Origin of the sequence: Cohnella suwonensis, assembly GCF_042655365.1 — a bacterium.
Taxonomy (GTDB): domain Bacteria; phylum Bacillota; class Bacilli; order Paenibacillales; family Paenibacillaceae; genus Cohnella; species Cohnella suwonensis.
The window spans coordinates 1-55,327 of record NZ_JBHSMH010000120.1 but is presented as its reverse complement, the minus strand read 5'-3'; the positions used below and the strand labels follow the sequence as shown (position 1 = coordinate 55,327).

At 53.7% G+C, this 55,327-nt stretch carries 60 protein-coding genes and 1 pseudogene (1 of these 61 cut by a window edge); 47 read left to right on the top strand and 14 right to left on the bottom strand.

Features of this window, described 5'->3' with window-relative positions; all coding sequences use genetic code 11:
* On the top strand, window positions 1-840 hold the 3' portion of the coding sequence (gene cysK / locus ACFPPD_RS26800; protein ID WP_209749782.1) for a cysteine synthase A. Its footprint begins 102 nt before the window's first position; the window shows 840 of its 942 coding nt (coding positions 103-942); its start codon lies beyond the left edge, outside the window; its stop codon occupies window positions 838-840.
* On the opposite strand, the gene ACFPPD_RS26795 is transcribed toward cysK, so the two are convergent.
* On the bottom strand, window positions 837-1,403 hold the full coding sequence (locus ACFPPD_RS26795; RefSeq protein WP_209749783.1) for a TlpA family protein disulfide reductase: 567 nt from the start codon (window positions 1,401-1,403) through the stop codon (window positions 837-839). The genes cysK and ACFPPD_RS26795 overlap by 4 nt on opposite strands.
* A gap of 72 nt (window positions 1,404-1,475) precedes the next feature.
* Between ACFPPD_RS26795 and ACFPPD_RS26790 the strand changes: the two are divergent.
* The 12 genes and pseudogenes from ACFPPD_RS26790 to ACFPPD_RS26735 all read left to right on the top strand — a co-directional run.
* Window positions 1,476-1,730, top strand: a pseudogene (locus ACFPPD_RS26790) (GNAT family N-acetyltransferase); the annotation flags it as partial.
* 40 nt (window positions 1,731-1,770) lie between these two features.
* Window positions 1,771-2,121: a VOC family protein gene (locus ACFPPD_RS26785; RefSeq protein ID WP_209749785.1), complete on the top strand. Its 351-nt coding sequence runs from the start codon at window positions 1,771-1,773 to the stop codon at window positions 2,119-2,121.
* Between the two features lie 69 nt (window positions 2,122-2,190).
* Window positions 2,191-2,541, top strand: coding sequence for a VOC family protein (locus ACFPPD_RS26780; protein WP_209749786.1), 351 nt, complete (start codon window positions 2,191-2,193; stop codon window positions 2,539-2,541).
* The gene (locus ACFPPD_RS26775) at window positions 2,535-3,314 is read left to right on the top strand and encodes an APH(3') family aminoglycoside O-phosphotransferase (protein WP_209749787.1); all 780 of its coding nucleotides are present in this window, start codon (window positions 2,535-2,537) and stop codon (window positions 3,312-3,314) included. Before ACFPPD_RS26780 ends, ACFPPD_RS26775 begins: the two co-directional genes overlap by 7 nt.
* Before the next feature lie 19 nt (window positions 3,315-3,333).
* Entirely contained in the window at window positions 3,334-3,672 is a 339-nt protein-coding gene (locus ACFPPD_RS26770; protein WP_209749788.1) for an MmcQ/YjbR family DNA-binding protein, read from the top strand.
* 230 nt (window positions 3,673-3,902) lie between these two features.
* Window positions 3,903-4,184: a hypothetical protein gene (locus ACFPPD_RS26765; RefSeq protein ID WP_209749789.1), complete on the top strand. Its 282-nt coding sequence runs from the start codon at window positions 3,903-3,905 to the stop codon at window positions 4,182-4,184.
* On the top strand, window positions 4,181-4,933 hold the full coding sequence (locus ACFPPD_RS26760) for a DUF3891 family protein (protein WP_209749790.1): 753 nt from the start codon (window positions 4,181-4,183) through the stop codon (window positions 4,931-4,933). The genes ACFPPD_RS26765 and ACFPPD_RS26760 overlap by 4 nt, the downstream gene beginning before the upstream one ends.
* A gap of 187 nt (window positions 4,934-5,120) precedes the next feature.
* The gene (locus ACFPPD_RS26755) at window positions 5,121-5,531 is read left to right on the top strand and encodes a GNAT family N-acetyltransferase (protein WP_378084011.1); all 411 of its coding nucleotides are present in this window, start codon (window positions 5,121-5,123) and stop codon (window positions 5,529-5,531) included.
* Between the two features lie 14 nt (window positions 5,532-5,545).
* Entirely contained in the window at window positions 5,546-6,154 is a 609-nt protein-coding gene (locus ACFPPD_RS26750) for a LysE/ArgO family amino acid transporter (RefSeq protein WP_209749792.1), read from the top strand.
* 29 nt (window positions 6,155-6,183) lie between these two features.
* Window positions 6,184-6,975 carry a lipid II flippase Amj family protein gene (locus ACFPPD_RS26745; RefSeq protein ID WP_209749793.1) on the top strand — a complete coding sequence of 264 codons (792 nt, stop codon included), beginning with the start codon at window positions 6,184-6,186 and terminating at the stop codon, window positions 6,973-6,975.
* 27 nt (window positions 6,976-7,002) lie between these two features.
* On the top strand, window positions 7,003-7,590 hold the full coding sequence (locus ACFPPD_RS26740; RefSeq protein WP_209749794.1) for a YcxB family protein: 588 nt from the start codon (window positions 7,003-7,005) through the stop codon (window positions 7,588-7,590).
* Between the two features lie 205 nt (window positions 7,591-7,795).
* On the top strand, window positions 7,796-8,254 hold the full coding sequence (locus tag ACFPPD_RS26735; protein ID WP_209749795.1) for a hypothetical protein: 459 nt from the start codon (window positions 7,796-7,798) through the stop codon (window positions 8,252-8,254).
* A gap of 620 nt (window positions 8,255-8,874) precedes the next feature.
* Here the strand turns inward: ACFPPD_RS26735 and ACFPPD_RS26730 are convergent.
* Window positions 8,875-9,273 (bottom strand): ribosomal maturation YjgA family protein, encoded by a 399-nt coding sequence (locus ACFPPD_RS26730; protein ID WP_209749796.1) that lies wholly within the window; start codon window positions 9,271-9,273, stop codon window positions 8,875-8,877.
* A gap of 320 nt (window positions 9,274-9,593) precedes the next feature.
* Here ACFPPD_RS26730 and ACFPPD_RS26725 point away from each other — a divergent pair, with 320 nt between their 5' ends.
* The 7 genes from ACFPPD_RS26725 (at window position 9,594) to ACFPPD_RS26695 (ending at window position 14,695) form a co-directional block, all read left to right on the top strand.
* Window positions 9,594-10,031 carry a DUF4362 domain-containing protein gene (locus ACFPPD_RS26725; protein ID WP_209749797.1) on the top strand — a complete coding sequence of 146 codons (438 nt, stop codon included), beginning with the start codon at window positions 9,594-9,596 and terminating at the stop codon, window positions 10,029-10,031.
* A 261-nt stretch (window positions 10,032-10,292) separates the two neighbouring features.
* Window positions 10,293-10,973 carry a hypothetical protein gene (locus ACFPPD_RS26720; protein ID WP_209749798.1) on the top strand — a complete coding sequence of 227 codons (681 nt, stop codon included), beginning with the start codon at window positions 10,293-10,295 and terminating at the stop codon, window positions 10,971-10,973.
* A 367-nt stretch (window positions 10,974-11,340) separates the two neighbouring features.
* Entirely contained in the window at window positions 11,341-11,679 is a 339-nt protein-coding gene (locus ACFPPD_RS26715; protein ID WP_209749799.1) for a cupin domain-containing protein, read from the top strand.
* 264 nt (window positions 11,680-11,943) lie between these two features.
* A complete protein-coding gene (locus ACFPPD_RS26710; RefSeq protein WP_209749800.1) occupies window positions 11,944-12,336 on the top strand; it encodes a GNAT family N-acetyltransferase in 393 nt (130 codons plus the stop codon).
* A gap of 23 nt (window positions 12,337-12,359) precedes the next feature.
* Window positions 12,360-12,785 (top strand): GNAT family N-acetyltransferase, encoded by a 426-nt coding sequence (locus ACFPPD_RS26705; RefSeq protein ID WP_209749801.1) that lies wholly within the window; start codon window positions 12,360-12,362, stop codon window positions 12,783-12,785.
* An 871-nt stretch (window positions 12,786-13,656) separates the two neighbouring features.
* Window positions 13,657-14,115 (top strand): GNAT family N-acetyltransferase, encoded by a 459-nt coding sequence (locus ACFPPD_RS26700; RefSeq protein ID WP_378084005.1) that lies wholly within the window; start codon window positions 13,657-13,659, stop codon window positions 14,113-14,115.
* Window positions 14,116-14,146: 31 nt separating this feature from the next.
* Entirely contained in the window at window positions 14,147-14,695 is a 549-nt protein-coding gene (locus ACFPPD_RS26695; RefSeq protein WP_378084002.1) for a nucleotidyltransferase family protein, read from the top strand.
* 14 nt (window positions 14,696-14,709) lie between these two features.
* On the opposite strand, the gene ACFPPD_RS26690 is transcribed toward ACFPPD_RS26695, so the two are convergent.
* The gene (locus ACFPPD_RS26690) at window positions 14,710-15,276 is read right to left on the bottom strand and encodes a CGNR zinc finger domain-containing protein (protein WP_209749803.1); all 567 of its coding nucleotides are present in this window, start codon (window positions 15,274-15,276) and stop codon (window positions 14,710-14,712) included.
* Window positions 15,277-15,428: 152 nt separating this feature from the next.
* Between ACFPPD_RS26690 and ACFPPD_RS26685 the strand changes: the two genes are divergently transcribed.
* From ACFPPD_RS26685 to ACFPPD_RS26675, 3 genes are all read left to right on the top strand, one after another.
* Window positions 15,429-15,920 (top strand): DinB family protein, encoded by a 492-nt coding sequence (locus ACFPPD_RS26685; protein WP_209749804.1) that lies wholly within the window; start codon window positions 15,429-15,431, stop codon window positions 15,918-15,920.
* Between the two features lie 113 nt (window positions 15,921-16,033).
* Window positions 16,034-16,546 carry a hypothetical protein gene (locus tag ACFPPD_RS26680; protein WP_209749805.1) on the top strand — a complete coding sequence of 171 codons (513 nt, stop codon included), beginning with the start codon at window positions 16,034-16,036 and terminating at the stop codon, window positions 16,544-16,546.
* Between the two features lie 182 nt (window positions 16,547-16,728).
* Window positions 16,729-18,264 (top strand): family 10 glycosylhydrolase, encoded by a 1,536-nt coding sequence (locus ACFPPD_RS26675; RefSeq protein ID WP_209749838.1) that lies wholly within the window; start codon window positions 16,729-16,731, stop codon window positions 18,262-18,264.
* Between the two features lie 79 nt (window positions 18,265-18,343).
* On the opposite strand, the gene ACFPPD_RS26670 is transcribed toward ACFPPD_RS26675, so the two are convergent.
* Complete coding sequence (locus ACFPPD_RS26670) at window positions 18,344-19,237, bottom strand: alpha/beta hydrolase (RefSeq protein WP_209749806.1); 894 nt, start codon at window positions 19,235-19,237, stop codon at window positions 18,344-18,346.
* A gap of 178 nt (window positions 19,238-19,415) precedes the next feature.
* On the opposite strand from ACFPPD_RS26670, the gene msrB reads away from it, so the two are divergent.
* Window positions 19,416-20,384 (top strand): peptide-methionine (R)-S-oxide reductase MsrB, encoded by a 969-nt coding sequence (gene msrB, locus ACFPPD_RS26665; protein WP_209749807.1) that lies wholly within the window; start codon window positions 19,416-19,418, stop codon window positions 20,382-20,384.
* Between the two features lie 26 nt (window positions 20,385-20,410).
* Here msrB and ACFPPD_RS26660 read toward each other — a convergent pair whose 3' ends face one another.
* Window positions 20,411-21,304: a DNA-3-methyladenine glycosylase family protein gene (locus ACFPPD_RS26660; protein WP_209749808.1), complete on the bottom strand. Its 894-nt coding sequence runs from the start codon at window positions 21,302-21,304 to the stop codon at window positions 20,411-20,413.
* A 153-nt stretch (window positions 21,305-21,457) separates the two neighbouring features.
* Here ACFPPD_RS26660 and ACFPPD_RS26655 point away from each other — a divergent pair, with 153 nt between their 5' ends.
* The 4 genes from ACFPPD_RS26655 (at window position 21,458) to ACFPPD_RS26640 (ending at window position 24,790) form a co-directional block, all read left to right on the top strand.
* A complete protein-coding gene (locus ACFPPD_RS26655) occupies window positions 21,458-22,075 on the top strand; it encodes a bifunctional transcriptional activator/DNA repair enzyme AdaA (RefSeq protein WP_378083997.1) in 618 nt (205 codons plus the stop codon).
* Window positions 22,076-22,078: 3 nt separating this feature from the next.
* Window positions 22,079-22,630, top strand: a complete 552-nt coding sequence (locus tag ACFPPD_RS26650; RefSeq protein WP_209749809.1) for a methylated-DNA--[protein]-cysteine S-methyltransferase — start codon at window positions 22,079-22,081, stop codon at window positions 22,628-22,630.
* A gap of 175 nt (window positions 22,631-22,805) precedes the next feature.
* On the top strand, window positions 22,806-23,738 hold the full coding sequence (locus tag ACFPPD_RS26645; RefSeq protein ID WP_209749810.1) for a manganese-dependent inorganic pyrophosphatase: 933 nt from the start codon (window positions 22,806-22,808) through the stop codon (window positions 23,736-23,738).
* 56 nt (window positions 23,739-23,794) lie between these two features.
* Window positions 23,795-24,790: an LLM class flavin-dependent oxidoreductase gene (locus tag ACFPPD_RS26640; protein ID WP_209749811.1), complete on the top strand. Its 996-nt coding sequence runs from the start codon at window positions 23,795-23,797 to the stop codon at window positions 24,788-24,790.
* A gap of 404 nt (window positions 24,791-25,194) precedes the next feature.
* Here ACFPPD_RS26640 and ACFPPD_RS26635 read toward each other — a convergent pair whose 3' ends face one another.
* From ACFPPD_RS26635 to ACFPPD_RS26625, 3 genes are read right to left on the bottom strand one after another with little or no spacing between them, the layout of a single operon-like run.
* Window positions 25,195-25,719 carry a DinB family protein gene (locus ACFPPD_RS26635; RefSeq protein WP_209749812.1) on the bottom strand — a complete coding sequence of 175 codons (525 nt, stop codon included), beginning with the start codon at window positions 25,717-25,719 and terminating at the stop codon, window positions 25,195-25,197.
* A 32-nt stretch (window positions 25,720-25,751) separates the two neighbouring features.
* Complete coding sequence (locus tag ACFPPD_RS26630) at window positions 25,752-26,336, bottom strand: hypothetical protein (protein ID WP_209749813.1); 585 nt, start codon at window positions 26,334-26,336, stop codon at window positions 25,752-25,754.
* Window positions 26,333-26,833, bottom strand: a complete 501-nt coding sequence (locus ACFPPD_RS26625; RefSeq protein WP_209749814.1) for a hypothetical protein — start codon at window positions 26,831-26,833, stop codon at window positions 26,333-26,335. The genes ACFPPD_RS26630 and ACFPPD_RS26625 overlap by 4 nt, the downstream gene beginning before the upstream one ends.
* Window positions 26,834-26,980: 147 nt before the next feature.
* On the opposite strand from ACFPPD_RS26625, the gene ACFPPD_RS26620 reads away from it, so the two are divergent.
* From ACFPPD_RS26620 to ACFPPD_RS26610, 3 genes are all read left to right on the top strand, one after another.
* Window positions 26,981-27,493, top strand: a complete 513-nt coding sequence (locus ACFPPD_RS26620) for a metallophosphoesterase family protein (RefSeq protein WP_209749815.1) — start codon at window positions 26,981-26,983, stop codon at window positions 27,491-27,493.
* A gap of 69 nt (window positions 27,494-27,562) precedes the next feature.
* Window positions 27,563-28,441, top strand: coding sequence for a radical SAM/SPASM domain-containing protein (locus ACFPPD_RS26615; protein ID WP_209749816.1), 879 nt, complete (start codon window positions 27,563-27,565; stop codon window positions 28,439-28,441).
* Between the two features lie 174 nt (window positions 28,442-28,615).
* Window positions 28,616-29,674, top strand: coding sequence for a M42 family metallopeptidase (locus tag ACFPPD_RS26610; RefSeq protein ID WP_209749817.1), 1,059 nt, complete (start codon window positions 28,616-28,618; stop codon window positions 29,672-29,674).
* Between the two features lie 3 nt (window positions 29,675-29,677).
* On the opposite strand, the gene rsgA is transcribed toward ACFPPD_RS26610, so the two are convergent.
* Window positions 29,678-30,781: a ribosome small subunit-dependent GTPase A gene (gene rsgA / locus ACFPPD_RS26605; protein WP_209749818.1), complete on the bottom strand. Its 1,104-nt coding sequence runs from the start codon at window positions 30,779-30,781 to the stop codon at window positions 29,678-29,680.
* 436 nt (window positions 30,782-31,217) lie between these two features.
* Between rsgA and lepB the strand changes: the two genes are divergently transcribed.
* Entirely contained in the window at window positions 31,218-32,873 is a 1,656-nt protein-coding gene (lepB, locus tag ACFPPD_RS26600; protein WP_209749819.1) for a signal peptidase I, read from the top strand.
* Window positions 32,874-32,972: 99 nt separating this feature from the next.
* The gene (locus tag ACFPPD_RS26595) at window positions 32,973-34,220 is read left to right on the top strand and encodes a DUF445 domain-containing protein (protein ID WP_209749820.1); all 1,248 of its coding nucleotides are present in this window, start codon (window positions 32,973-32,975) and stop codon (window positions 34,218-34,220) included.
* A gap of 59 nt (window positions 34,221-34,279) precedes the next feature.
* Here ACFPPD_RS26595 and ACFPPD_RS26590 read toward each other — a convergent pair whose 3' ends face one another.
* A complete protein-coding gene (locus tag ACFPPD_RS26590) occupies window positions 34,280-34,609 on the bottom strand; it encodes a hypothetical protein (protein ID WP_209749821.1) in 330 nt (109 codons plus the stop codon).
* 129 nt (window positions 34,610-34,738) lie between these two features.
* The gene (locus ACFPPD_RS26585) at window positions 34,739-34,954 is read right to left on the bottom strand and encodes a hypothetical protein (protein WP_209749822.1); all 216 of its coding nucleotides are present in this window, start codon (window positions 34,952-34,954) and stop codon (window positions 34,739-34,741) included.
* Window positions 34,955-35,183: 229 nt separating this feature from the next.
* Between ACFPPD_RS26585 and ACFPPD_RS26580 the strand changes: the two genes are divergently transcribed.
* Window positions 35,184-36,464 (top strand): ArsB/NhaD family transporter, encoded by a 1,281-nt coding sequence (locus tag ACFPPD_RS26580; protein ID WP_209749823.1) that lies wholly within the window; start codon window positions 35,184-35,186, stop codon window positions 36,462-36,464.
* On the opposite strand, the gene ACFPPD_RS26575 is transcribed toward ACFPPD_RS26580, so the two are convergent.
* Window positions 36,465-37,373 (bottom strand): DMT family transporter, encoded by a 909-nt coding sequence (locus ACFPPD_RS26575; RefSeq protein WP_209749824.1) that lies wholly within the window; start codon window positions 37,371-37,373, stop codon window positions 36,465-36,467.
* Window positions 37,374-37,470: 97 nt separating this feature from the next.
* Here ACFPPD_RS26575 and ACFPPD_RS26570 point away from each other — a divergent pair, with 97 nt between their 5' ends.
* Complete coding sequence (locus tag ACFPPD_RS26570) at window positions 37,471-37,689, top strand: hypothetical protein (protein WP_209749825.1); 219 nt, start codon at window positions 37,471-37,473, stop codon at window positions 37,687-37,689.
* Between the two features lie 109 nt (window positions 37,690-37,798).
* On the opposite strand, the gene ACFPPD_RS26565 is transcribed toward ACFPPD_RS26570, so the two are convergent.
* A complete protein-coding gene (locus ACFPPD_RS26565) occupies window positions 37,799-38,353 on the bottom strand; it encodes a C40 family peptidase (protein ID WP_209749826.1) in 555 nt (184 codons plus the stop codon).
* A 269-nt stretch (window positions 38,354-38,622) separates the two neighbouring features.
* On the opposite strand from ACFPPD_RS26565, the gene ACFPPD_RS26560 reads away from it, so the two are divergent.
* From ACFPPD_RS26560 to ACFPPD_RS26520, 9 genes are all read left to right on the top strand, one after another.
* Window positions 38,623-39,171: an NADPH-dependent FMN reductase gene (locus tag ACFPPD_RS26560; RefSeq protein WP_378083988.1), complete on the top strand. Its 549-nt coding sequence runs from the start codon at window positions 38,623-38,625 to the stop codon at window positions 39,169-39,171.
* A 161-nt stretch (window positions 39,172-39,332) separates the two neighbouring features.
* Entirely contained in the window at window positions 39,333-40,250 is a 918-nt protein-coding gene (locus ACFPPD_RS26555) for a glycerophosphodiester phosphodiesterase (protein ID WP_378083985.1), read from the top strand.
* Window positions 40,251-40,269: 19 nt separating this feature from the next.
* Window positions 40,270-40,566 (top strand): YqkE family protein, encoded by a 297-nt coding sequence (locus ACFPPD_RS26550; RefSeq protein ID WP_209749827.1) that lies wholly within the window; start codon window positions 40,270-40,272, stop codon window positions 40,564-40,566.
* Window positions 40,567-40,586: 20 nt separating this feature from the next.
* Window positions 40,587-41,369: a M15 family metallopeptidase gene (locus ACFPPD_RS26545; protein WP_209749828.1), complete on the top strand. Its 783-nt coding sequence runs from the start codon at window positions 40,587-40,589 to the stop codon at window positions 41,367-41,369.
* Window positions 41,370-41,445: 76 nt separating this feature from the next.
* Complete coding sequence (locus tag ACFPPD_RS26540) at window positions 41,446-41,976, top strand: GNAT family N-acetyltransferase (RefSeq protein WP_378083982.1); 531 nt, start codon at window positions 41,446-41,448, stop codon at window positions 41,974-41,976.
* 42 nt (window positions 41,977-42,018) lie between these two features.
* Window positions 42,019-42,225, top strand: coding sequence for a hypothetical protein (locus ACFPPD_RS26535; RefSeq protein ID WP_209749829.1), 207 nt, complete (start codon window positions 42,019-42,021; stop codon window positions 42,223-42,225).
* A 21-nt stretch (window positions 42,226-42,246) separates the two neighbouring features.
* A complete protein-coding gene (locus ACFPPD_RS26530) occupies window positions 42,247-43,986 on the top strand; it encodes an ABC transporter ATP-binding protein (RefSeq protein WP_209749830.1) in 1,740 nt (579 codons plus the stop codon).
* Between the two features lie 65 nt (window positions 43,987-44,051).
* Window positions 44,052-48,512: a DEAD/DEAH box helicase gene (locus tag ACFPPD_RS26525; protein ID WP_209749831.1), complete on the top strand. Its 4,461-nt coding sequence runs from the start codon at window positions 44,052-44,054 to the stop codon at window positions 48,510-48,512.
* Window positions 48,513-48,567: 55 nt separating this feature from the next.
* On the top strand, window positions 48,568-48,918 hold the full coding sequence (locus ACFPPD_RS26520; protein ID WP_209749832.1) for a PH domain-containing protein: 351 nt from the start codon (window positions 48,568-48,570) through the stop codon (window positions 48,916-48,918).
* Window positions 48,919-49,491: 573 nt separating this feature from the next.
* On the opposite strand, the gene ACFPPD_RS26515 is transcribed toward ACFPPD_RS26520, so the two are convergent.
* Complete coding sequence (locus tag ACFPPD_RS26515) at window positions 49,492-50,142, bottom strand: metal-dependent hydrolase (protein ID WP_209749833.1); 651 nt, start codon at window positions 50,140-50,142, stop codon at window positions 49,492-49,494.
* A 160-nt stretch (window positions 50,143-50,302) separates the two neighbouring features.
* Between ACFPPD_RS26515 and ACFPPD_RS26510 the strand changes: the two genes are divergently transcribed.
* From ACFPPD_RS26510 to ACFPPD_RS26500, 3 genes are all read left to right on the top strand, one after another.
* Complete coding sequence (locus ACFPPD_RS26510) at window positions 50,303-51,274, top strand: ring-cleaving dioxygenase (RefSeq protein WP_209749834.1); 972 nt, start codon at window positions 50,303-50,305, stop codon at window positions 51,272-51,274.
* A 357-nt stretch (window positions 51,275-51,631) separates the two neighbouring features.
* Window positions 51,632-52,789 carry a glucosaminidase domain-containing protein gene (locus tag ACFPPD_RS26505; RefSeq protein ID WP_209749835.1) on the top strand — a complete coding sequence of 386 codons (1,158 nt, stop codon included), beginning with the start codon at window positions 51,632-51,634 and terminating at the stop codon, window positions 52,787-52,789.
* Window positions 52,790-52,883: 94 nt separating this feature from the next.
* Window positions 52,884-55,172: an ATP-binding protein gene (locus ACFPPD_RS26500; protein ID WP_378083975.1), complete on the top strand. Its 2,289-nt coding sequence runs from the start codon at window positions 52,884-52,886 to the stop codon at window positions 55,170-55,172.
* Window positions 55,173-55,327 lie beyond the last annotated feature (155 nt).

The following is a 55,327-nucleotide window of genomic DNA, read 5'->3' as shown; positions in this document are numbered from 1 at the left end:
GCAAAGCTGGAATACTTTAATCCGGCGGGAAGCGTCAAAGACAGAATCGGCTTCGCGATGATTAAAGACGCCGAAGAGAAGGGACTTATCGACCGGGATTCGGTCATCATCGAACCAACGAGCGGGAATACGGGGGTGGGGCTTGCTTTCGCCGCAGCGGCATTAGGTTACAAGTTAATTATCACCTTGCCGGACAGCTTCAGCATCGAGCGTCGGAAGTTGCTTGTCGCATTAGGGGCAGAGCTCGTATTAACGCCGGCGGCCGAAGGAATGGCTGGCGCGATCCGAAGAGCCGAAGAGATTGCGGCGTCCTTGCCGAACTCTTTCATCCCGCAACAATTCAACAATCCGGCTAATCCCGACATTCATAGGAGAACGACCGCGGAGGAAATCTGGAGAGATACCGAAGGCGAAGTCGATGTTTTCGTTGCCGGAGTGGGCTCTGGCGGGACGATATCCGGCGTCGGCGAAGTGCTTAAGCAAAGGAAACCCGGCATGAAGGTCGTCGCGGTAGAACCATCCGATTCTCCGGTACTTTCGGGCGGCAACAAGGGCGTTCATAAGATCCAAGGCATTGGCGCCGGATTCGTGCCCGCTAACTATAACGGCTCGGTCGTCGACGAGGTCATTCAAGTCAGGAACGACGATGCGTTCGAGACAGCTCGTCTTCTTGCCAGATCCGAAGGTCTGCTGGTCGGGATATCGTCTGGAGCGGCCGTGTTCGCAGCGTTACAACTTGCAAGAAGGCCCGAGAATCGCGATAAAAAAATCGTCGTGATCTTACCTGATACGGGCGAGCGGTATTTATCCACGTCGCTTTTTCCGGAAGCACCAAGTTAAGCTTTGAAGTTCTCTTGAAGAGAAATAAAAGAGTCCTCGATCGTCTCCAAATCCGTCGACCCGATGATCTGATCGATAACTTCACCATCAGCATTGAAGAAATAAAGAGATGGGAAGCCCGATCCGCCGTACTTGTCGTATAAGCTACCCGACTCGTCCATTAAGATCGGGTACTTGATTTGGTAGTCATTCACATAGGCTTCAACATCATTCCTATCGTCGCGATAGATGAGGTTGACCCCGTACAGGTTCACGTCTTCTTTGTATTTATTGTACAGCTGAACGACTTTAGGCGCATCTTCGTTGCAATAAGGACACCAAGAAGTAAAGAAAAGGATGGCCGTCGGCTTCTCCGAATAGTTTATGGTTGTTGGATTCGCATAAAGCAAGTCTTCTAGTACAATTTCTTCCGAATGCTGCTGCGTTGCGGTCGTTTCAACGGGGGCCGCAATGTCTGTATCTTCGCCGGGCAATTTGGATTTGTTAGCTTGTAAACTATAGACGATTGCGCAGAAGGCAATAAGCAAGACAAGATAACTGCTAACGACTTGTAGTTTTCTCATGATAGGTCACCTCTTCATTTGAAGAATAGTTTACAGTTAAAGAACATTTTTGGGAAGCGATCGGAGGAGGGGATCAGTCCGATTTTCATAAGTCCGCTTCATCAAGGCAAAGGTTACGCGCAACAGGCGATCATCGAAGCCGAGCGAATGTTCCCGCAAGCAACGACCTGGGAACTGGCTACGCTTCTGGAGGAAGAACGCAATTGTTACCTCTACGAGAAAATGGGATACGTAAAGACGGGCGTTCAAAGAATGCTTAACGAAAATGCGACTTTGATTTATTTCAAGAAAACTCCCGCTTTACATGCGAACAAACATTCGGTATGATTGAATTGGTTGACAATTCCAATTATGGGGAGCGAGTAGTGTGGGGAGAGTTGTCTTGTTCGACTTAAGCAGTCAAGATCCGGAGCGTGCAGCAACCTTTTATTCCTCGGTATTCGGCTGGCGAATCGCGGAGCCTAACTGGGGCTATTATCCGGTTACGACCGGGGACGATGGGAAACCGGGGATCAATGGCGGTATTTCCAAAGGACCTAACGACTTTCCGCACGGGATCAGGATTCAAATCGAAGTGGATGATATCGATGAATCCATACGCAAGTCGGTTGAATCCGGAGCGCAGATCGTAAGAGACAAGATGGAATTCGATCATTTTTATTTAGCTTATCTAGTAGATCCGGTAGGGAACGGAATCGGACTTATTCAGAATAAATGATGTTATACGGGGTCTGCATAGCAGCCCCCTTTTGTAATTATATTGGAAAAATAATAGGAGGACTCGTCCATGAACCCGATCCTTAATCAAATCGGCACCGTATTTATCCCCGTCAGCAACATCGAGAAAGCCCGCGACTGGTATTGCGATATTTTGAATCTGCCGGCAGACGGCGAGATCTTGTTCGGACACTTGTACGTGTTGCCGATGAATGGAACGAGTATCGTGCTGGATAGCAAGATTTATTCGCCGGATCACGTATTCAGGGCGCCGGCCTTCCATTTCAATACGCATAACATCGCGGAAGCATTCGAGTATATGCGATCCAAGCAAGTCAACTTCACGACGGCGATCGAGCATGACCAGTGGTTTAATTTCAAAGATCCCGACGGTAATCAATTGATGGTGTGCAAATGTTGAATTTGCCTTCGCGGCTTCAGGACATGCTGCAAGGATGTACTTTGCAACAAAATCATATCGGACATTCGAACAGCTTGGTGTTTAGAGTAGCTGGCGCAAAAGATTATTCGGCGTATCTCAAAGTATCCCCGTCGAATTGGCATGAGACTTTGCGGCCGGAAAGAGATGCACTCGACTGGCTTCATAACAAAATGCCGGTACCCGAGGTTCTCTTTTACGAAGAATATCAAAGCATGGATTACCTATTAATCTCCGAAATCATCGGGCTGGATGGCTCAAACGAACGATTGCGGGCGAAGCCCGACGAACTTGTACGTGTCTATGCGGAAGCGCTAAAGGATCTGCATGCGCTAAGCATCGCGGATTGCCCGCTACGCCAGACGATCGATAAGAAACTGGAAGTCGCTCATCGGTTAATCGATGAAAACTTGGTGGATGAATCCGATTTCGAAGAAGAATATCAAGGTTGGACGTCGTTGCAAGTCTACCGGGAATTGCAGCGCACACGGCCAAGCTCGGAAGACCTCGTATTCGCTCATGGGGACTATTGCCTCCCTAATATTCTCATTAACAAAGATCGATTATCCGGGTTCATCGATTTAGGCAAAGCGGGAATAGCGGATCGTTATCAAGACGTAGCGTTAGCGATAAGAAGCTTGAGACATAATTATGGGACGAATAAGTATTCGGATTATTTTCTGGAATGCTACGGTATCGATCGGGTCGATGGGGACAAAGTGAACTACTATATCTTAATGGACGAGTTATATTGAGTTGAGAGGCGGCTCTCTTATGATAACGATTCAAGAGATTCGGGATTATTGCTTGTCCTTGCCGGAAACCGTCGAACTGGATCATTGGGGGAAGCCTTCTTTTCGCATAAGGAATAAAATCATCGCGGTCTTTCAACCGGACGGTATCACGTTAACGATCAAAGCGTCTCCGGAAGACAAAGCCATATACTCCGATATCGATCCGAACGTCTACCGCATACCGGAGTCTTTTGCGAATATGAATTACTTGAACGTCCATCTGCCGTTTGCCGACCGTACGGAAGTGCAAGGATTGATTCGGAAAGCGTGGAGCAGCATCGCGCCCAAGAAGTTGGTGAAGGCTTATCTTGAGCGATAACGCAGTCGGTTCGGAAGGCATTCCGGGAAGAGGTGCATGTAGATCCGAACGCTAACGACAGTCCTGATGATATTAATAATCACTGCTCAGTCTCTGCAATCGAAGCCGTTGTACAACGATTTTCGTTTCTGGATGATCAGTATTTTTGGGTTCGCCGGATTGGTTATCGTGACGTTTATCTATAAGCTGATCCGACTAAAGCCATGAAGGAATAAGGAGTGGATTCGGCCGTGAGAATCAGAGTTGCGATTGAATCGATCGCGATCGGCGCTCTAAGTTATGTTGGTTATTTTGTTGCGATGAGCGTGAGGGGATACGTTCGGACTAGGAACGAAGTGCCGGATATCGTCAGCAGCTATGAAAAGGTGGATTATCTGCAAAGCGAGACGACTTTCGGATCGGCATACGAATACGAATGGTTGTTGGCATTGGTAGGCGCACTTGCGATTAGCGTCCTCTACTATTGCGTAAGAGCATACTTCTTCCGTCGTCCATGGATGAGGCGCTCATGATCGTTAGAGAAACGGAGCAATATTTCTACATGACGACTCAACATGATCATGCGCAATTATCTTATGAAATCGCGAAGTTATTAAGCGACGATCTTATGGTCGATCGAAGATGGTCTAATTCCGTGCTTCTTGCCATACGCGAGCACGATAGAGGCTGGATTCGATTGGATGAAACGCCGATCTGGAACGATCGCGATTCGGTGCCGTTCTCCTTCCAAGATTATCCGCTTCTGCCCAAGCTAATCTTGTATCGATTCGGATTGGACGAAGTTGAACATATGGACGTTTATGCGGCATTGCTGTGTAGCATGCACTACGCTACGTTCACGCATCTTCGGCAATCCGCAATACCGGATTGCATGGCTTTCATTCGCCATGAATCAGATAGACAAGAGCGGATCATCGCTAAGCTTGGCCCTATGGACAAAAGCGCGATCCTGAAGCATTTGAGTTTGTTGAGATTATGCGATGAAATCTCCTTGTTCATATGCTTGAATGAGCCTGGCGCGTCGAAAGAGAAAGAGCATCCTTGGTATCGCGAAGGGTTCGAGACGATCGTTGAGGGCCGCAAGATTCATGCGCATTGGATCAACCGTCACGAGATTCAAATCCGGCCGTACTTATTCAAGAAGCCGTTCTCCGCGTCTTTGAAGACGAAACAAGTGTCTAAATTATCGGTCGACCGAGTGGGGATCGACATCGCTTATAAGGAAGCGGGCTGGGTGAAACTGCTAGTTGGCATCACGTAAAGGAAAGGGAGTTTTCGCGCGGACATCGTCGGAGGGAAAGAGGAGATCGACAAGGCCAGGTGGGAAGGGAAATTCCTTACACGAATGAGGGTAAGATGAAATGACTACATTTACTTATCGAGACATGGAAGAGAAAGATCTGCTTATCATAAGCTCATTCCCGAGTTCGGATGACGAGCTATTCTATATGGGCCCTCGATTCGTGTACCCGCTCACGCCGGATCAGATCGTGGCGATGCTGGAAAATCGTCATAGTCCGACTGTCGTCCTCGGAGAGGCCGATACGCCGGTCGCTTACGCGAATCTATACGACGTCGATGCGGAGCGATCCTCTTGTTGGCTCGGCAACGTCATTGTCTCGAACGCCTATCGCGGCCATGGCGCCGCGCGCTATTTGTTGCGAACGATGATGACCCTAGCTCGCGAGAAGTACCGTCTAGACAAAATGAAGCTCTATTGTCACAATACGAATACGAAAGCTTTACTCTTCTACTGCAATAACGGATTCGTCCCTTGCGGCTCGAGAATCATCGAGAATCATAGGAAAGAAACGATCGTATCGATCGAGATGGAAAGAACGTTGCACCTCGGCGACTGAACAGGAGAACGAATATGGCACCAGCATTTTTTCATGGCTTCGTACTCGCGATCGGCTTGATTCTGCCGCTCGGGGTACAGAATTTTTTTGTTTTCTCGCGAGGCGCGTTAGGCAAGCGTTTCTCGACTGTTTTCCCCGTCGTCGTCACGGCGTCATTATGCGATACGTTGCTGATCTTGTTGGCGGTATATGGCGTCTCCTTAGTCGTCATGAGTTTCATTTGGGTAAAGACCGCGCTACTGATCGCCGGCCTCGTATTCTTGGTTTATATGGGCTTCGTCACCTGGAAAAGCAAATCCGACCGGCAATCGGCCGACGCAGGCGAACTCGGCTTAGCTCGATCGATCGGATTCACCGCCATGATCTCTTTGCTTAATCCGCATGCGATTCTCGATACGGTCGGCGTCATCGGCACAAGCTCGATGGATTACAAAGGCTCGGTCAGAATCGCCTATACGGCCGGCTGCCTGCTCGTGTCCTGGCTTTGGTTCGCTTCGCTCGCGCTCGCCGGCAGGTTCATCGGCATGAAGGACAAGAATGGCAGATTGCTTGGATCCTTGAATAAAGTGTCGGCGGTCGTCATGTGGGCCGCGGCGATCTATCTTCTTCGCTCTTTCTGGTAGAGTACCTTGAATGTGGAGATGAACGCTCGATGAGTACCAATCTGATCATCGTGTTCGCGATGACGATGATTATTCACGCCGCGGAGACGCTATCCTACTCGGCACGGCTGGCCGGCGTCCGGTTGAACAAAATCGCCGTCGCGTTGTCGCTAACGGGCATCATCGTGCTCGTGTCGCGTACCGCGAACATGGTCCAAGCGCCGCTAACGGCCAAGTTCGTCGATTACGCAAGAGATCATGCCGATAACGAACTTCTTCGTCAGCTTAGAATCATCATCCTCGCCTCTTCCGTCGGGACTTTGCTCGCCATCATCCTATTTCCGACGTTCATCGGTATTTTCGCCAGAATCATTAATCGATTGGAAGCGACCGGCTCGATCCCGAAGCTCATCTCCAGCGTGACATTCTCGCAGATCAAGCGATCGAGGAAATACATACGGTTGCCGCGGTTCAAATTCAGCCAGTACCGTTACTTGGGCATCTCCAAAAGCTTCATTCTGCTGCATATCGTCGTCACTTCCATTTACACGGTCGGCGTGCTTGCCTCGCTGTATGCCGCCCATCTGCTTCCGCAATTCAGCACGACGGCCTCGCAGGCATCGGGAATCATTAACGGCATCGCGACGATCATATTGACCATCTTCATCGATCCTCAGCTCAGGCTCATTACCGACAAAGCGCTCACGCATCAAGAACAACGCAATCAACTCGGCAAAATCTACGTCCTGCTCATGACCAGCCGATTCCTCGGCACGATGGCGGCCCAGCTCGTCCTCATTCCGGCAGCGTATTTGATCGGATACTTCGTGAAAATCATTTAATAGACAGAGGTAAAGGGGATCGACACCATGGAAGTCAAAGAATTCACGGTTACGGTGAAGTTAACGCGCGAAGACATTATGCAAATGAATTTATCGTACCTCGCAAGACAAGGGTATATTTGGATTTTTGCAGTCCTGTTTATCCTTGCTACGACACGCATTGCCGTGGACTTCGCGGCGCGCGAGTTCTCCGGATATACGCCAATGGCGATTTTCGTGTTTATTATGATGATCGTATTGATATATAGTCTGTTATCGGGCTCGAAGAAATCTTTCGAAAGCAAGTTCGTTCAGGAAGAGAGAAGATACACCTTTTCGGAGAATGATATCTATATGGAGTCGGAATCGACCACCCAACGATTGTTATGGTCCGATCTGGTAAGAGCCCTTACCTTGCCGAAGTTCGTCGTCCTCTTCCTCGCTCATAATTCCGTTCATTTAATCCCGACGCGCGCGATGAGTCCTGAACAGGTTCAAGCAATCAAGCAGGCGATCAAAGACAAGGTGAGGAAGGACAAGAAGTCCGGCTTGAGACGATTTCTAATACGGACGGCCATCTATCTCGTCGTCTTTCTCGTGACCGTCGGAATCGTTCAGTATTTTCTAGCGGAATAATACGCGATGATAGAAGGAAGCGGCAGCCGATGATCGAATCGAAACAGAAGACTGCTCGTCCACAGAGGGATGCAAGAGGATCGGTTGTTGCAAAACGAAGAATTGAAGCCCTAAGGAGATCCGGTCACGACATCCGAAGTACGGAGAAGTATCGGCTTTACCGAACCATTCATCAGTTCATCACCTAGCTTAAGGAGAGAAGGACATGAGTGATTTGAGCTTGCTGCGCCATTTTATCGCGACGCTCCGTTATCGGGGTTCGAAAGCGATCTTGGATGCGCCGGAGCATTATGCGGATTATGAAGCGGGATTCGGTGTTCGGTCGCCAATCGATATTCTATCGCACATGTCGGACGTCATTCGATATGCGCAATCCGTGATCTGTTCGGACGTGCAACCGGCGAAGAAGCGCGGAACTTGGTCCGATGAAGTCTCCTTTTTTCTAGCCGAATTGGACCGATTGGACCGTCTTATTCAAGAATGCGGCTTACCGAACGACGGAGGACGTATCGCTGAGCAATTGCTTCAAGGGCCGCTCGCCGATGCGATGACGCACGTCGGACAGTTGGCCATGCTAAGAAGAATGGCGGGAGACGCCATTCCGAAGGAAAACTTCTTCCGGGCGCCGATTTCGGCTGACAATCCCGGTCCCCCAAACGATTAGACCTCGAGGGCGCTGGCGGTGTTGGCCGAGGAAAATCCCCGAGAAGAATCAGTAAAGATTATCGTCGCAGGGATTCTATCGTTAAGTCGCTTTTGTTAACATGGATTTACTCTTTACCTTATCCCCTTAATCTTGTTTAAGAAAGAAAAGGTGAACTCATGAAATTATATATGTATGTGCTATATGCCGGAATACTCGGCGTCATTGCGTTTTTCACCCAAGAGATCGTGTCCTACGTGCTTCTTGGTTTCATCCTAATCGCACTAAATAATATATTGTCGGTACTGAAAGAGATTTCGGAAAAGTTGGATCGTAAATAATACGTTAGGTGAAATCCCTGTAAATACTATGATGGAGTGAATTCAATGGAGTTAATAGAAATCAAGAAAAACTTATTTACTACGCCTGAGGAATACTACCTGGCTCATTGTATTACTGCGGATGCAAACCGCGGTGGTTATATGCGGAGCTCCTTTTATTTCTTCACTGAGCCGTGGGAAGTATAACTTCTTGGATTGATGTTTCCCCGTAGGGGGAAAACTAAAAGAAAGACCCCGTGTAGGGAGGTCTCTCTCCATAATTGCACTTATTGTACAACTCAATTGATCCTTGCTGCATTCTTAGTACGTGCGGAAATGGGTATTTTTCGGCTTCTTAATTATTTTCGTATCGATGATGAAAGCAACAATACCTCCAATTGTATATGCAATCATATCCATAGGGTCGAATATAGAACCAATTACTAGCTGTGCAATTTTATTGTGTTGAAGACCTAGAATTGAAGCAAAGTGAAAATACTGCAGCACTTCTGTGATTAAAGCCAATACAAGAGTAAAGATTACAACATAAATCGAACTAAAATCTTTCAGAGTCATAATAAAATAATATATAAAAACTACAATAATAACATCCCCAACTAATCCTCTTATGAACGGCATTTCACTAAAGAGCAAAACTATAAGTATACAGAAAATAATACACATTAAGGAAAGGCTAAAGTAAACTAGTCTTCTATCCATAAGTACACCTCGTGTTTTCTTTGTATGAGAAATGACATCAGAGAAAAATTTTTATAGTTTTTTTCTAAGGTGAAGTATATCCTATTAACCCAGTAGTGCCAATCGCCGGTTCCTTATATAAATAAAGAAGGCTTCGGATTAACGAGATCTCAATGGCAGGGCCGACCAGTTTAAATAAATTAGCAATGCCAGAAATTCGATGTGGTCTAGACAAATTACAATGGGGAAGAGTAAAAGAAATAATCTTTAGAGATCACTGTTTGCAGATTATAGATAAAGAGATGGGATTCTGAAATATATGCAAGAGCGGAGGGCAATTCATGAGAAGCCGCATAATTGTCTTGGCATTATTTTCAATAATCTATTTATCTGGATGTGGTAATTCAAAGCCTTATAATTATGAAACAGCTGTTGATCATGGTGATATTGTAGATCTGCATGGAAAAATAACGAATACTAAAAGGCTTGAAGAATTTAACCAGAACATTTTACAAAACAACAAAGATAAAATTAGAATTACTCGAATTACAATTGAAGGAGATCCATTATTTTTTGATTTTCATTTTAATGGGAAAGAAATTAAGTTCCGATATGACAACTCTAAAGATAAATATGGAACAAGCAATATAAGATCTACAGCATGTAAATCACTCATAACCAGAAAGTCCGAAAGAGGAATTGAGTATAGTCTTAATGGATGTTATGGAAAGAATGAAGAAATAGGTAATAATTTTAAGTTCGAAGTAATTAATCAATGAACTTGGGGTATCTCAGGAAGGCATATACATCATCTAACACAATGTTCACGCTTCGGGCCATTCGGCCCTCGGTCCGGCAGGAGTTAGATGTATTTTCGGAGAAGTAATTGGCAGCAGCAGGGAAGCGGGATCAGCCGGACACATTCGCACCACCTAACCGCATCGCGGCCGCCCCTTTGGGGCTTAAGGTGGTGGGACGTCGTGAATGCACGAACGTTAGCTGAAATTACCTGTGAAGCAAAAAGATAGGGGAGAACTTCAATGATTTCTTTTATTTTGAATCTTCTATTCTATCGGAGGTCTAATCCATCTTTTTCCAATGAAGAACTCAATGATTTTGAAGATTTGTATATTAGAGCTATTCAGAATAATGGAGTAATAAATTATCAATATGATTTTCCTAAATACCGTTTCATCGATTACCTTATTCAAGAGAAGAACTTTGTAGCTCATGGCTCAAATATCAAGGATATCGAATTATTTGAAACCAGAAAGCAAACTTTATTTAACGGTGAATATGTAAATGCCATTTTTGCCACTAAAGATGGCATATGGCCGATTTTCTACGCTATATTAGATCGAAGTAAAGTAGTCAATAATTTTAGGAATGGATGCTTTAAAGCATTGAACAATAAGAAATATTATTTCTTTTCATTAACGAAGAAGACCTTAGATAAGGATCCTTGGACAACTGGAGTGATCTATTTTTTATTATCAGAATCATTTGAACAAACCAATAAAACTCGAGTCCATTTTGACGAATGGATAAGTAGACAAGAAACCAAGCCGGTTCTTAAATTAGATGTAAGTAAAGAAGATTTTGAATATATTAATAAGATCTCTACTCACAAGCCAAAAGAATCAATTATTATAACATGGTTATTGTACAAGATCAGAACATCAATTCTAGGCCACTCGAAGAGGACAGATAACTTCAAATAACACCATGTTCACGCTTCGGGCCATTCGGCCCTCGGTCCGGCATGAGTTAGATGAGGGTTCGAAGATGCAATTGGCAGCAGCAGGGAAGTGGATTCAACCGGACACATCCGCACCACCAACCGCATCGCGGCCGCCTTTCGGGCTTAAGGTGGTGGGACGTCGTATACACTTGAACGTTAGACGAAATTCCTGAGAAACAAACAAAACCTTTTGAACACATTATGTGATGATTCTTTCTTCAGAGGAAATGAAGTTTGTTAAATGACTAGTGGGTTAGAATAAACTAATTTTTGTGAACGTCGCGAATACCAGCGACGGAGCAAGACAGTTTTATTATTTGAAATCATGAAGGGATCTCATATTAACTATGAAGATAAGTAAGGAAACAGCAGAACATTATGTTTGGGGAACGAGTTGTGATGGATGGCATCTTTTAAAGGAAGAGTCTTTAAGTATTATTCATGAAAGAATGCCTCCATGGACAGAGGAGACTAGACATTATCATAATCGATCTAGACAATTCTTTTTTGTTCTTTTAGGTACGGTAACGATTGAGATGAATGGAAAGTTCTACGAAGTAAATCAACAAGAAGGATTGGAAGTCCCACCAACAACCCCACATCAGGTTTATAATAATACAGATTCTGCAATTGAATTTTTAGTAATTTCACAACCAACAACGAAGGGCGACAGAATTTCAGTTTAGTGGATTCAAAGAAGCCAAGAACTTCGTCTAACACCATGTTCACGCTTCGGGCCATTCGGCCCTTGATCCGGCAGGAGTTAGATGTTGATTGAGGGATGCAATTGGCAGCAGCAGGGAAGCAGAGTCAGCCGATACATCCGCACCACCTAACCGCGTCGCGGCCGCCCTTCGGGCTTAAGGTGGTGGGACGTCGTGAACACATGAACGTTAGTTGAAATTAATGCAGGGCGAAAACAAATTTGAAGACAAAGATAGGAGTGCCAAATGTCTATAATCATTCGATCAGAAATTGAAAGTGACCATACTCAAGTCCACGATGTTAATTGGGTTGCTTTTGGAAACCGAGAAGACGAAGCAACATTAGTTGAAAGAATAAGGAATACCCCTAATTTTGTTCCGCAACTCTCAATTGTCGCTGAGTTAGATGGGGAAATAGTAGGACATTTATTACTAAGTAAAGCAGAAGTTGTTGATGACAATAATCTGCATGAGGTAATCGTATTAGCACCGATTGCAGTCAAACCTGACTATCAAAAACAAGGTATCGGAAAACAACTAATATATGAGGGGCTAAATAGATGTAAAGAGCTTGGCTTCTATATCGTCTTACTGATCGGACATCCATCTAGACCTTTAATGAAGACACTTTTTGCATAAACATTATGATAGGAGCTAGATCAATGAATTTCATATACGGAGACTATCTTATTAGTGATAACAAAGAAATACTGGATCTCCCTACGATTAAGGGCTTTCTTGCTAGAAGTTATTGGGCAAACAAGAGATCTGATGAAAGAATTGAGAAATCTATAGATTCTTCAGTATGTTTTGGAATATATAAAGAAGAAAAGCAGGTTGGTTTTGCTAGGCTTGTCACGGATGATGCGACAATGTACTGGCTTTGTGATGTCTATATTCATGAGGAATACAGGGGGCAAGGACTTGGCAAGATACTAATTGAAGTAATAACAAAATCAGATCGATTTAAAGATTTAATGGGATTACTAGGGACAAGAGATGCACATGAACTATACGAACAATATCTATTTAATAGAGATAGTGAACGCTTCATGTTAAGACTTCCTGATTATTTAAGGAATATATAAAAGCAGCGAAAGTGTGAGTAACACAATGAAGTCGTCGACATCTGATAACACCATGTTGGAGTAGAAGAAATGAAATATTATCAGATGAATTTGAAGGAAGATAGAAGTGAAAAACAACACAATTAACTAAGAGGAGTACAACATCAATTGGAACCGCACATGCATTCAGTACCAAAAGATAAAAATTATATAGGATTTTTGGAATCGAGTATTCATTCAAATACTAGAAATCATCCCGTTTATTCCAATAATCTTTCTCTATAATTTATCAGTAAAAATATCTATTAATTTGGGGAGTACAATTCCATATATTATATATTGGATATTCGTTTATTCGTATTTTACTTACTATCATGATCTCTTTTTTTGGAGGAACACCAGGGAAATTTATTATGAAAGTTAGAGGAAAGTATGAAGTACCAAACATCTTAGTTGGTTTATTATTTTTTATAGATTCTCTATTTCATGCACGGCGACTTCCCAGTGAAAGAGGTTGATCTGTATTCTTCTAATATCCGATCTATTTTTAACTTTGATCGATTTTGTAGGAGAAGTGTTTATAGGAACCGGAACGGACTATTTTTCAAGCAAGAATAACCGTCGATAAGAGAAAAGAGTTATTTAATTAAAGAAAGAGCAAGAATGGTTTGAACAGTTCTATAGCATCGAAGAAAACAGAAATACGATCGATACTAGCGAGAGAGTCAGAAAATTATTGTTTAACAAAGAATATGTAAGGGACTTAGAATTGAACGAAACGGCAAGAGAAAACTTTAAACAAACGGTCATAGCGGAGTAGCAATCGACGAAGGTTAGATGTTCGCAATTCGTTCGGCAAGAGAGAACGTTTGGCGAAAAGGGAGAGGATTCGATGAACGAAATCACGATCTATCAAGCGACGATGGGGGATTTGGACGAGTTGTCCGTCGTGTTCGACGCTTACAGGCAATTTTACGGACAACCGGCGGATCCGGACGGAGCGCGCAAGTTTCTGAGAGATAGGCTGATTCATCGGCAATCGATCGTCTTCACGGCGCGCGAAGAAGGAAGCGGCAAGATCGTCGGCTTTACGCAATTGTATCCGACGTTCTCGTCGATCTCGATGAAGGAAACGCTCGTGCTGAACGATCTGTTCGTCAAGGAAAGCTACCGGGGACGGGGAGTTTCGCATCTGTTGATGCAAGCAGCGGAAGATTACGCGCGAACGACAGGGGCGAAGGGGCTTGCCTTAGAGACGGCGAACGATAATATGAAAGCTCGTCGACTGTATGAGAAACGCGGATTCCAACTGGAAACAACGTATTTGTCCTATTATTGGACGACGCCCTAACCATAAGCCTCCAATGAAGGAGCGACAGCGGATGTCCGACAAGCGTTTGCTGGAAATCATGACCGGCATGCCCGATCTAATGAAGGATCTCGAAGCTGTTCGCTCTCTAGGCTTGCCGCAATGGACGATAGCGGCAGGCTACGTTCGCAACCGCGTATGGGACACGCTTCACGGTTACGCCGAGCAGACGGCGCTGAACGATGTCGACGTCCTGTTCTACGATTTGTCCGATCTAGAGGAGAGTACGGAGAAGAGCTTCGAGCAGCGATTGCGGGAGCTCGTGCCGGAATACCGGTGGTCGGTGAAAAATCAAGCGAGGATGCACAGTCGGAACGGAGAAGCACCTTACGCTTCGGTGGAAGAGGCGATGAGAGGTTGGCCGGAAACGGCGACGGCCGTCGGCATCTCGCTAACGGATGACGGACGCGAAAATCGGATCGTGTCGCCATACGGATTGGAAGATCTGTTCGGGCTGGCCGTCCGGCAGAGTCCTGGCTTCCGCGATCGGAACGCGTTCCTTCGCAGGGTGCGAGAGAAGAAGTGGCTGGAGGTCTGGCCGAAGCTTAGATTGCTTGAATAATAGCCGAGCCGACGTCAATCCCCCGAACGGGAAGCGTCTTGCTCGGCTTTTTGCCGCGCGCGGAAGCGACGGACCTTCATCAAGTTCCCGCACAACTTATCGTCGCAGTACCGCTTGGACCGGTTGCGCGTGTCGTCGTGGTACACCCAGCGGCAGTTCGGGTTGTCGCAGATCCGAATGCGGGAAGGGTCGCCTTCCGCCATCGTCTCCGCGAAGGAAGCGGCGATGATGGCTTCGATGCCGCGCCAGTCGCGGCCGACGGCGACGTGGGTCAGCTTGTAGCTTGTCCCGTCGCTCGTCACCTGGCGAATGACGGCGCCTTCCGCCATCGCGGCGTTCAGCGCGTCGAGGTCGGCAGCGGACAAGGGAGCTCCCGCGGCGAAAGCTTCCGCCATCCGTTGGAGCAGCTCCCGCAATTTTTTTAAAGACGCCATTTCTTTCCCGTTCGGTAGGCGTTCGGGGTTCAGGCGCTCGTATTCGATCCATTCGCGGAACCAGGCTTCGTCGTCGAGCCGGTCTTTCGCCGTCCCGTCGCCGCGCCAGTCGCGATGAACCGAATTGAGGAAATCATCCCATAACATGACGCGCACCTCCTTCGATTTGCTTTCCATTGTAACAGTTTAAATAATGTTTAGCTAGTTACTTGATCTACGACGGGAACGATGCTACAATCCGAATGTAACGATTTAATATAACTTTGGTGGTTACATGTTACTCGAGGAGGAAATGGAAAATGAAAAAACGGGAATGGCTCCTGAACGGCTGGGATACCGCATACGATAAGGAAGAGTGGTATCCGCCGCTGGCCGACGCCCTGCGGGACGTCACGGCGAAGCAAGCATCGTGGAGACCGGACGGCAATCACGTCAACACGATTTGGGAAACGCTTCATCACCTCGTCTTTTATAAGGAGCGACTTCTGAAGCGATTGACGGGCGAGGAGAAAGAGTACCCGGAAGGAGTGACCAACGACGATACGTTCGCTGTCGCTTCCGCGACCGAGAAGGATTGGCAGCTGGCCCTCAGCCAATTAAGTGAAGTTCATCTCGGCCTTCGCGAGAAGCTTGCGGGCATGACTGAAGACGAGCTGGTGACGAAGATTCCCCATAGGGAAGTCGGCGTTTGGCTGCAACAATTGATCGTCCATGACGCCTACCATGCCGGGCAAATTATTTTCCTGCGCAAGCTGCAAGGCATTTGGCCGGAACGACGTTCATTCGAATGAGAAAAATTTAATTTTTCTTCCTCGGAGATGAAACTTTATTCGGGGGAACTCCGTCTAATGAGTATAGGCACTAGCGGCACTTACGGCCGCCCTTCGAAGGAGTGACTCCCGTCATGTTGAACAAACTACTGATCAGCTTCGTCACCGTATTGTTCGGGTTCCTGTCACTCGGCTTTATTCAAGCGAACACGCAAGACTACATGCCGGTACCGAAGGCTCCGGACACGCAAGTCGCCTACGTCGACCGCATCTACGAGGAGAACGGCACGCTGTATATCGACGCCGATTACGTCTCTTGGTACGAAGGCGAAGAAGCGAACAAGGTGTTCATGGAACGGGAACCCGACTCGGGGCTGACCGAAGTGCCGGACGGCTATTACATCGTGAACGACGATAACGCGATCGCGAAGCTGCCCGTATCGCCGAATGCCGAAGTCACCATGCAGATTTACAACCGCACCGGCAACGTCGAAGAAGCGACGGTGAATTGGAACGAGAAGATCGACCTGAACAAGTTCGTCTCCCTGTTCGCGGACGATGCCGAGATGAATATGAAGGACTATCCTTATCATCTCGAGATCGAGAACGGCAAGATCACGAAGATCACGCAGCAATTTATTCCTTAAGCGGATTTTTTGAACATCCTCTGTAAGACATAAGGCCTATCTTCGGCCGCTATCTGCAACCTATCCGCCTCCAAGGCGTCTAACTCCATGCAGCGCTTCATCGCGCCAGGATTAGACGCTTGGAGGTTTTATTGTTGAAACGCGCTATTCGCCGAAATTTGTTCCTGTTGCTCTCGTTCGCGATGATCATCGCATCTCTAGGAGTTCCCGCGGTTCAAGCCGCAACGCCTTCCACTATTACGATTTATTTGGACGGGAAGAAGATCGTGTCCGACGTTCCGCCGTATATCGTTCCGAAAGTCAACGTGACGATGGTGCCGATCAGCGTCATCGGTCAGAATCTGAAGGCGTCCGTCTCTTGGACGCAGAAGACGAAGACGGCTACCATCAAGAAATCCGGCACGACGATTCTGCTGAAAGCAGGGCAGAAATACGCGACCGTGAACGGGGCGAAAGTCGCGCTCGACTATTCCGTTCAATCGGTGAACGGCCGAACGATGGTTCCTCTGCGTTTCGTGAGCGATCAGCTTAATGTCGCCGTCACGTGGTACCAGTCCGCGAGGACAATCAAGCTGCAGTCCCCGGAAGGGCTGGCGGACGATTCGCTCAAGGGCGCATGGGTGTCGACCGTCTATAATCTGGATTGGCCTTCGAAAGCGTCGTACGGGGATTCCGCGCGCCAACAACAAGAGTATGCCCAAATGCTCGACGAGCTTCAGGCGATGGGGATCAACGCGGTGTTCGTTCAGGTGAGGTCGGCCGCCGACAGCTTGTATCCGTCCGAGCTCGTGCCGTGGTCCAAGTATTTGACGGGTACGCAAGGGCAAGCGCCGGATTACGATCCGCTCGCGTTCATGATCGAAGAGACGCATAAGCGCGGCATGGCGTTCCATGCTTGGTTTAATCCGTTCCGCGCGAATACCGGGGAGAAGACTGAGGCGCTCGCGCCGAACCACGTGGCCGTCCAGCATCCGGATTGGATCGTGCAGACGGGCAATGCGGACAGTCCGAAGATGTACATCAATCCGGGCATTCCGGAAGCACGGAAGCATATCATCGACGCCATCATGGAGACGGTAAAAGGGTACGAGATCGACGGCGTGCATCTCGACGATTATTTCTATCCTTCAAGCGGCGCGTTCGAGGACGAAGCGACCTTCGCGGCTTATAACGCAGTCGGGATCGCGACGAAGGAAGAATGGAGACGCGGCAACATCAACGCTTTCGTTCGCGATCTCGATCAGGCGATCCACAAGACGAAGCCCGGCGTTCAGTTCGGCATTAGCCCGTTCGGCGTCTGGAGGAACCAATCCCAAGACCCTACGGGATCGAATACGACGGCCAGCGTGACCGCGTACGATAGCATGGGCGCCGACGTCCGCACGTGGATTCGTCAAGGATGGGTCGATTACGTCGTCCCGCAGATTTATTGGAGTCTCTCGTTCAAGGTCGCGAAGTACGATACGCTCGTCGATTGGTGGGCGAACGAAGTGCGGGGTACGGACGTGAAGCTGTATATCGGCCATGCTCCGTACAAACTCGGAACGACCGAGACCGGCTGGGGATCGGCGCAGGAAATCATCGATCAACTCGTATACAACAGGAAGCTGTTCGAGGTCAAGGGAGATATTTTCTTCAGCGCGAAGGACTTGCGTAGAAATCCGCTCGGCCTCGTGCCGCTGCTGCAATCATTCTATAAGGTAAATAAGCCCAACTGATGTTGAACGATGCTCATCGTAAAAAGCCCTCCGCTAACCCGCGAACGTCGCGGGCCGGCGAAGGGCTTTTTCTTAAAGACTAGACCGCGGATTCTTCGTCCGCGTTCGCGTTTGCCGGTTCGGCTCTCGCGGGAAGTCTATCCGCCAGCCAACCCCGCACGGCCTCGAACACGTCCTCGCGTCCCGTCTCGTTGTGGATCTCGTGTTTGTAGCCCGGCCAATCGATCCAAGTGACGAGCTTCGGCGGAGCGGATTCCGCGAATCGTTTGCTCGCCGGCAGCGAAGTCACTTTGTCGTCACCGCCGTGCATGAGCAGAGTCGGGACTGCCAGTTCGCTCGCATGCTCGAGCGCCCAGAGACCGGCCGCCTGCACGCCGAAGAAGAACCGTGCGGTGATGTTGCCGTGGCCGAGTTTATCCGTCACGTAACGTTCCACCATGACCGGATCCGTCGTCAGATTGGCGGCGTTGATCGGGCGGTTGTTCGTGTAACTCGGATATATCTTCTCGATCACCTTCCCGATGACGGCTTGTAGGGAAGGGGGCTTGAACGCCAGCTTCAGCCAAGGGCCGGACACGATCGCTCCGGCGATGTCCGGCTTGCAGCGAAGCAAGTAATTGAGCGTGACGTTGCCACCCATGCTATGGCCGTATAGGAACAACGGGACGCCGGGGAAGCGGGAGCGGGCTTCCGCCAAGAGCTTGTCGACGCCTTCGAGCAAGTCCGCGTACTGCGGCACGTGCCCTCGTTTGCCGGCGGTGTTGCCGTGACCTCTCTGATCGAAGCCGAGCACCGCGTAACCGGAGGCGTTCAGCATCTCGGCAACGTGAACGTAACGTCCCATGTGCTCGCCCATTCCGTGAACGATCCCGATGACGGCCGGGACGTCGCCCTTGCCTCCTTCCGGTAGCCATTCGCAAGCGTACATCGTGGTGCCGTCGGCGCATCTCCATTCTTTTTCGCTAAAGCCCATGAGGGATACCTCCTGTCGGTCGAAGATCCTTTCGAGTATATAGTGCTATCATATACGATAATTGCGTTCCGTAACGCTTTTCCGGGAAAGAAATACAGACGGATTTGGTATAGAAGCGGGAATGAATTACAATTGCGATAGAAACGAATATCCGGCAATAACGGGGAGGAGATTGAAGATGGCTGATTCTCATTCGTCGCAGCTCGCGACTTTCGCAGGGGGTTGTTTCTGGTGCATGGTGACGCCGTTCGAGGAGCTGCCCGGCATATTGGGCGTCGTATCGGGCTATACGGGAGGACACACGGAAAACCCGACGTACGAGGAGGTGTGCTCCGAAACGACGGGACACGCGGAAGCGGTGCAGATCGCGTTCGATCCCGGCCTTTTTCCTTATCGTAAGTTACTCGATATATTCTGGAAATCCGTCGATCCGACGGACGCTGAAGGACAATTCCATGATCGCGGTTCTTCATACAGGCCGGCGATTTTCTACCATAACGACGAACAGCGGGCCGAAGCGGAAGCTTCCAAAGAGGAGCTGCAAGCGAGCGGCCGGTTCGGCGATAAACCGATCGCCGTCGAGATCGTTCCGGCTTCCGTCTTCTATCCGGCGGAAGAGTACCATCAGGATTACCATAATAAGAATCCTCTGCGTTACAAGTACTACCGCCAAGGCTCGGGAAGAGACGCCTTCATCGAGAGACATTGGAACACGGCGAAGGACAAGGAAGAGCTGCGTAAGCGGCTGACCCCGATGCAATTCGAGGTGACGCAGAATAGCGCGACCGAACCGCCGTTCCGCAACGAGTTCCACGACTACAAGGGTGAAGGCTTGTACGTCGACATCGTCTCGGGCGAGCCGTTGTTCAGCTCCCGCGATAAGTTCGATTCCGGCTGCGGCTGGCCGAGCTTCACGAAACCGCTGCACGGCGGCAGCGTTCAGGAGCATCAGGACTTCTCGCACGGCATGTTCCGCGTCGAAGTGCGCAGCCGCGAAGCGGACTCGCATCTCGGCCACGTGTTCGACGACGGACCGAAGGATCAAGGCGGTCTCCGCTATTGCATCAACTCGGCTTCGTTGCGCTTCATTCCGAAGGAGAAGCTCGAGGAAGAAGGCTACGGCCGTTATTTAGCGGAGCTGGGGTAAGCCGGGCACGAGCCGGGCTTCCGAAGTCAGTACAGCACGCGCCACAGATAGAAAGTCGCATAAGCTTCCCAGCCATGCCAGCCAACCGCCAGCTCCCTTATCCGGGCGACGGTTGGCTTTTCTTGTAAGCCGAGCACCGCCTTGATAGCATTATGCAAGCCTACGTCGTCGATCGGGAACGCGGAAGGGTAGCGGAGGCAGCGCATAAGCACGTAATTAGCCGTCCAAGGTCCGATGCCGCGAATCGCGACGAGCCGTTTCTCCGCGGCTTGGAAGCTTGCCGATTCGAGCAACGAAGCCTTGCCGATGTCGCCGTCGACGATTAAGCGAGCGACGCCGATCAAATACTCGGCTTTGCGGCCGGTCAGCTTCAGCGCCGCCAGCTCGGCGACGTCCAGTTCCGCGATCCGCCCCGGCGCCGGGAACAGCCAGACGTCAACGCCTCGGCGAGACACCCGCGTGCCGTACGTCTCCACGAACCGGCGCTTCAGCGCGTAAGCGAACGATAGCGTGATCTGCTGACCGATAATGCCCCAGCAAAGCGCCTCGAACAAGTCCGGAATGCCCATGTTGCGTAAGCCGTACAGTCGCCGCACGACGCCGCTCAAGATCGGATCATCCTCCGCCATCGCGTAGAAGGGGGCTAAGTCCAATCCCAGATCGAACCATTCCTTCACGTATTCCGCGATTTCCTTCTCGACGTCGGCCGACCACTCGTCTTCGTCCAATGAACGGACGACGAGAGCGCCCGGCGTATCGCCGCCGACTTCGAACAGACGGGTCGCCCCTTGCGATAAGATCGCTTTGTACAGCTTGCCGTCTTGGATGCGATACAAGCTTTCGTCAGGCGAACGCGACAAGTAATGCAGATTTTTCTCGAAATCGAATTCCTTCGGTACTTCTATAATCAACTCGTTCATCGCGTATGTGATCCTCCCGGTCTCTCGATCTTCCTCTCTAGTTGTACCATATAAGGGGGCGGTCATTCTTTGGCGATCTTGCGCTTTCATTCGAGAAATCTAACATACGCGTATTCGAACAGTTATACTAGGGGTACGAAGAGGTGATTCTCAATGTACGATACGCATGAGACGAGAGACGCGGGCGAGACGGCGGCCATGAGCGACGAGCAATGGCGGGCGATCGTACTGTGCGACGCCGAATACGACGGCAAGTTCTATTACGCGGTCAAGACGACCGGCATCTATTGCCGGCCGTCGTGCCGGTCTCGGGTGCCGGCGAGGAACAACGTGAAGGTGTTCGCGAATAGCGAGCAGGCGGTAGCCGAACGATTCCGGCCGTGCAAGCGTTGCAAGCCGGAGGGCGGCAAGCTGCCCGCGGAGGAGTGGATCGCCCGAATCGCGGCGGACATCGACGAGCATTATTCGGAGTCGTTGTCGTTATCTCAGCTTGCCGACCGGTTTCATGCGAGCCCGTATCATCTTCAAAGGACGTTCAAGAAAATCAAAGGCGTATCGCCGACGGAGTATATGGCTGCCATCCGAATGGCGAAGGCGAAGGAACTGCTCGCCGAATCGAGCCTATCGATCTCGGAAGTCGGATTGGCCGTCGGCATCGGAAACGCCTCGCACTTCTCGACGCAGTTCGCGTCGCACGCGGGGATGACGCCGTCGCAGTATCGCAAGCGCGCCGAACAAAGCGTCATAACCGCGACATTAGAGGAGGATTAATCGATGACGAGAGAACTTGCGGGGCAGCCGATCGATTGGGGTTACTTGGAGGACGGCGACAAGAAGCTGGTCGTCGCGTCGACTGAAGAGGAAGGGCTCGTGTACGTCGGCTCCTGGGACGAGCCGTGGGACGACTTCGGCGAGTGGGCGAGAAGAAGCTACGGCACGGACGTCGCTCTTCGGAACGCGCCTACATCGGTCGCCCCCTACGCAGATGAGCTGAAGCAATATTTCACCGGGCAAAGAAAGACGTTCACGCAACGGTTCGCATTGCGGGGGACGGCGTTCCAGCGGGACGTATGGGAAGCGATGAGCCGTATCCCGTACGGCAAGACGGCCAGCTACGCGGATATCGCGGCCGCGCTCGGCAAGCCGCAGGCTTCGCGCGCCGTCGGTACGGCGATCGGACGCAACCCGGTGCTCGTCGTCGCCCCTTGCCACCGGATCGTCGGCAAAGGCGGCTCCCTCACCGGCTACCGCGGGGGGCTGGTGATGAAACGGCAACTGCTGGAACTCGAAGGCTCTATTCCAATTCGCGTAAGCCTATCGGAATAGATTGTCGATTTCCTTGATTATAGATCTCCATTTGAGTTATACTTTTGCTTGGAATATCGGTTAGTATAATTTATTGTCTTGTTTATGCTCACCGTTACCGCCGCAAAGCTGCTTCCGCGTCCCTTGACGCGCTAGGCGTCTTTGCTTGCCAATATATATGATGAGGAGCAAGATCATGAGCAAAGTATTGATTTTCGGCCATAAAAATCCGGATACGGATACGATTTGTTCGGCTATCGCTTACGCGGACTTGAAAACGCAGCTCGGAGAAGAAGTGGAAGCGGTCCGTCTCGGCGCCGTCAGCGGCGAAACGCAATACGCGCTTACCCAGTTCGGCTTCGACGCGCCGCGTCTCGTCGAGACGGTCGCGAACGAAACGAAAAGCGTTATTCTCGTCGACCACAACGAGCGCCAACAAAGCGCTTCCGATATCGATCAAGTGACGGTTCTGGAAGTCATCGACCACCACCGCATCGCGAACTTCGAGACGAGCGCGCCTCTGTACTACCGCGCGGAGCCGGTAGGCTGCACGGCCACGATCTTGCTTAAACTGTATAAAGAAAACGGAAAATCCGTGCCGAAGAACGTCGCCGGACTGATGCTGTCCGCGATCGTCTCCGACTCGCTTCTGTTCAAATCCCCGACTTGTACGGCGCAAGACGTCGCGGCTGCCCGCGAGCTTGCGGCAATCGCAGGCGTGGACGCGGACGTCTACGGCCTTAACATGCTGAAGGCGGGAGCGGACCTGAGCGACAAGACGGTCGCTCAACTGATCTCCCTTGATGCCAAAGAATTCACGATGGGCGGCTCCAAAGTCGAGATCGCGCAAGTGAACGCGGTCGACGTGAACGACGTACTGTCCAAGCAAGCGGAGATCGAAGACGCATTGACGAACATCATTAACGAGAAAGGCCTCGACCTGTTCCTGTTCGTCGTCACCGACATCTTGAACAACGATTCCGTCGGCCTTGCGCTCGGACGCGCATCCGACGCCGTCGAAGCCGCTTACAACGTCAAGCTCTCCAATAATACGGCCGTCCTGAAGGGCGTCGTATCCCGCAAAGCGCAGATCGTTCCGGTTCTGACGGACACCTTCAACAAACGCTAAGCACGAACTTGAAGCCCGCTACTTGCGGGCTTTTTGTGTTGAGAAAGGCGGATTCCATGAAACTCAGCGTACTCGACCATTCGCACGTCAACGAGGGTAGAACCGTGCGAGATGCGCTTAACGAGACCGTCGCGCTTGCCCAAGCGACCGAAGAACTCGGCTATCACCGGTATTGGCTATCCGAGCACCACGGCTCCAAGGCGCTTGCCTCGTCCAGCCCGGAAGTGCTCATCGCCCATATCGCGGCGAATACGAAGCGCATTCGGGTCGGATCGGGCGGCATCATGCTACCCCATTATAGCGCCTATAAGGTAGCGGAGAATTTCAAGTTGCTGGAAGCTCTCTATCCGGGGCGCATCGACGTCGGCCTCGGTCGGGCTCCCGGCGGCTTCCCGATGTCGACCCGCGCCTTGCAGGAGCATAAGCAAATGGATATCGACTTGTATCCGCAGCAAGTGGCCGACTTAAGCGGCTACTTGCACGACGACTTGCCGGCGGATCACCGGTTCGCGAGCCTTCGGGCTTATCCGGAGACGGAAGAAGCGCCGGAGCTATGGCTGCTCGGTTCGAGCGACGGCACGGCCAGGATCGCCGCCCAGCAAGGAAGGGCGTATGCTTTCGCCCAGTTCTTCGGCGCGGCGGGTGACGAGCCGCTTCATCTGTACCACGCGTATTTCAAGCCGTCGGCGCACGAGCCGAAGCCGAGAGCGCTGGCCGCCGTCATGGCGATCTGCTCCGAGACGGCCGAGGAGGCCCAGCAGATGGCCAAGAGCAACGAGTTGTTCTTCTTGAAGCTGCTGAGCGGACAAGAGCTCGGTTACTTGCCGTCGGTGCAGACCGCGGTCGATTATCCGTACTCGCCGATGGAGCGGCAATTGATCGAGCAGATGCGCGCTAGACGGTTCGTCGGCACGCCGGGTCAAGTGAAGGAAGGGCTGAAGCGTTACGCCGACCGGATGCATCTGGACGAGCTGATGATCGTCTCGCATATTCACGACTTCGGCAAGCGGGTCGAGTCGTACAGGCTCATCGCGGAAGCGTTCGGCCAATAACGCAGAGAAGACCGATACCCCTGATCGACAGGGATATCGGTCTTCTTCGGCTGTCGAGAAAGTCCGTAACTACTAAGGGATGAAGCTCGTTTTCTCCCGTAGGCGGTTCACGTATTACCGTGTATGTCCTGAAGCGCGTTACAACCTGCAAATATGCAGTTTGTTAGGCTAATTTTTCGAAATGGAGTGAACAACCTGCGAAAATGCAGTTTGTTTGCCGGGTTTCTCGTAAAGTGAGCTATTTTATCTTAACAAACTGTAGTGAGTGCAGGTTGTTGAGCCGTTTTGCCGATTTGGGATGAATCAACATGCACTTTTGCAGTTTGTCTGAGCGACAGCACTATTGCGGCGACAGCGGACGTAGGAGTTATAACGCAATAAGCCTCGCGTTAACTTCATCGTTGCTAGCGGATGAGATTCAAATATCTCTCTTCCAGCACTTTCATGTGGTGAAGTTCATGGCCGGCTATGATGTACGCCCAAGCCCTGACCGTCGATTCGTTGCCGTTCACGATGCCGCTTCTCGACCAAGCCTCGGCGGGAAGACCTTGAAGCAGCGTCAACGTCGACTTGCGAACGAGAGCGTAATCTTCGAGCAGCAGTCCGAACGCGCACGCGTCGAAGTTCGCTCCCGCCACCAACTCGTCTTGGTTGTAGCTCGCCAGAGGCGTACGGTCTCCGCGCGCGATTCGGAGAAGCCGGTATGCCATGACCCTCTCGTTGTCCGTAATATGTCCGAGCACTTGTTTGATGCTCCACTTGCCCGGCGCGTAGCGAAAGCTCGCTTGCACTTCGGACAGAGGGGAGAGAACCGCGAGCGTGTTGTTTAGCGAGCGCGCCAGCGTCTCTTCGATATCGCCTTCGGGAACAAGCTGGACGTATCCGTGAAAATGTTCGTTGTATTCTTCTTGCGTCGGTCGAAGGATCATTCCAAATAAGCTCCTTTCCGGTTTCAGAAGGGTCAGTTCAATTTTTGCTCATAGACAACTTGGCCGTTGCTGTCCAAGCCTCGAATTGCGCTCCATTCCCAGCGGCTGCTTTCTTCTTCCCACCGGAATAGGAACATGCGGTCGGCATTCAATTTTTCCATAAGCGGAGCCGCTTTTCCAGTCTCCACGTCCGTCTTAAGCAGCTCGACGGTCGAAATTCTGTCATCGGGCACGTAACCGTAAAATTTGAGAAGCATGCGGCCATCCTTGATGCCGTGTCCTTCCCAACTATACGTGAGAGGCTTGTCGGGTTTAATCTTGACACCCGCGACGCCGCCGCCGGGTCGCCAGCCTATTCTTCCTTTGATCACGGAATGGGCGGAAAACCAGTCTTTATATTTGCTTAGGAAAATGACCTGGCGATCGTCCCCGGGTACTTCGACTTTGCGTAAAATCGTCGATGGACCGTAGTGATAGGTGCTTTCCGATTGGCGGAATGCCTTCTCTGGACTTGAGCTTCCGATCAGGACAGGAAAAGCCTGTTCTCGGAATACCAACCAGACGAGCAGGGCGATCAGCGCCCATTCGACGATCGCGAAAACCGTTTTTTTGTTCATTGTTCGCTCCCCGCTTTCGTCAAGGGGATGTCGAGCTCCGCATGTCGATCGTACCAGTCGTATACGAGCTTTGCCTTTTCGATGGGGTCTTTAGGCAGTAAGAAGCTGATCTGACCTCGTTGCCCCCAGCTTCTTCCGCTGCTGCCTCCGCTTTGATAATTGAGTTGTTGTCCGTCGCTAAGGATCAACTTCAATGTGGATTCCGGGAAAGACCAGCTGTAACCGCGATTATGGTGCCGATAGGTGTAGGTAAGCAGAATTCGCTTCGGCGTGACGTACGCCTTATCGACGGTTAGCGTATCGTCGTCGATCGAGAAAGAGCGGTCGATCATCATTTCGGTGTACGAGCCGTCGGCTTGAACTTCGCGAACATGGTCATTGATTCCGCGTTTTCCGTCGTTCGAGCAACGATCGATTGAAGTCGGAATGAGAACAGCAAGTAGCAAGAAAAGAAGCACTCTCCTTAGAAAGGTCAACGCTGTAAAGATTTTTCTCATACCAGTCCTCCTTCGTCCCCTAACTATAACGCTTCAAATCCCGAATGGTTACGTTTTCCATGAAAAGAAATCATTGAGGCATTGCCCGCATCGGCGCTGACACCTATGATGGAACTATAATCCATTCCCGAATCGAGGTCGGTACGGATGAAAGTCGTCGTCGTGTCCGATACGCATATGCCAAGGATGAGCAAGAAGCTGCCGGATCGGCTGCTTCGCGAGCTGAAAGACGCCGACGCGATCCTTCATGCCGGCGATTGGACGAAGCTGTCCTTGTACGAGGAGCTGGCGGCGTTCGCGCCGACGTACGGCGTCGCGGGCAATAACGACGGAGAAGACATCGTTAAGCGGTTCGGCTTGAGCAGGATCGTCGCGCTCGGCGGCTGCCGGATCGGCATCGCGCACGGGCACGGCGGGCTGAAGAGGGCGGCGACGGAAGCGCATGCGGTATCCTTTTTCAAAGGGGAGAAGCTGGATGCGATCGTCTACGGACACTCCCACATTCCGGTACTGAAGCGCCTTGCGGTTGGCGGGCCGCTGATCTTCAACCCCGGATCCCCGACGGACAAACGCAGGCAGGAGCGCTATTCGTTCGGCATTTTCCGGATCAAGGAAGGCCAACTATCGGCGAAGCACGTCTTTTACGGGGACAAAAGCTGATCTTCGCAGCTTCCGGTATGCTATAATAAACGAATCATTTATTAGGCACCGCGGATTGGAGCACCGAACTTGAAGACATTCAAGAAGTTTTACATCGAAATCACGAGCATCTGCAACTTGGCTTGCAGCTTCTGCCCGCCGACCAAACGCCAGGCGAACTTCATTAAAGTCGACGCTTTCACGCATACGCTGGACCAGATCAAAGGCCATGCCGACCATATTTATTTTCACGTCAAGGGCGAACCGCTGCTGCATCCGAAGATCGACGAACTGCTCGATCTCAGCCACGAGCGAGGGTTCAAGGTCAACTTGACGACGAACGGCACGCTGCTGCACAAGGCCGGTCCGAAGATTATCCGCAAGCCCGCGCTCCGGCAGATCAACTTTTCGCTGCATAGCTTCGACGGCCACGAAGGATCCGTCGACAAGGAAGGATATGTAGGAAGCGTCATCGCTTTCGCTAAGGAAGCAGTCGAGACGTCCGACATCCGCATCTCGTTCCGGTTATGGAACTTGACGCAGGACAACGAGACGAACGTGCAGAACGATCGCAACCGGGAAATTCTCAGCCAGCTCGAGGAAGCTTTCGATCTCGACATCAAGATCGAGGAGCATTTCGTCCGGGGCAAGGGCATCAAGCTCGCCGACCGCATCTACTTGAACCACGAGGAAGAATTCAAGTGGCCGGATCTGAAGGAAGAAGAAGACTTGAGCAAAGGCTTCTGCCACGCTCTCCGCAATCAAGCGGGCGTGCTCGTGGACGGTACGGTCATTCCGTGCTGCCTTGACGGCGAAGGCGTCATCAACCTCGGCAACATCCACAAAGAAGAGTTCGGCGATATTATCGAAGGCGAGCGGGCGACGAAGCTGTACGACGGCTTCTCCCGCCGCGAAGTCGTCGAGGAGCTGTGCCGCAAGTGCGGTTATCGCCAGCGGTTTAACGCGTAAGACAACAGGAAAAGGCCGTCCCGGCTGCAGATGGAATCTGCGGTTGGGACGTTTTTTTAGAAACGGAGGCTTGTGGAAATTGGACGTGTACATCAACGACAAGTATTATGATAGTGTGACGATTGACGTGAAATAACGATCAGTCGCAAGCCAGCGCAGAAGGAGATCTTCGAGATGAACGCACCCCTGAACCCGCAATTGAACCGGGACTATACTTTGGATACGCTGCGAATGCTGCTCGCCACGCCGAGCCCTAGCGGCTTCTGCATGGACATTATGAAGCTGGTCCGAGAGGAAACCGCGAAGCTCGGCTACGAGCTCGAGATGACGCCTAAAGGGAACGCTATCATCTCGATTCCGGGCTCCAACGGCGCGGAATCGCTAGGAACGCTAGCCTTGACGGCGCACGTCGACACGCTTGGCGCGATGGTTCGTTCGGTGAAGCCGAACGGCATGCTGCGTTTTACGTCGGTCGGCGGTTACGCGATGCATACGGTAGAAGGCGAGTATTGCCTCGTGCATACGCGCGACGGGCGCGTTTACGAAGGAACGGTGCTATCGACGAAGCCGTCCGTTCACGTCCATGCGGACATGCGCGATTTGAAGCGCGAAGAGGCGAATATGGAAATTCGCCTCGACGAGCTGACGACTACGAAGGATGAGACGGAGAAACTCGGCATCGCGCCGGGGGATTTCATCTCCTGGGACCCGCGCACCCGGATGCTCCCGAACGGGTGGATCAAGTCACGCCATCTCGACGACAAAGCGAGCGTGGCGGCCTTGTTCGGCGTCATGGAATGGCTGAAGCGCGAAGGGCGGCAACCGGTCCGCAACGTCAAAATCATTCTGTCGACCTATGAAGAAGTCGGACATGGCAGCTCGTATATCCCGTCCGATATCGACGAGCTTATCGCCGTCGACATGGGCGCGATCGGCGACGATCTGTCGACGACGGAGAGAGACGTCTCGATCTGCGCGAAGGACTCCTCGGGTCCGTACGATTACGGCATGACGTCGAAGCTGATCGAGCTGGCGAAGCGGGAAAGCCTTCCTTACGCGATCGACATCTATCCGTATTACGGCTCGGACGCGTCGGCCGCGCTGCGCGGCGGCGGCAACATTCGCGCCGCCCTCATCGGACCGGGCGTGCATTCCTCGCACGGCATGGAGAGAACCCACGCCGACGCGGTCGTGAACACGGCGGCGCTATTGCTTGCTTATCTATTCGAATAACGGTTAATCGTCGCTCCAGTGAGCGGCGTTTTTCTGTCTGGGGCGCGATTGCGCGGTTTTCTTCTTGGCGTCTTTCCGTACGGCGACGGCTGCGTTTTCCTTGCGGGCGATCCGTTCGAGCTCCCGCGACGTCTTGCGATAGTTCGCCAGCCGCTTCGCGTCCAACTCGCCGCTCCGGATCGCGGCGCTTACCGCGCAGCCGGGATCATTCTCGTGTCGGCAATCCCGGTAGCGGCATCGCAACGCCAACTCTTCGATATCGGAGAAAGCGGACTGCAAGCCGTCGTTCGCTTCCCATAGCTGCAGCTCCCGCATGCCGGGCGTATCCATCATGAGAGCGCCGTCGCTCAGCAGGAACAGCTCGCGGTGGGTCGTCGTGTGGCGTCCTCGCGCATCGTCTTCTCGAATGCCTTGCGTCGCTTGGCGGTCGTCGCCCGCGAACCAGTTCAGCAGCGTCGACTTGCCAACGCCGGAAGAGCCGGTGACGCCGATCGTCGTTCCGGGAGACATGAAGACCGACAAATTTTCTTTGCCTTGGTTCTTCAAGGCGCTGACGGCATAGACGGGAACGCCCGGCGCGACGCTCTCTACCTCGGAGACGAAAGCATCGGGGTCGTCGCACAGATCCGCTTTCGTCAGCAGAACGACCGGCTGCGCGCCGCTTTCCCAAGCCGCGATCAAGTAACGCTCGATTTTGCGGACGTTGAAGTCTTGGTTGAGCGCGTTTACGATGAACAAGACGTCGAGATTGGCGCCGATGATTTGATCCTCGACGATGTTGCCCGCGACTTTGCGGACCATGGCGGTACGGCGAGGCAATACGGCGTGAATGACGGAGCGGCGCTCGTTCGGGAGCGGCTCGGCGAGCACCCAGTCGCCGACGGCCGGGAAGTCTCCGCGTTTGGCGGCGTTGTATTCGAACTTGCCGGTGACGACGGCGCTGCGTTCGCCGACTTCCGTCATGATGTTGTACGAGTGGGAGAACTGCGCGACGACGCGCGCGGGGACGAGGCGTCCGTTCGAAGGGAAATGCTTCGCGAGAACCTCTTCCCAATAAGTATTCCAGCCGTAAGCTTGCAAGGTATCGCGATCTAAGCGTAGGTTCAATTGAAAACTCCTCTAATTGTGAATTGTGGTCTGGGGATCGATAAAAAAACAACCCGCAGGGATTCCCTGCGGGCTGTTCGCATGCGCGACCGAACGTCGCGCGGCAACAAAAAAACCGCCTGAAACCGGGTGGTCTCAGACGGTAAGTACGCGGAACGGAAGGGAGAGGGGCATCGCCCTCGCGCCGAATTCCGTTATCGAATGCTTATCTTGCACCGTAGAGACCTGTCGATATGAGCTTGAGAATCCATCGAAACAATCGATACAATCAATAAGTTTGCCATACGACATCAGCCTCCTCGCTTGTGATAGACGTTAGTATATGATGGAAATCACGGCTTTGTCAAATTCGGTTTTCCCGACGAGCAACTAACCGCCTGCCACATACGTCAAATGGATGTAAGAGTAGCATTATTTTCCATGAAGGGGACATGAGATGAAGAAGGGTTGGTCAACGGTCATCGGACTCGCAATCCTTTGCGTGACGTTATCCGGTTGCGTGGAGAAGAAACCGGTTAAGGACGAGGCGACGAAACAAGAGCTTCCCGCGATCGAGACGTTAAAGCCGAACGAGAAGCTGCATTGGATTGGCAACGACGGCATGGCGGAGTCGGTGCAATTCACGGACGTTCCCGTCGTCGTCGATCTGAGCGCCTACAAGGGGCAGCCGATCGCGCGCGGCGACGTCGTTTACTTCCAGACCGACGCGGGTTCTCCCCGGAGCGGCTTCGACGTGGCGAGAGTCGTCGGGCTGCCCGGCGAACGGGTCATCGTTGAAGATGGGCAAATCCGGATTAACGGGGGCAAGCTGGAAGCTTTTTACGGAATCGGACCGTTATTCTCGAGTACGAAGCTCGCGGCGGAATACAATCGGGATATCGAAATCCCAGATAACGAATATTTTATCGTCGGAGACGCTTGGCAAAGAAATTTCAGCGGAAGCTTCGTAGAAGGTCCGATCGCCGCGAATCGCATCAAAGGCCAGGTCGTCGGATGGGTCGACCGGCATTTGTATTCGGATGATCCGATACCGGAATCTGCGCAAGTCCGAGCGTTGCTTGAGCGAGGGTTATCGATCGGAATGAGCGATATGCTGCAGCTTCTGAATGCATTGACGGGGCTCGAAGAGGCACTGACGGTACCATATACGACATTTGTCGGAAAATGGTTCTTAAGCGACATGCCGCATATGGTGCAAGCGATGGCGATGCTCGGTCCGGAGCAGACCGAGGCGATCATCGCGATTGTCGCGGATTTTAGCGCGACGAGCGATATCGAACGCATCATCCTGGATACGGGAACGTTGCTCGAAGGGGAATGGGTCGATCGTCACGAGCGGGACACGGTGCTCGCGTTATTGACCGCGATCGAAGCGAAGGGCGACGAGATCAAAGTTCCGGAGGAAGAAGTAACGCCGGAGGAGTCGCCGCAGGCACATGACGAGCAAACTGCGATCGAGGATACCGCAGCGTTGATATCCGCGTTAAAGCAACGCGACGCGGAGAAAGTGAAGTCGCTTGTAACCGCGAGCGATTATTACGGCTTTTACGGACTCGAAGAAGCGCAAGAAATCGTCCGAGGCTTCGAAGCGAACTTCGACCTTGAGACGCTTCGGGCTGTGGCGGATCCGATGGGACTTTCACATCATCCTGCAATCGGGCAGTACGCTTATCGGCTGGAAGACGATGGCAATAATTCGAAACCACAAGCTGAAGCAAATACGAATGAATCTTTGATGTTGACGGTGCGTTACGAATCGGATGGCGGCGTCGTCTACAACACCCCCTATATCAGCTATTTTCCTTTCGCTGAGCGAATGGCTACGCAATACATCGAGCTGATTCAGGGGAACAAGGCGGAAGAGCTGACGGGTTTCCTGAATCCCGACGATCTGGAAATTCCGGTAGAGGTGGCGGAGCGGACGATCGCCCTGTATGCGAAAGCCGTAGACTTGAAATCGGCCGCCATTCGCTACGTGGGAGGGTTCGATTTCGTCGTCGAAGATAAGAAGGGAGCTTTCCATCCGTTTACGATCGTTTATGGGGACGGTCTCATGGGCATCCAAGACGAATACGTCGAGTATCCAGGCTAATGGTGTTTACTCCGTCCGGGACCGCGTCGAATTGATGATTCCGATGTCGAATGCTATATTGAGGTGACGTGGAATTTATCGATGAAGAGGGTCGTTCTTATGCGCAGCAAAAATATCGCGGGCTTGTCGCTCGTCGTCATGGGGGCCGGATTCGCGGCCACGTTCGCGTTACCGGACCATCCCGGGACGGAGCTGCTGAAGGGCGGCTTCGAAGCGGGGCTCGTCGGCGGGTTCGCCGACTGGTTCGCGGTGACGGCGCTGTTCCGTCATCCGATGGGCATTCCGATTCCGCATACGTCTTTGCTTCTGAAGAACCGGGACCGTATCGCCAAATCGCTCATCTCGGCGTTCGAGAACGAGCTGTTGAACAAGGAAAGCGTCACCCGCAGATTGCGGCAGTTGTCGCTGCTGAAGCTGACGGGGGCCGCCGTGACGCGGCTCGCCGGCAAACGCGGCAATCGCGTCGGAGCGCTGAACGGTATGCAGACGCTACTGGCCAAGCTTCCGCTCGAATCTTTCGTGCCGTCTATCCAGTACGGCATCGCTTCGGTCGTTCGCGGCGTCGACGGACGGGAGCTCGCAGGCAAGCTGCTATCGTCGGCGGAGAAAGAGAAGTGGGATGAACGGTTACTCGATTTCGCGCTTGAACGCGGACGGTCGTGGGTCAGTTCTCCGCAAGCCGGACAGCTAATGGGCTCGATCGCGCTCAAGAAGCTGCAGGAGGCGAAGGTCGGCGGCATGCTCGGATTCGCTGTGCAGGCGTTCGCGGGCTTCATGAACGAGGATAAGCTGGGATCAATGATCCAGCAATTGCTGCTGTCCGCCATCCAGGATCTCGTGCAACCGGGGCATCCGAACCGGGAGCTCGTATTGTCCGAGATTCGCAAGCAATTGCGGACGGTCGCGGAAGACGGAGAACTATTGGAGCGAGGCAAGCTGTGGTTGATCGGCAAAGCCGAGAGCCCGGAAGGGAAGACGTTCTTGTCGGCACGGCTGGAGCAAGCTCGCGACAAGCTGATCGCCGTACTGGAGGAAGAGAAGGCTCGCGGAGGACGGAAGCTCGTCGGCGCGTGGCGATTCGTCGTTCGAAGAGTGCAAGCGGAGCCGGAGCTTGCCGAGAGCATCGACCGGAAGGCGGTCGCCATGATCGTCGACGCCGTCGAGGCGAACCACTACCGGCTCGGCGCGCTCTTGAAGGACAACATCGACAAGATGGACGACAAAGCGCTCGTGGGAATGCTGGAAGAGAAGATCGGCGGAGACTTGCAATGGATCCGGGTGAACGGAGCGGTGTGCGGGTTTCTGATCGGGCTCGTCCTCTCGGGAATCCGACTGGCGATGGGATAAGCCGATCCTTGAATTGTCGACAAAAAAAGGCGCGGGTTTCGCGCCTTTTTTGTTTCCGGTCATGAATGTATCGGAATCTCCGTACCAAAGAATACGATAGAAGCGATTTCCTTATCATTGATAACATGTTCAAAAGTTTTGATCGTAAGCATTTGTACTCCGAATTCCGTCACATGCAATCCGGTAAAAATGCTTGTCGTTTCCGAGGTGCCGTCTTTATAGTTTATCGTGATCGGATAGTTGTCCAAATATTCAAATTCATTATCGCCGAATTCCTTTAATTTTCCGGAAGCTTCGTTAATCTCATTCAGTGATTTACCTTCGATTTTTAATGAAATCGAAATGGGCGAGACGGAGATCGTTTTTAATACAGCCGGATAACCAAACATGGTAACGCTTTGATTTGGCCGATAGAGAGTAGAATACTCCTTGAAATCCAGCTTAAAAGCGGTTTCCCAAGAACCCGGGATGACCGTTTCGAACCCCCCCCGGAAGAGGATCCGCTGCTTGTAAATCCTTCAATTTGAACTGAACGTTTTGACCCTGTAAACCAGATCCGCGTGCCGTTGATAGAGTTCGGCCAATTCTTTATCCGTACGTAATAAAGAATCGCTTTCCATTTTTTCGCCTCCTACAAACAACACGATCGGTGACTCGGAAATATCCCATTGCTCTAATCTTCTTTTCACGGATTCCCTTTCTCGAAAAGCCAAGCTCTTGACGGAATACGCCAAGACCGCCTCCTACATGCGGCGGACGACCGGAATTTCTTGAAATGAACCGAACCCTCGTATAAGATAGAGAAGCGCCTATTCAGCGGCGCCTAACAGCCAACTCCATACGCGATAACCGGAGGAGCCTGCCAACAGCGGGCTCTTTTTGCGTTTTTTTCGGGACTCGCAGGCGGCATTCCGCGGAATGGACATGATGAAGATGTGGCTATTTTCAATTGGGGGAGAAGGAATGGAACAACAAGCTTATTGGGCGATCGGCATTTTTCTCGTCATTTACGCCATTATCGTCTCCGAGAAAATTCATCGGACGATTGCCGCCATGCTCGGCGGTCTGCTCATGATCTTATTCGGCATCGTCGACCAGAACGCGGCGATGCACCACGTGGATTTCAACACGCTCGGCTTGCTCGTCGGCATGATGATCATCGTGAGCGTTACGGCGGACACGGGCTTATTCCGCTACATCGCGGTGTACGCGGCGAAGAAGGCGAAGGGAGAACCCGTTCGCATCCTGATCGCGTTATCGCTCATCACGGCCGTCGGATCCGCGTTCCTCGACAACGTGACGACGGTATTGCTGATGGTTCCTGTTACTTTCAGCATCGCCAGACAACTTCGCGTTAACCCGGCTCCTTACTTGATCACGCAAATCATCGCTTCGAACGTGGGGGGGACGGCGACGCTGATCGGGGATCCGCCGAACATCATGATCGGAAGCGCGGTCAAGGAGCTTTCGTTCATGGATTTCATCGCGAACTTGGCGCCGGTAGCGGTCCTCGTCATGATCGTCTACATCCCGCTCTTCGTTTGGTTGTTCCGCAAGAGCTTGAAGACGACCGATGACTTGAAAAAGGGAATCCTGGAACTGGACGAGAAGCAACTTCTGACCGACAAGAAGCTGCTAACGAAATGCTTGGCGGCGCTCGCTTTGACGCTCGTCGGATTTTTCACTCACCAGCTGTTGCATCTGGAGTCCGCGACGGTGGCGCTGGCCGGCGCGTTCCTGCTGCTTCTCCTGACGGGAGAGCACGAGATGGAGAGCGCGCTGACGAAGGTCGAATGGACGACGATTTTCTTCTTCGTCGGGTTATTTGCCCTCGTATCGGGTCTCGTCGAGACGGGCGTCATCTCCGAGCTGGCGCAGCGAGCGATCGAATGGACCGGCGGCGACTTAACCGCGACATCGATGCTCATCCTATGGCTCAGCGCGATCGCGTCCGCTTTCCTCGATAACATCCCGTTCGTCGCGACGATGATCCCGCTCATTCAGGAAATGGGCTTGATGGGCATCGACAATCTCGAGCCGTTATGGTGGAGCTTGGCGCTCGGCGCCTGTCTCGGCGGTAACGGCGCCCTGATCGGCGCTAGCGCCAACCTGATCGTTGCGGGACTGTCCGCGAAGGAAGGGCATCCGATCTCGTTCATGACTTACTTGAAATACGGCTTCCCGCTCATGCTGCTTTCCATCGCGATCGCGAGCGGATATGTTTATCTTCGATATCTCGTTTAGTTAAGCGGCGGCGGGACGTTCGTGTTCGACTGGCGATTCCTTCTCCGACCTCATGTACAAGAGCAAGCCGGCGATAATGAGCACGCCGCCGGTCAGTTGGAAGCCGCTAAGCAGTTCGTCGAACAGCACGATGCCGAGCAAGCTGGAGCCGACGGGTTCGGCGAGAACGGAGATGGAGATCGTCGCCGGTTTGACGTATTGCAGCAACCAATTGAAAATCATGTGTCCGAAAATGGTCGGCACGATCGCGAGCAACAGGAAAAGTAACCACTCCCTGCCGGAGTAAGCCGTCATGCCGATGCCCGCGCCGACGTTGTACAGGGCGAAGCAAGCGGCGGCGATGGCGAAGACGATCAAGCTATACAAGTACGAAGAGACTCGTTCGAGGATCTTCTTGGCGACCAGCATATTGACGACGACCGCCAGCGTGCCGAACAAGGATAGCAGATCGCCTTTAAATGCCCTGGCGGATAATGAAATATCGCCGGATCCGACGACGATAACGCCAGCGAGGGCAACGGCCACGCCGATCGCGGCCAACTTTCTCAACCGGTCTTTAAAAAGAAAATAGGCGCCGATCATGACGAATACGGGCTCGAGTGATAATATGATCGTGGAGCTCGCGATCGAAGTATAGTTCAACGATTCCATCCATAAGAGGAAATGGAGCGCGAGGAAGACGCCCGCGACGAAGAGGAGCAACCAAATCTTCGCGGAAATGGATTTCAACCCGGGCAGCTGACGCTTGCCGAGCGGAAGCATAAGAAGGACGGTAAACAGCATTCGGTATAGTCCTTGCACGGAGACGGGGGCATCCGAATATCGGACGAGAATCGGAGCGAACGAGATGGCGATCATGCCGACGATGAGCGGCACGATCGGCGCGATGGGCGGTTTGGCGCGAGTCATGGCTGTAATTCCTTCCTGGTGTCGTATCCGTATGAGCAAAATGCAATTGTACTGCCGAATAACCTAAAGATCAACCGGATAATCCCGGAGCGGGCAGGTGAAACTATTGAACACGACAGCATTATTGATCGTGGCCGTCATCGTCATGGCGGGGGCCGTCGTATGGACCGTCATCGTTGGATCGTCCTTATCCCGTAAGGAAGCGACCAGCACGTACTCAGTCAACCCCGCGCGCAAGCTCGGCAGGCTGCTCGCGATGTACGCGGTCGTGATCGTTGCCGTTATCGTCATTTTCCTGGCGATCATGAACCAATAAACGCGAGAAGAGCCATCCCATTAAGCGGGATGGCTCTTCTTCATCTGATGCGCGGAAGCGCTTTTATAGATCGTCGTGCCTTCCGTAGACGTATCGTCCGTGCTCGTATCTATGCCCGTACCGCGGGCAGGACGCGACGAGCTGTCACGTACGTCTTGTCCCAAGTGCTTCCCTTGAAATCGGAGAACGTGACGCCGATGCCGACGCGGTAAGTGTGGAGCAGCTTGCCGTTGCCGAGATAGATGCTGACGTGGTTAATGACGCCGTCCCTGTTCGTATCGGAGAAGACGAGGTCGCCGGGTTGCAGGTTGGCTTTCGCCACGTAGGTGCCGACTTTGGATTGTTGCTTGGAAGAACGCGGCAGATTGACGCCCGCCTGCTTGAACAGATACTGCGTCAACGACGAGCAGTCGAACGAGCTTGTCTGTCCGCCTTTCGCGCCGTAGACGTAACGTACGCCTTTGAATTTCTTGCCCAATTTTATCATCTTGTCGACGACGGCAACGCCGGTCGCCTGCACCGAAGCCGAAGTCGCCGCGTGTGCGGACGGAGCGAACGAGAGCGCCGCGCCTCCCGTGAACAGAATGGAGAAGCCGAGAGCGATCGTCGCGATGCGTTTGCCGTTGCGTGCGTTAGTCGTATATGTCGTAGAAGTAATCGTCATGTTTGGTTCCTCCTTAGAGTTGGAATTGCGATTCGGCTTAATACGTGGCCGACGCTGTCGACGTCGTCCGCCTCTGCCTGAATACACCGTAACACATCGAAATCGCCCTGCATTTCCCAAGGAACGGCGACGTCGTTCCCGCCCAACGGCCAAGCCGCCTTTATGAAAATCCGATGAGAAAATGCTCACTTGACTTTCCGAACGTGCCTACCGATGCTACAATGAAATTGTTGGATATGGACTTTTGACGCAAAGGAGGTCGTGATCGAATGTTGAAAATCGCCGTACTCGTCGGAAGTCTTAGACAAGGCTCCTACAGCCTGCAATTGGCCAACACGATGAAGGAGCGCTACATTAACAAGCTGGATCTGGAAATCGCGGATATTCGATCACTTCCATTCTTCGACCAGGACATCGAACTGAATCCGCCGCAGGTCGTGACCGATCTGCTTCGCAAAGTCGCTTCGGCGGACGGCGTCTTCTTTATTACTCCCGAATACAACTGGTCGGTGCCCGGCGTGCTGAAGAACGCGATCGATTGGCTTTCCCGGGTGGACAAGGTGTTGATCGGCAAGCCCGTATTGACGGCCGGCGTCTCTCCCGGCATGATGGGCACGATTCGATGCCAACAGCATCTACGGGAAATCTTGGCCAGCCCCGGATTGCAGGTTAGGCTGCTGCCGCCGGCAGGCAACGAAATCTACATCAGCTCGGCCGCGCTCAAATTCGACGAATCGACGCAGAGGCTCGTCGACGAATCGACGCTTCGAACGATCGACCGCGTCGTGGAGCATTTTATCGATTTCGCCCGTTCGTAAAGGGCGAATGCCGACAATCAGATCAAAGTCCGCTTTCGCGCGGGCTTTTTGTTTTTGTCACGGGACGTTCGGATGCGTGAATGCTTGCCGGCGTGGTATCCTATAGAGGATGGGAACGGGGAGAGCCGGTTGCGAGTTCTGACATCCGGAGGATCGATATCATGCGCAGACAACGTCGGCAAAGTAAAGCCCGCAAGCGGTACGCGCTAGTCAGGAACGCTCGAATCCCGATTTTCGCGGCGGCGTGCCTGTTCGTTTTCATGAACCAGTCGTCAACGGCGGGCGTCGCCGCTTCGGAGACCCGCGAAGGACTCCAACTGGCGATCGCCCATCGCGGCGCGTCGGGATACGCCCCGGAAAACACGATTTCGGCTTATCGACTGGCCGTAAGCATGAACGCGGATTACATCGAAATCGACTTGCAAATGACGAAAGACGGCGAATTGATCGCCATGCACGACGATTCGGTAGACAGGACGACGGACGGTTTCGGCCGAACGAGGAACTTGACGCTGGCTCGGATCAAGTCGCTGGACGCGGGATCGAAGTTTAACGCCAAGCATCCGTCCTACGCCAATGTTGAATACGTCGGGGAGACAGTGCCGACGCTTCGGGAAATCTTCGATGAGTTCGGCGACTCGACCCGTTACATGCTCGAGACGAAGGCGCCCGGCGACAATCCGGGTCTCGAAGAAAAACTGTGGGCGCTCGTCCGGTCCCGCGGGCTCGAGAACCGCGTCGCGGTACAATCGTTCAGCAAAGCCAGCTTGCTTCGAATTCGGGCTCTCGACGAAGACGTTCCGTTGTACCAGTTATTCTGGTATTCCCGGCGCGCGGCACCGCTTTCCAAAGTGACGTTGGCCGACATCGCCACTTACGCGGACGGAGTCGGAGCCAATTTCTCCCGTATCGACGAGAAATACGTCCGGAAAGTCAAAAAGTCGGGTCTTCTCATGCTGCCGTATACGGTGAATACCCGTTCCGGCATGAATAGGGCGCTGGCCTGGGGAGCGGACGGCGTCCATACCGATTATCCGGACCGGCTCAAGGAAGCCGGACGGAAGGAAAGCGTCTCATAACGGGAGAAGGAGATAAGCGATGTCGACGTCCAATAAGAAAGGGAACCCGAGCCGCCGTCCTCGCGTCGGAGCGGCCGCGGGAACGAACGGATCGAGCGGGGACGACAAGCCGGTTACGTTGAAGGATCTGCTCGGAGCCGGCGTAATCGCCAAGCTGAAGGAGCAGGCGGTGGCGCTGAAGCAAGAGGAAGCGGACAAGGCGCAACGGAAGCGCCGCGAGCAGGAAGAAGCGCGCGAAGCCGAACGGAAACGCAACGAGAATGATTTCTCGTATTTGTTGAACCATAGCTCGCAAGATTGGAAGAAGTTCAAATAGAGTCGCGAAGGAGGAACGCGATGAGAGGCATGAAGCGCGCGACGATCGGCACGATGGCGATCATGCTCGCTTTCGGTACGGGCGCGGAGGCAACCGGCCCCGCGACGGAGAATTCCGAGGCGAATGGGAAGGCGGTTGCCTCCGCAGAGGCGGGCAGCGCGGCCAAGTCGGTCGTTCCAGAGAAGAAGAGGAAACTTCCCGAAGATTTTGTTTACGTCGACGAGGTCGTTCCGAGCGCGAAGATCAACATTCGATACGCCGGGGAATACAATTTCATCGGCGAGAAGATCGACGGCTACAAAGCTCCTTACGCCATTCTGACGGTCAAAGCGGCCAAAGCGTTAAAGCGGGCGTCGGACGAGCTGGGGAAACAAGGCTACGGCCTCCTCATTCTGGACGCCTACCGGCCGAAGAAGGCGGTCGGCCAATTCGTCCGTTGGTCGAGGGATCCGGAGGATACGAAGATGAAGGCGATCTTCTACCCGGACGTCGACAAGGCGAACGTCTTTAAGCTCGGGTTCGTCGCGTCGAAATCGGGCCATTCCCGGGGAAGCACCGTCGACTTGACGTTGTACGATTTGAAGACCGGCAACCCGGTCGATATGGGCAGCCCCTACGATTTTTTCGGCGCGATCTCCAGTCACGGGACGAAGCTGATTACGAAGCGGCAAACGGCCAACCGCAACGTCCTCAAGAACGCGTTAGCGAAGTACGGATTCACGCCATACTCGAAAGAATGGTGGCACTATACGCTGACGAAGGAACCTTTCCCGGACCGCTACTTCGATTTCGACGTCGAGTAGATGGCGCCCTTGGTTGATTTTACCTTGCAGCGGGAAAACTACGCATACCTATCGAATAAGAGAAAGGAATGATATCGTGTCCGCTTTCACGAATGTATTAAGAGCAGAACCGGAACACACGCAGGACGTTATGCGGTTGCTCGTGAACACGGCCGAATGGCTGCTTAGCAAAGGCTCGTCCCAGTGGAACTCGCTGCTTCGGGGAGAAGATTCGCACAATACGCCCGAAGCGATCAATCGCGGGGAAGTGTACCTGTTCAAGGAAGAAAGCAAGACGGCCGGCATGGTCATGCTGCTGGCCAATCCGAGTCCATGGGACCTCGAGCTTTGGGAAGACAGGGCGAACGACGGTGCCGCGGTCTACGTGCACCGGCTGGCGGTCAACCGCAAATTCTCGGGCAAAGGCGTAGGCAACCGGATGATGAAGTGGGTCGAGCAACAGACGCCGGAGCTCAGCAGAACCGTCATTCGTCTCGATTGTATCGCGAGCAACGAGGTGCTGAACCGCTTTTACTCGAAGCTCGGTTATGAACACGTGGGACAAGCATCCAACGAGAACGGGTTATTCAGCAAGTACGAGAAGACATTGCCTGCCATGCGAGACTAACCCGACAACGAGTAGACGATCACCCTAGAGGAGGAATCGGGCATGAACGATCCCGCGCTGATGATGCGCCGGTTAAGAGCCAGACGTAAAGCGGAAGGGGTATGCATCTATTGCGGCGGCTCGCTGCTCACGACGACGATGTGCGAGAGCTGCGCCGACAAGAAAAGAACCGTATCCGTCGAAGCCGTCATGAGGGAGAAACGCAGATATCCGCTGTACCGCAAGAAGAAAAAGTCGCCCGCCGAGTAAATCGCGGGCAGAAGGAACGCCATGCATACTTTACGTCTTTATCTTCGCTTCGTGAAGCCATACAGGTGGCTTGTCGCTTTAACGTTGCTGATCGGCATGCTCAAGTTCGCGATTCCGATGGTAACGCCGCTCTTTTTGCAATACGCGATCGACGATATTTTGCTAGCCGATCTGAGCCGGGACGATAAGCTGTCGCGGCTCGCATGGTTGGTCGGTATCTCGTTCGTCCTCTTCGTCGTCATCCGTTATCCGATCGAATATTTTCGCCAATACTTTGCCCAACTGACGACAAGCCGAATCTTGTTCGATCTACGCAACAAGCTGTATGCGCATTTGCAACGGCTTTCTTTGCGTTTCTACCAAGAACGCAAGTCCGGAGAGATTATCTCCCGGATGATCAACGACTCGGAACAAACGAAGTCGATCGTCGAGACCGGGATGATGAACGTCTGGCTCGACATGTTCACGCTCATGATCGCCCTCGGCATCATGCTTAGCATGAACGTCGTCCTTACGTTATTATCGATCGTCATTCTTCCTTTCTACGGCATCGCCGTCGTGAAACTATACCGAAGGCTCAGAAGCTACGCGCGCGCTCGTTCGGCAGCCTTAGCCGACATGCAGGGCTACTTGAACGAACACGTCGTCGGCATTCCCGTCGTCAAGAGCTTCACGCTGGAGAAATACGAGCAGAAGCAATTCGGGATCCGCAACGGCAAATTTCTAGAGAGGGCGCTCGCGCTCACGAGATGGAACGCGCTCACGAACGGCATCGTCAATACGTTGACGGAGGTCGCGCCGCTGATCGTCTTGCTGTGCGGGGGTTATTACGTCATCGAAGGCAACTTGACCGTCGGCGGATTCATCGCTTTCTATAGTTATCTGGACCGCATGTATACGCCGCTGCGCCGCCTCGTGAACGCCTCGACGGAGCTGACGCAAGCGTCGGCGTCGCTGGAGCGGGTCATGGAGTTGCTGGGCGAACCTCTGCAGGTGAAGGACGCGAAGGACGCGGGGACGCTCGAACTGAAGGCGGGACGCATCGAATACCGCGACGTCAGCTTCCGGTACAAAGACGAATCGGATGACGTGCTCCGCAACGTCGATCTGACGATCGAACCCGGACAAACGGTCGCATTCGTCGGCGCCAGCGGAGGCGGGAAATCGTCGCTCATCGGTTTGCTTCCGCGATTCTACGATATTCGGGAAGGCCGTATTCTGATCGACGGCCAAGACGTGTCGAGAGTGACCCAGATTAGCCTTCGGGCAAACATCGGCATGGTGCTTCAAGATAATATTTTGTTCAGCGGCAGCGTGAGGGAGAACGTCCTGCTCGGCGATCCGGACGCTTCGGAGGAACAAATGATCGAAGCGGCGAGAAGAGCGAACGCGCACGACTTCATCATGGGCCTGCCTGCCGGCTACGATACGGAAATCGGCGAGCGGGGCGTCAAGCTGTCCGGCGGTCAGAAGCAACGGATCGCCATCGCGAGAGTTTTCCTGAAGGATCCGCCGATTCTCGTCTTGGACGAAGCGACCTCGGCGCTCGACCTGGAATCGGAGCATTTGATTCAAGAATCGCTCAGCTCGCTGTCGGACAACCGGACGACGCTGGTCGTCGCCCATCGGTTGTCCACGATCACGCACGCCGATCAGATCATCGTCATCGAACGGGGAGAGATCGTGGAACGCGGCACCCACGAACAGCTCATGCAACGAGAAGGCGCGTACGCGAGATTGTATAACGTGCAGAACTTATAACCTTCGGAAATAGGATATTCGTCCGATGCCCGGGCATCGCGATTCGAAAAAAGGAGCCGTGCCACTTGAAGGAGCGCAAGCAGGCAATTCCGTTTCATCCTGTGATCGCGGAGTGGTTCGAAGCCGCTTTCGGCGAACCGACCGACGTTCAGCGGGAAGCTTGGCGCGCGATCGGCGCAAAGAATCATACGTTGATCGCGGCTCCGACGGGTTCGGGCAAGACGCTGGCAGCCCTCCTTCCGTGCCTGGACGGGTTAGCGCGGGGGGAGCGGCCGGAGAAGCCGGGCGTTAGCATCGTGTACGTGACGCCGCTAAAAGCGCTCAATAACGATATCCATCATCACGCGATCGCTTTCGTAGAGGAACTCGAGGCGCTGGCCGCGAGCAGAGACGTGCCTTGGGAAGGCATTCGCTGCGCCGTCCGGACCGGGGACACGACGCCGTCCGCGCGCGCGGCGATGATCCGCCGTCCGCCGGATTTGCTCGTGACGACGCCGGAATCTCTCTATCTGTTGCTTACTTCGGAGAAGGGCAGAGGCATGCTGACCTCGGTTCGGCACGTCGTCGTCGACGAGATTCACGATTTGGCCGCGGACAAGCGGGGCGCCCATCTGGCGCTGTCTCTCGAAAGGCTCGGCCGTCTGGTCGGGAAGCAACCGCAGAGAATCGGCGTCTCGGCGACGCAGAAGCCGCTAGAGAAAGTGGCCCGGTTTCTGGCTGGTTGGGAGCGCGGCACCGAGGAAGAGACGGAAGCGCGGCCCCGGGCGGTCGCGATTATCGAGAGCGCGATGAGCAAGCGCATCGACGTTCGCGTGACGATGCCGGACCAGAATCGTCCGGCGACGAATCGCGAAGCCGTCTGGCTGCCGCTGCTCGACCGGATCGTACATGAACTCGAAGGCTGCCGCGCGGCGCTGTTGTTCGTCAACAGCAGAAGGCTGTGCGAACGGTTATGTCTGCGGCTGAACGACCATGTCGGCTACGAGATGGCGCGCTCCCATCATGGAAGCTTGTCGAAGGAGCTGCGCTTGGACGTCGAGAAGCAGTTAAAGGAAGGCAAGCTGCGCTGCATCGTGGCGACGTCCTCGCTCGAGCTCGGCATCGACATCGGTCATATCGACCGGGTCATCCAGATCGATTCCCCGCAGGAAGCCGCGCGCGGCATCCAGCGGATCGGCCGGGCGGGCCATGCCGTCGGCGAAGCCAGCCAAGGGGTGATGATCGCCCGCAGCAAGGCGGCGCTGCCCGAGATGGCGGTGCTCGCCAGGCAAATCTCGCTTCGTCAGATCGAAGAGATCCGCATCCCGGACAGTCCGATGGACGTGCTCTCGCAACATATCGTTTCGATGGCCGCGGCCGAAGCATGGCCGGTCGAAGCGTTGCACCGCTTCGTTCAAGGCTGCGACAGTTATAACGGGTTTCCTTACGCGAGACTGGAACAAATGCTTCTCGTGCTGTCGGGCTTCTATCCGTTCGCGAAGCCGTTGATCGATTGGGACCGGAGAGCGAAAACGGTGAAGGGCAGAAGCAATACGGCGATGGCCGCGATCACCGGCGTGGGGACCATTCCCCAGACGGGCAATTATCCGGTTCATCATCTCGAGAGCCGCGCCCATCTCGGAGAATTGGACGAGGAATACATCCAGGAAAGCCGCGTTGGCGACGTGTTCCAGCTCGGCACGAGTTCATGGATGATCAGGGAAATCCGCAATGACAGGGTGTACGTGAGCGAAGCGGGCAACCGCTTCAGCGAAATTCCGTTCTGGCGCAACGAGGCGGGCAGCCGATCTTTCGAGGTCGGCACGGCGACGGGTGCGTTTCTGCGCGAATTGTCCGAGAAGCTGGCTTTAGACGAAGAAGGCGGAATATCGGCGAATGTCGATGACGACGAGGACGCGAAGGTAACCGTGCGCGAGAAGGAATTGGACGAACATGCGACGGAGTGGCTCGCCTCGCAATACGCGCTCGACGAGACATCTTCGGCGGAGTTGATCGGTTTCGTCCGCGCGCAGCATCGTGCTTGCGCCGTCCCGACGGACCGGACGATCGTCGTGGAGCAATACCGGGACGTCATGAATCAGACGCGCATCATCATCCATAGCGTGTTCGGGCGAACGGTCAACCGGGCGTGGCTGCTGGCGATCGAACGGCATTTCGAGCAGTTAAGACCCTATCGGCCGTACGGCAACGCCAAGGACGGCGGCATCGAATTCGTCATGCCGGAATGGGATTCGTCGTGGATGAACGTCGTCTCCCAAGTGACGCCGGAGAGCGTCGAGCTTCTGCTGACGGAGGCGATCTCCGGCTCGCCGCTGCTCGGCATCGCCTTCCGGCGCATCGCGGAGAATTCCCTTCTTCTGTCGAGAAGCTTCACGCGCACGCCGCTCTGGCAGAAGAGGCTGCGCAGCGAAGAGCTGCTGCGCGGGGCGTTGCCCTACGCGGACGATTTCCCCTATCTTCACGAGGCCATGAGGGAATGTTTGCGGGACGAGCTCCGCGTCGACGATCTGAAGCTGTTGCTCGGGCGAATCGGTTCGGGCGAGCTGAGGCTGGTATTCAAGGAAACGCCGTATCCTTCTCCGCTCGCGGCGCAATTCATCGCGGATTACGCGAACATGAAAGTGTACGAAGGAGACGGTCTGGACGAGACGACGAAGCTTCATCTGCTGAGCGTCAGCAAGGAAATGGCTTCCCGATTGTTCGACACGGACGCATACGCGGCGCCGTCCGGCCAAGAAGCGCTCGCCCATGAACGCGCTCGGCTAAGCGAACCGGACCGAAAGCCGGCCAACGCCGAGGAACTTGCCGCGCTACTCAAGGCGCGCGGAGACATGACGTCGGCCGAGATCGCGAAGCTGGCCGGAGAGGGCGCGCTCGGTTGGCTTCGCGAGCTCCAAGAGAAAGGGCGGGCGGCGACGGTCGATCCGGCCGGAGACGGCGAGTACCGTTGGATCGCCGCGGACGAGACGGACGTGTACTCGGCTTTCCCTGACGACAAGAAGTCGTCGGCGTTCGTCGTCGGGCGGTACGCGGATCGCGTACTGTCCTTCACCGAAGCGGAGCTATGCGATCGATACCCGGCGATGACGTTAGCGCAGGCGAGGAACACGGTCGACGATCTCGTCGGCCAAGGCATCATCGAGCGGGCTCCGCACGCCGCGGACGAGAACGAGAGAATGTGGTCGAGCGCCAAGGTGGCTTCGCGTATCGTGCGATCGACGATTCGGATCGCGAGAAGCAAAGCGGAGCCGATCGATCCGGCCGCGTGGTGCAGCCGGATCGCCTTCATGCAGCATGCTCTGAGCGGCGCGCAGCAGCAGGGGGGCGAAGGGCTGCTGTCCGTCATCGAACGGCTGCAAGGAATTTACTTGCCGTTGTCCCATTGGGAAACGGTCATCTTTCCATCTCGGGTGACGGCCTATAAGAAGGATCAACTCGATCTGTTATGCGCCTCGGGCGAGATCGTATGGCTCGGACGCAAGGAGGAAGACGGAGCGGAAGGCAAAGTCGCCTTTTTCCTCGCCGGTTCCCGAGCCCTCTACCTGCCTCTCGTCTCGATAGACGATGCGGTCCGTCCGACGCAACATCCGGAATTGTTGGAGCTGCTGCGCCAAGGCGGCGCGAGCTTCCTGACCCGGCTATGCCGGGAAACGGAACGCCAGCCGTCGGAGCTGGTCGCGGAGTTGATCGAGCTCGTCTGGGAAGGCCGCGTCTCGAACGATCAGTTCGCGCCGCTCAGGCTTCACGACAGCACGAAGCACGGCCAATGGGCGAGAACGGGCTCGGGCCTCGGACGGTGGTACGCGACGAGCTTGCTAGGCGACGGAGACAAGTCCGTCGATGCCGATACCTTCGCCCTTATCGAACCGACCTCGGATTGGACGGCGGGCGATCGGCGCGATTCGGAACGGTCGCCGGTGCTCGGATGGGCGCGCCATCTGTTGCAGTCGTTCGGCATCGTCAACAAGGAGTTGGTCTCCAAGCTTGCGCCTTATCCGTGGGAAACGTTCTATCCCGTGCTGAAGAAGCTGGAGGAATGGGGCGCTTTAACGAGAGGAGCCTACATACAAGGGATGTCTGCCGTCCAGTTCACGACGCGAGAACTCGCGGAGGCGGTGCGGCAGCCGCTGCCGGCTTTGTCGTCTTCCGGGTTAACGGTTTTATGTTCCGTTGACCCGGCCAATCCGTACGGCTTGCTCGTCGACTGGCCGCAACCGGACAATGGCGCCGCGTCGTCCTTCTCCCGCAAACCGGGCAATTTCCTCGTCCTTAGGGATGGCTGCTGGCTGTTCTGGATCGAAGGCAATGGAAAGAAGATTCATAGTCTCGCCGGGGAGATGCCGTTATCGGAGCAGGCGGAAGTCGTTCAATCGACGCTGCAGACGATTTTGCGCAGGCGCAATCTCGTCAAGGTGAAAGTCGACGCGTGGAACGGCGTCCCGATCTCCGAGACGGAAGCGGGCGATCGGCTGAAGAAGCTCGGCGGCGAGCGGGACAGGCAATCTCTCGTCTTCTGGTTGAGATAATCCGCCTCTCGTGTACAATGGAAGATGAAATCATCCAATAGAGGGAGCTGTCGCGATGTTGAACGAGAACGTCTTGTGGGAAGGCAAGCCTTTCAACTACGGGATTCCGAGCTTTACCCGCTATCAGATCACGGAGCGCAGAGTCATCGTGGAACGCGGCATACTCACGAAGAAACGCGAGGAGATCCAGTTGTACCGCGTACGCGACATCTCCGTGAAGCGCAACCTGCTGGAGCGGATCTTGAAGTTCGGCGACATCACGATCCACTCGACGGATGCGACGAATCCGACCTATACGTTGCGGAATATTCGAGGCAGCGTGGAAGTGTCGGATTTGCTCAGCCAAGCCTCGGAAACCGCGAGAATCAAGAACAAGGCGCAGGAGCTGACGGAAGTGCAAGCGTAAGCGGGCGCCGCCACGAGAAGAAGACAGGCCGCTCCGGTCGGAGTAACGGGTTCCGTTTTCGGGTGCAAAGCATGTGACAAGAAAAATGACGCTCAAACTGACAACATCAGTGATCGTCATTTTTCTTATCTTTGTTCTGCGCAATTGTTGTTTAAGATTGCTTTCTCATGCGATGTCGAGGTTTGGGGTCATGTTTTGTACGTTTTTTCGTACAATGCCCCTGACTCAATACGACTTCCTGCCCATTTAGTGTGGTTTTTCGTACAAAACCTCCGTTTAAAGATAACTGCCAGCTTGTATTGTACGATTTTTCACACAAATCACCTGCCTGAAGACTATTGCCTGCCTGCTTTGTACGATTTTTCGAACAATCTCCTGTCTCAAGAGCTTTGTAAGTCATTCTTCATGACATGTAAAATGACGTGATAAAATTTTGATGCAATAATTTTATTGCAACGAAATAATGCATGTCATTTCAGGTGTCAATTTCATTGTCATTTGAAGTGTCAATTGCCCCTTTTGCACCTCGAAACGGAACCCGCTCCCGGTCGGAGGGCCTGTCTTCTTTCGCGCTTACGGTCTTAGCTTAAACGTCGTTTTGACGATCGGGTACAGCCACTTGACGCCGCTCGGCGTCAGCGTATCGGCGATCAGATGCGAAGCGTATCCGGCCAAGGCGACCGCCATGATTCCTTCGAGATCCAACCGGGATTCGAGGCCGGATCCGATCGCGCCCCAGGCGGCGAGCACCCAAACGGTGTGCGTCATCCCGCGATGGGCGAGCCAGGGAGCGATGGCGACGTAGACGCCCAAGCCGACCAACCAGCTTTCCCGTTCGCTTGCGCCGGCATAGAGAAGACCGCATCCGATCAAGCTAACGACAGCATTGCGGATCGCGCCCTCCTTCGCGACGAGGCCGAGAAGAAAGACGGCGACGGAGACCGTCGCGAGCTCCGGGTAGGCTTTGTCCCGGACAACGTAGAGATACCCGCAAGAGAGCGCCGCCAGCAATCCGCCCCATATGGCGGACTCGCGCAGAAGCTTGGATAACTGATTGATCCGCAGCTTCCCGTTGATCAGATTCGGACCGTCCAAGTCCGGACTCAGCGCGGACAAGCACGCGACCGACAAGTAAGTCAGAGTGCCGTTCATCGAGAACGGATAGTACAAGGAGGCGGCAACTCCGATGGCGCCTCCGATGGCGAGATGGGTCGAGCCTTTCATGCGCGATGTCCTCCGATTTCTGGATGTTCGATCAAGTCGATGAAGCTTATGCGACTCGGCGGCATAAGATGCAAACGTATGTTTGCTTATTCATTATATAGCCAACACGCCCGGGCCGATATGCGTCCGGACGACTAAATTCGCGAGAGGAAGTACGAGGATGAACGTAAAAGGACTGCACCATTTGTCCGCGATGACGGGCGACGTCAAGTCGAACTATAACTTCTACACGGACACGCTAGGGATGAGGCTAGTTAAGAAAACGGTCAATCAAGACGATACGACCGCTTATCATTTGTTCTACGGAGACGAGAAGGGCAATCCGGGCACCGAGCTCACTTTTTTCGATTTTCCGGGTATCGCGCCGGGCAAGCACGGCGTCAGCAGCATCTCGCGGACGTCTCTCCGCGTGCCTAGCGACGTCTCGCTCGATTATTGGGAGAAGAGATTCGATGATCGGGGCGTGAAGCACGATCCGGTAGCGGAGCATGCGGGGCGCCGGTCGCTGTTCTTCGAGGACCCGGAAGGCCAACGTCTTGCGCTCGTTTCGGACGAACGCAACTTCGGCGTAGCGGCGGGAACGCCTTGGGCGCAAGGCGCCGTCCCTTCCGAGCATGCGATTACCGGACTCGGTCCGGTGACGCTGACCGTCCGTAAGCCCGAATCGACGTTGGCCGTGCTCGGTCTGCTCGGATTCAAGGAAAAGTCGCGCGTTCCCGCATTCGTCGCCGATCAACCCGACATCATCGTCATGCAAGCCGGCGAAGGCGGCTCGGGCGCGGAAGTGCAGGTTGAGACGAGAACCGATCTGTCCGTCGCCTCCCCGGGCAAGGGCGGCGTCCATCACGTTGCGTTTCGGGTCGCGGACCAGGAAGAGATGCAAGCATGGATCAACATCGTGATTCAGTTTCGCATTCCGAACTCGGGATACGTCGAACGCTATTATTTCGGTTCTCTTTATTTCCGCGAGCCGAACGGCATCCTGTTCGAATTGGCGACGGACGGTCCCGGCTTCGCGACGGACGAGCCGTTCGAGACGCTCGGCGAATCGCTCGCGTTGCCGCCTTTCCTAGAGCCGAAGCGCAAACAGATCGAATCGAAGCTGAAACCGCTCGACACTCGCAGGAGTTAACCGTTAGCCGTATCGACCGGACAATGGCGAAGGCGAAGGCGATAGGAACGCAAAGAAGGCATGGCCGCCGGCCATGCCTTCTTTGCGTTTGCTTGAGATCTTTGACGACATCGATAACGTAGCGGGGTCAACGAGCACATTTGCACGCCGTTCACGACGATGACGAATCAGCCCGCCAACAAGCTCGTCAGATCATCATCGGGGCAAAATGAGAAAATATTAATGATCTCTCTGCCAGATCGACAAAAACACAACATTTCTTCAACGAAAGAATGACAAGCTTTTCACCCGCATATATGTACAATCATACCAACATTACTGCGAGTCACTTCACCATTACCGGAAAGAGGTGTAGTCATGTGTAGGAATTCGTTTCGCGCGTCGCTCGTTTACGGGCTCGGCCTTGCCTTGATCGTTACCTTGGGCGTCAGAGCCCACCCCGCGGAAAGCGCGGTTTCCGCGTTCGCGGCTCCCCAATATACCCAACCCCTTAAGTCCATCGTCGCCATAAGCCCGTCTGAAGCCGCTTTGGCCCTCGCCGTCCCCGTCCCCGTATCCGTATCAGCTCCTCCGGCACCGGTCGCCCCCGTATCCGAACCGTCGCCGGCCGTCGCATTGTCCGCGGACGTTCCCAAGAACGCCCATGACGAGGTGCAAATCTCGTCCGTCGCCGTATCTTCGGCTCCTCCTCCGAATACATACGTCGTTACCGCCTATTACTTGAACGTCAGGGCGAGCGCGAGCCCGTCGTCCGAGGTGCTGAAGGTCGTCAAGAAAGGAACGTTGCTCGAGATCGACGCCGAGACGTCGCACGGATGGCTTGCGTTAAAGGGGGAAGGGTTCGTGCACGGCGGATATGCCGAGCCGGTTCCATACTCGCCCGCGCGAGAGAAGCCGGAGCAACCGCCGCAAGAAGGCGCGGTCGCGGAAGCGGCGAGAAAGGCGATGCCGGGAGCGAATCCGAACGACGCGGGAACTCCAGTACATAACGAAGCATTACGGCAGTTTTCCGAACAAATACTTGCGAATAAGCGCGATTCCGGGTCCGCGAAGGACGAAGGCGACGTCCCGTCGCAACCGACGTCTAAAGTCGAGACCGATTCCGGCTTGAGCGTTGCGGACATCGCGGAAATCTTCGAAGGGACAGCGCTGGCCGGCCACGGGCTCGAGCAGACGGTGCTGGAAGTCGAAGAGGAATACGGAATCAACGCGCTGTTCACGATCGCCGTCATGAAGCTGGAGAGCGGCAACGGCAGCAGTAAAATCGCCAAGAAGAAAAATAACTTGTTCGGGTTGAACGCCATTTCGGGGGACGCTCACAACAGGGCTTTCTCTTTCGAGACGAAAGGGGACAGCGTCAGGAAATTCGGGCAACTGCTCTCCGCTAACTACGTGGAAAAAGGTTATACGACGATCGAAAAAGTCGCCAGAAAATATTGTCCCGCGAACGCGAAGTGGTCCGGCCTCGTCAAATCGATCATGAAAAAAGATTTCCAGAAAATAAACGCCGCCTAGCGAAAAACGAACGATCGGAGAAAAAAGGATATTGTCGAATCGTGTCTAATTGAATAGAAGTAGTGACATCCCAGTCCAGTCCGGAGGCCATCCCTTGACGATCAAAGCCAAGCTTTCCCTTCTCATTTCCATTATCGTGACTTTCATTCTGGGGTTGAATATATCGATCTATTATTATTCCTCCCAGTCCGGTTTGCGCGACAACGCGGAGCAACAAATGCTGACGATCGCCAAGCAGATCGGATCGAGTCTCGACGCGGCGGAGAAGTCGAAGCGTTATATGGAAGAATCGCTCGGCGAGAAGCTTCGGGCGGTCGCGTTGACCGCGCAGGCGGAGCTCGATCCGCGCGCCGATCGCGTCTCCAACGAGCAATTGGCCGCGCTAAGCCGCAAGCTCGGCGTCGATCATATTTCCTTATGGAAGCGGACCCCCGACGATATCGTCGTGGTCAAATCGTCCGATCCGAACGAGCTGAACCTGGGATCGAAGACATGGGATTATTGGTATACCGCCTTCAACCAATTGTTCGACTTGAAGGATGTCGCGGTGCCCAAAGGGCTAACGCTTCCCCACTATTGGTCGGGACCTTACCAATACGCCACTTCCGATCCGACCCGCATCAACAAATGGGGCAACTATTACGACGGCACTACCGACTATATGATCAATCCTTACGTGAACGCGCAGGTGTTTCTCGATTACGAGAACAACGTCGGCACGGAGGCGCTCATTCGCCGGCTGCTGCAGGATAACGACGACATTATCGAGATCGCCGGGTTCGATCCGGAGTTCTTCGGCAAGCCGGAAATCGTGAAAATCAAAAAAGGCGTCGCCGTCCATAACTTGGACGTACGCGCCGTACCGTTCGGTCAATACTTGCTGAACGACGGGGCAGCGGATGTCGAGCTTGTCAAACGGGCGGCCTCTTCGGGCGAGATGACGATCACGAAAGCGAATATCGGCGACAAGAACGTCATGAGAAGTTTCGTGCCGATCGGCGGCGAGAAGCCGCTCGTCGTCGGCATCAGCTTCGATTACGGGACGATTCAAGCATCGTTGAACGAACAATTATGGCTGTATGCTACCATCTCGCTGGGCCTTGTCGTCGTCTCGTGGTTCGCGAGCTACGTCTTGTCCGGATTCTTGATCCGTCCGCTTCGTTCGATTCTGAACAACGTCAACGAAATGGCGGGCGGCAAGTTCGGCAGCCCGATCGAGATCCGCAGACGGGATGAACTGGGCCTGTTGTCCGCGAGCGTGAACGCGATGGCGGACAATCTGCAGTCGTACATGGGCCGATTGCGGGATTCGGCGGAGGAACTGAGGAGCACGAAGGAATACTTGGAATCGTTCGTCACGAACACGTCGGACGCGATCGTCGTGACCGATCTGGACGGTCGCGTCATTCAAGCGAACGATGCCTTCGAATCGATGTTCGGCTGGAGCCTGCAGGAGGCGATGAATCGCGAGCTTCGGCACGTGCCGGAGGGTTATTCCGCGGAATATGCCGACATCCGGGAGAGAATCATGCGCGGCGAGTCCGTCGCCGACTTCGAGACGGTGCGGGAGCGGACGGACGGCCGGACGATCGACGTCAGCATTACCGTTTCGCCGATTCGGAGCGAGTCGGGGGAAGTGGTGGCCATCGCCGAAATCTGCCGGAACATCACGGCGAGGAAGCAAACCGAGGAAGTCATCCTGCGAACGGAGAAGCTGTCGGTCATCGGTCAGCTCGCGGCGGGCGTAGCGCACGAGATCCGCAATCCGCTGACGACGCTGAGAGGATTCGTGCAGCTGAACAAGCAGCAAGGAAGCTTGTCCGACGGGTATTTGGACATTATGCTATCCGAGCTGGACCGGATCAACTTCATCGTCAGCGAGTTTCTCGTTCTTGCAAAGCCGCAGGTTAACAAGTACGAGGATATTGACGTGCGGCATCTGCTGAACGATATGATCTCATTGCTCGATTCGCAAGCGAGCTTAACGAACGTCGTCTTCGAGACGTCGTTCGGTTACGACGTGCCGACGATCGTCGGCGACTCGAACCAGCTGAAGCAAGTATTTCTAAACATCATAAAGAACAGCATCGAAGCGATGGATCAAGGGGGCGCGATCGTCATCGAATTGGAAGGCGAACCTTCGCGCGATTCCGTCGTCTTACGATTTATCGACGAAGGGATAGGCATTTCCGACGAAGATCTCGCGCGACTCGGCGAGCCGTTCTTCACTCGCAAAGCTTCAGGCAACGGTCTCGGCCTCATGGTCAGCCAGCGGATCATCGCGAACCATAAGGGCACGATGAGCGTCAGCAGCAAGCTCGGGGAAGGCACGTGCGTGGAAATCCGGTTCCCCGTCGCCGGCGCGAAAACGACGGCGAATTGATCTTCGATCACGAGTATGACGACAGTAAAATCCCGCTTATGCGGGATTTTTTTTAGACGATTGCGCGCCTAGCCAAGTTAGGCACAACTAGCCGGTGAAAGTCCGGTCGAGGTAAGAGCCAAGTCGCCTCGTAGCTGACGGGCAGCTGGTGGAGA

Bases quoted from the DNA above. Each gene is read 5' to 3' on its own strand.
- ACFPPD_RS26670 (WP_209749806.1), bottom strand. From the start codon at position 19,237: ATGGGCTTTAGCGAAAAAGAATGGAGATGCGCCGACGGCACCACGATG.
- ACFPPD_RS26530 (WP_209749830.1), top strand. From the start codon at position 42,247: ATGCATACTTTACGTCTTTATCTTCGCTTCGTGAAGCCATACAGGTGG.
- ACFPPD_RS26620 (WP_209749815.1), top strand. From the start codon at position 26,981: ATGAAAGTCGTCGTCGTGTCCGATACGCATATGCCAAGGATGAGCAAG.
- ACFPPD_RS26730 (WP_209749796.1), bottom strand. From the start codon at position 9,273: ATGGATAGAAGACTAGTTTACTTTAGCCTTTCCTTAATGTGTATTATT.
- ACFPPD_RS26680 (WP_209749805.1), top strand. From the start codon at position 16,034: ATGTTGAACAAACTACTGATCAGCTTCGTCACCGTATTGTTCGGGTTC.
- ACFPPD_RS26685 (WP_209749804.1), top strand. From the start codon at position 15,429: ATGAAAAAACGGGAATGGCTCCTGAACGGCTGGGATACCGCATACGAT.
- ACFPPD_RS26780 (WP_209749786.1), top strand. From the start codon at position 2,191: ATGAACCCGATCCTTAATCAAATCGGCACCGTATTTATCCCCGTCAGC.
- ACFPPD_RS26590 (WP_209749821.1), bottom strand. From the start codon at position 34,609: ATGTTTGGTTATCCGGCTGTATTAAAAACGATCTCCGTCTCGCCCATT.
- ACFPPD_RS26535 (WP_209749829.1), top strand. From the start codon at position 42,019: ATGAACGATCCCGCGCTGATGATGCGCCGGTTAAGAGCCAGACGTAAA.
- ACFPPD_RS26720 (WP_209749798.1), top strand. From the start codon at position 10,293: ATGATTTCTTTTATTTTGAATCTTCTATTCTATCGGAGGTCTAATCCA.
- ACFPPD_RS26635 (WP_209749812.1), bottom strand. From the start codon at position 25,719: ATGATCCTTCGACCGACGCAAGAAGAATACAACGAACATTTTCACGGA.
- ACFPPD_RS26760 (WP_209749790.1), top strand. From the start codon at position 4,181: ATGATCGTTAGAGAAACGGAGCAATATTTCTACATGACGACTCAACAT.
- ACFPPD_RS26700 (WP_378084005.1), top strand. From the start codon at position 13,657: ATGAACGAAATCACGATCTATCAAGCGACGATGGGGGATTTGGACGAG.
- ACFPPD_RS26575 (WP_209749824.1), bottom strand. From the start codon at position 37,373: ATGACTCGCGCCAAACCGCCCATCGCGCCGATCGTGCCGCTCATCGTC.
- ACFPPD_RS26715 (WP_209749799.1), top strand. From the start codon at position 11,341: ATGAAGATAAGTAAGGAAACAGCAGAACATTATGTTTGGGGAACGAGT.
- ACFPPD_RS26510 (WP_209749834.1), top strand. From the start codon at position 50,303: ATGAACGTAAAAGGACTGCACCATTTGTCCGCGATGACGGGCGACGTC.
- ACFPPD_RS26795 (WP_209749783.1), bottom strand. From the start codon at position 1,403: ATGAGAAAACTACAAGTCGTTAGCAGTTATCTTGTCTTGCTTATTGCC.
- ACFPPD_RS26515 (WP_209749833.1), bottom strand. From the start codon at position 50,142: ATGAAAGGCTCGACCCATCTCGCCATCGGAGGCGCCATCGGAGTTGCC.
- ACFPPD_RS26520 (WP_209749832.1), top strand. From the start codon at position 48,568: ATGTTGAACGAGAACGTCTTGTGGGAAGGCAAGCCTTTCAACTACGGG.
- ACFPPD_RS26640 (WP_209749811.1), top strand. From the start codon at position 23,795: ATGAAACTCAGCGTACTCGACCATTCGCACGTCAACGAGGGTAGAACC.
- ACFPPD_RS26745 (WP_209749793.1), top strand. From the start codon at position 6,184: ATGAGTACCAATCTGATCATCGTGTTCGCGATGACGATGATTATTCAC.
- ACFPPD_RS26625 (WP_209749814.1), bottom strand. From the start codon at position 26,833: ATGAGAAAAATCTTTACAGCGTTGACCTTTCTAAGGAGAGTGCTTCTT.
- msrB (WP_209749807.1), top strand. From the start codon at position 19,416: ATGGCTGATTCTCATTCGTCGCAGCTCGCGACTTTCGCAGGGGGTTGT.
- ACFPPD_RS26650 (WP_209749809.1), top strand. From the start codon at position 22,079: ATGACGAGAGAACTTGCGGGGCAGCCGATCGATTGGGGTTACTTGGAG.
- ACFPPD_RS26505 (WP_209749835.1), top strand. From the start codon at position 51,632: ATGTGTAGGAATTCGTTTCGCGCGTCGCTCGTTTACGGGCTCGGCCTT.
- ACFPPD_RS26735 (WP_209749795.1), top strand. From the start codon at position 7,796: ATGAGTGATTTGAGCTTGCTGCGCCATTTTATCGCGACGCTCCGTTAT.
- ACFPPD_RS26755 (WP_378084011.1), top strand. From the start codon at position 5,121: ATGGGCCCTCGATTCGTGTACCCGCTCACGCCGGATCAGATCGTGGCG.
- ACFPPD_RS26550 (WP_209749827.1), top strand. From the start codon at position 40,270: ATGTCGACGTCCAATAAGAAAGGGAACCCGAGCCGCCGTCCTCGCGTC.
- ACFPPD_RS26660 (WP_209749808.1), bottom strand. From the start codon at position 21,304: ATGAACGAGTTGATTATAGAAGTACCGAAGGAATTCGATTTCGAGAAA.
- ACFPPD_RS26655 (WP_378083997.1), top strand. From the start codon at position 21,458: ATGTACGATACGCATGAGACGAGAGACGCGGGCGAGACGGCGGCCATG.
- ACFPPD_RS26565 (WP_209749826.1), bottom strand. From the start codon at position 38,353: ATGACGATTACTTCTACGACATATACGACTAACGCACGCAACGGCAAA.
- ACFPPD_RS26560 (WP_378083988.1), top strand. From the start codon at position 38,623: ATGTTGAAAATCGCCGTACTCGTCGGAAGTCTTAGACAAGGCTCCTAC.
- ACFPPD_RS26645 (WP_209749810.1), top strand. From the start codon at position 22,806: ATGAGCAAAGTATTGATTTTCGGCCATAAAAATCCGGATACGGATACG.
- ACFPPD_RS26705 (WP_209749801.1), top strand. From the start codon at position 12,360: ATGAATTTCATATACGGAGACTATCTTATTAGTGATAACAAAGAAATA.
- ACFPPD_RS26675 (WP_209749838.1), top strand. From the start codon at position 16,729: ATGATCATCGCATCTCTAGGAGTTCCCGCGGTTCAAGCCGCAACGCCT.
- ACFPPD_RS26710 (WP_209749800.1), top strand. From the start codon at position 11,944: ATGTCTATAATCATTCGATCAGAAATTGAAAGTGACCATACTCAAGTC.
- ACFPPD_RS26555 (WP_378083985.1), top strand. From the start codon at position 39,333: ATGCGCAGACAACGTCGGCAAAGTAAAGCCCGCAAGCGGTACGCGCTA.
- ACFPPD_RS26725 (WP_209749797.1), top strand. From the start codon at position 9,594: ATGAGAAGCCGCATAATTGTCTTGGCATTATTTTCAATAATCTATTTA.
- ACFPPD_RS26740 (WP_209749794.1), top strand. From the start codon at position 7,003: ATGGAAGTCAAAGAATTCACGGTTACGGTGAAGTTAACGCGCGAAGAC.
- ACFPPD_RS26610 (WP_209749817.1), top strand. From the start codon at position 28,616: ATGAACGCACCCCTGAACCCGCAATTGAACCGGGACTATACTTTGGAT.
- ACFPPD_RS26750 (WP_209749792.1), top strand. From the start codon at position 5,546: ATGGCACCAGCATTTTTTCATGGCTTCGTACTCGCGATCGGCTTGATT.
- ACFPPD_RS26545 (WP_209749828.1), top strand. From the start codon at position 40,587: ATGAGAGGCATGAAGCGCGCGACGATCGGCACGATGGCGATCATGCTC.
- ACFPPD_RS26580 (WP_209749823.1), top strand. From the start codon at position 35,184: ATGGAACAACAAGCTTATTGGGCGATCGGCATTTTTCTCGTCATTTAC.
- ACFPPD_RS26690 (WP_209749803.1), bottom strand. From the start codon at position 15,276: ATGTTATGGGATGATTTCCTCAATTCGGTTCATCGCGACTGGCGCGGC.
- lepB (WP_209749819.1), top strand. From the start codon at position 31,218: ATGAAGAAGGGTTGGTCAACGGTCATCGGACTCGCAATCCTTTGCGTG.
- ACFPPD_RS26630 (WP_209749813.1), bottom strand. From the start codon at position 26,336: ATGAACAAAAAAACGGTTTTCGCGATCGTCGAATGGGCGCTGATCGCC.
- ACFPPD_RS26775 (WP_209749787.1), top strand. From the start codon at position 2,535: ATGTTGAATTTGCCTTCGCGGCTTCAGGACATGCTGCAAGGATGTACT.
- ACFPPD_RS26695 (WP_378084002.1), top strand. From the start codon at position 14,147: ATGTCCGACAAGCGTTTGCTGGAAATCATGACCGGCATGCCCGATCTA.
- ACFPPD_RS26770 (WP_209749788.1), top strand. From the start codon at position 3,334: ATGATAACGATTCAAGAGATTCGGGATTATTGCTTGTCCTTGCCGGAA.
- ACFPPD_RS26595 (WP_209749820.1), top strand. From the start codon at position 32,973: ATGCGCAGCAAAAATATCGCGGGCTTGTCGCTCGTCGTCATGGGGGCC.